The 56033-nt window shown below is 47.7% G+C and carries 66 protein-coding genes and 1 other annotated feature (1 of these 67 only partly in view); of the genes, 41 read left to right on the top strand and 25 right to left on the bottom strand.

All coding sequences use genetic code 11. The features are described 5' to 3' along the window. The first annotated feature begins 74 nt into the window (after positions 1 to 74). Genes WGC32_RS09770 through WGC32_RS09760 form a run of 3 tightly spaced genes read left to right on the top strand, consistent with a single transcriptional unit; the run spans position 75 to position 970 of the window. Entirely contained in the window at positions 75 to 272 is a 198-nt protein-coding gene (locus WGC32_RS09770) for a helix-turn-helix transcriptional regulator (protein WP_342681614.1), read from the top strand. After that, positions 272 to 760, top strand: a complete 489-nt coding sequence (locus tag WGC32_RS09765) for a DUF6773 family protein (protein ID WP_342681613.1) — start codon at positions 272 to 274, stop codon at positions 758 to 760. Before WGC32_RS09770 ends, WGC32_RS09765 begins: the two co-directional genes overlap by 1 nt. A 3-nt stretch (positions 761 to 763) precedes the next feature. Continuing rightward, on the top strand, positions 764 to 970 hold the full coding sequence (locus WGC32_RS09760) for a hypothetical protein (protein ID WP_342681611.1): 207 nt from the start codon (positions 764 to 766) through the stop codon (positions 968 to 970). Between the two features lie 142 nt (positions 971 to 1112). On the opposite strand, the gene WGC32_RS09755 is transcribed toward WGC32_RS09760, so the two are convergent. The 3 genes from WGC32_RS09755 to WGC32_RS09745 all read right to left on the bottom strand — a co-directional run bounded on the left by WGC32_RS09755 (position 1113) and on the right by WGC32_RS09745 (position 3556). Continuing rightward, a complete protein-coding gene (locus tag WGC32_RS09755) occupies positions 1113 to 2534 on the bottom strand; it encodes an RNA-binding domain-containing protein (protein ID WP_342681610.1) in 1422 nt (473 codons plus the stop codon). Between the two features lie 26 nt (positions 2535 to 2560). Continuing rightward, a complete protein-coding gene (locus WGC32_RS09750; RefSeq protein ID WP_342681609.1) occupies positions 2561 to 3076 on the bottom strand; it encodes an ImmA/IrrE family metallo-endopeptidase in 516 nt (171 codons plus the stop codon). A 75-nt stretch (positions 3077 to 3151) separates the two neighbouring features. Then, positions 3152 to 3556, bottom strand: coding sequence for a helix-turn-helix domain-containing protein (locus WGC32_RS09745; protein ID WP_055161994.1), 405 nt, complete (start codon positions 3554 to 3556; stop codon positions 3152 to 3154). Positions 3557 to 3770: 214 nt separating this feature from the next. Between WGC32_RS09745 and WGC32_RS09740 the strand changes: the two genes are divergently transcribed. The 6 genes from WGC32_RS09740 (at position 3771) to WGC32_RS09715 (ending at position 7819) form a co-directional block, all read left to right on the top strand. Continuing rightward, complete coding sequence (locus WGC32_RS09740) at positions 3771 to 4337, top strand: hypothetical protein (RefSeq protein WP_342681606.1); 567 nt, start codon at positions 3771 to 3773, stop codon at positions 4335 to 4337. Positions 4338 to 4822: 485 nt separating this feature from the next. Continuing rightward, positions 4823 to 5362 carry an RNA polymerase sigma factor gene (locus WGC32_RS09735; RefSeq protein ID WP_342681605.1) on the top strand — a complete coding sequence of 180 codons (540 nt, stop codon included), beginning with the start codon at positions 4823 to 4825 and terminating at the stop codon, positions 5360 to 5362. 99 nt (positions 5363 to 5461) lie between these two features. Then, a complete protein-coding gene (locus tag WGC32_RS09730) occupies positions 5462 to 5995 on the top strand; it encodes a type II toxin-antitoxin system PemK/MazF family toxin (protein WP_342681604.1) in 534 nt (177 codons plus the stop codon). A gap of 166 nt (positions 5996 to 6161) precedes the next feature. Next, positions 6162 to 6428 carry a hypothetical protein gene (locus WGC32_RS09725; RefSeq protein ID WP_342681603.1) on the top strand — a complete coding sequence of 89 codons (267 nt, stop codon included), beginning with the start codon at positions 6162 to 6164 and terminating at the stop codon, positions 6426 to 6428. Beyond that, positions 6421 to 7485: a site-specific integrase gene (locus WGC32_RS09720; protein WP_342681601.1), complete on the top strand. Its 1065-nt coding sequence runs from the start codon at positions 6421 to 6423 to the stop codon at positions 7483 to 7485. The genes WGC32_RS09725 and WGC32_RS09720 overlap by 8 nt, the downstream gene beginning before the upstream one ends. 4 nt (positions 7486 to 7489) lie before the next feature. Then, complete coding sequence (locus WGC32_RS09715; protein ID WP_342681600.1) at positions 7490 to 7819, top strand: plasmid mobilization protein; 330 nt, start codon at positions 7490 to 7492, stop codon at positions 7817 to 7819. Positions 7820 to 8348: 529 nt separating this feature from the next. Here WGC32_RS09715 and WGC32_RS09710 read toward each other — a convergent pair. Next, complete coding sequence (locus WGC32_RS09710; protein WP_195547965.1) at positions 8349 to 8837, bottom strand: helix-turn-helix domain-containing protein; 489 nt, start codon at positions 8835 to 8837, stop codon at positions 8349 to 8351. Between the two features lie 303 nt (positions 8838 to 9140). On the opposite strand from WGC32_RS09710, the gene WGC32_RS09705 reads away from it, so the two are divergent. From WGC32_RS09705 to WGC32_RS09685, 5 genes are all read left to right on the top strand, one after another. Continuing rightward, positions 9141 to 9344 (top strand): MerR family transcriptional regulator, encoded by a 204-nt coding sequence (locus WGC32_RS09705; RefSeq protein WP_087236778.1) that lies wholly within the window; start codon positions 9141 to 9143, stop codon positions 9342 to 9344. 2 nt (positions 9345 to 9346) lie between these two features. Beyond that, positions 9347 to 10429, top strand: coding sequence for a site-specific integrase (locus tag WGC32_RS09700; RefSeq protein ID WP_342681595.1), 1083 nt, complete (start codon positions 9347 to 9349; stop codon positions 10427 to 10429). Between the two features lie 4 nt (positions 10430 to 10433). Then, positions 10434 to 10769 carry a plasmid mobilization protein gene (locus tag WGC32_RS09695; protein WP_342681593.1) on the top strand — a complete coding sequence of 112 codons (336 nt, stop codon included), beginning with the start codon at positions 10434 to 10436 and terminating at the stop codon, positions 10767 to 10769. Further along, positions 10759 to 11934, top strand: coding sequence for an AAA family ATPase (locus WGC32_RS09690; RefSeq protein ID WP_342681592.1), 1176 nt, complete (start codon positions 10759 to 10761; stop codon positions 11932 to 11934). Before WGC32_RS09695 ends, WGC32_RS09690 begins: the two co-directional genes overlap by 11 nt. A 431-nt stretch (positions 11935 to 12365) precedes the next feature. After that, positions 12366 to 12611, top strand: coding sequence for a DUF6061 family protein (locus WGC32_RS09685; protein WP_342681589.1), 246 nt, complete (start codon positions 12366 to 12368; stop codon positions 12609 to 12611). Positions 12612 to 12668: 57 nt separating this feature from the next. Here WGC32_RS09685 and WGC32_RS09680 read toward each other — a convergent pair whose 3' ends face one another. Then, a complete protein-coding gene (locus WGC32_RS09680; RefSeq protein ID WP_050624078.1) occupies positions 12669 to 12980 on the bottom strand; it encodes a helix-turn-helix domain-containing protein in 312 nt (103 codons plus the stop codon). A gap of 110 nt (positions 12981 to 13090) precedes the next feature. Between WGC32_RS09680 and WGC32_RS09675 the strand changes: the two genes are divergently transcribed. The 13 genes from WGC32_RS09675 to rpiB all read left to right on the top strand — a co-directional run bounded on the left by WGC32_RS09675 (position 13091) and on the right by rpiB (position 28356). Then, entirely contained in the window at positions 13091 to 13552 is a 462-nt protein-coding gene (locus WGC32_RS09675; RefSeq protein WP_342681585.1) for a hypothetical protein, read from the top strand. Positions 13553 to 13623: 71 nt separating this feature from the next. Continuing rightward, positions 13624 to 13833, top strand: a complete 210-nt coding sequence (locus WGC32_RS09670; protein WP_054338619.1) for a helix-turn-helix domain-containing protein — start codon at positions 13624 to 13626, stop codon at positions 13831 to 13833. Between the two features lie 103 nt (positions 13834 to 13936). After that, positions 13937 to 14926, top strand: a complete 990-nt coding sequence (locus WGC32_RS09665; protein ID WP_087358959.1) for a restriction endonuclease — start codon at positions 13937 to 13939, stop codon at positions 14924 to 14926. A gap of 91 nt (positions 14927 to 15017) precedes the next feature. Next, entirely contained in the window at positions 15018 to 18278 is a 3261-nt protein-coding gene (gene hsdR, locus WGC32_RS09660) for a type I restriction-modification system endonuclease (protein ID WP_342681562.1), read from the top strand. Continuing rightward, positions 18275 to 18526: a hypothetical protein gene (locus WGC32_RS09655; protein ID WP_342681560.1), complete on the top strand. Its 252-nt coding sequence runs from the start codon at positions 18275 to 18277 to the stop codon at positions 18524 to 18526. The genes hsdR and WGC32_RS09655 overlap by 4 nt, the downstream gene beginning before the upstream one ends. Next, on the top strand, positions 18523 to 20025 hold the full coding sequence (locus tag WGC32_RS09650) for a class I SAM-dependent DNA methyltransferase (RefSeq protein ID WP_342681559.1): 1503 nt from the start codon (positions 18523 to 18525) through the stop codon (positions 20023 to 20025). The genes WGC32_RS09655 and WGC32_RS09650 overlap by 4 nt, the downstream gene beginning before the upstream one ends. After that, complete coding sequence (locus WGC32_RS09645) at positions 20025 to 21668, top strand: restriction endonuclease subunit S (protein WP_342681558.1); 1644 nt, start codon at positions 20025 to 20027, stop codon at positions 21666 to 21668. Before WGC32_RS09650 ends, WGC32_RS09645 begins: the two co-directional genes overlap by 1 nt. Beyond that, the gene (locus tag WGC32_RS09640; RefSeq protein WP_342681557.1) at positions 21634 to 23169 is read left to right on the top strand and encodes an AAA family ATPase; all 1536 of its coding nucleotides are present in this window, start codon (positions 21634 to 21636) and stop codon (positions 23167 to 23169) included. Before WGC32_RS09645 ends, WGC32_RS09640 begins: the two co-directional genes overlap by 35 nt. Further along, the gene (locus WGC32_RS09635) at positions 23166 to 23984 is read left to right on the top strand and encodes an HNH endonuclease family protein (RefSeq protein WP_342681556.1); all 819 of its coding nucleotides are present in this window, start codon (positions 23166 to 23168) and stop codon (positions 23982 to 23984) included. The genes WGC32_RS09640 and WGC32_RS09635 overlap by 4 nt, the downstream gene beginning before the upstream one ends. A 690-nt stretch (positions 23985 to 24674) precedes the next feature. Continuing rightward, entirely contained in the window at positions 24675 to 26198 is a 1524-nt protein-coding gene (locus WGC32_RS09630) for a phosphohexomutase domain-containing protein (RefSeq protein WP_342681554.1), read from the top strand. Between the two features lie 54 nt (positions 26199 to 26252). Beyond that, positions 26253 to 26921, top strand: a complete 669-nt coding sequence (gene alsE / locus WGC32_RS09625; protein ID WP_342681553.1) for a D-allulose 6-phosphate 3-epimerase — start codon at positions 26253 to 26255, stop codon at positions 26919 to 26921. A 25-nt stretch (positions 26922 to 26946) separates the two neighbouring features. Continuing rightward, positions 26947 to 27867 carry an allose kinase gene (gene alsK, locus WGC32_RS09620; protein WP_342681551.1) on the top strand — a complete coding sequence of 307 codons (921 nt, stop codon included), beginning with the start codon at positions 26947 to 26949 and terminating at the stop codon, positions 27865 to 27867. A gap of 42 nt (positions 27868 to 27909) precedes the next feature. Further along, the gene (gene rpiB / locus WGC32_RS09615; RefSeq protein WP_342681548.1) at positions 27910 to 28356 is read left to right on the top strand and encodes a ribose 5-phosphate isomerase B; all 447 of its coding nucleotides are present in this window, start codon (positions 27910 to 27912) and stop codon (positions 28354 to 28356) included. Between the two features lie 43 nt (positions 28357 to 28399). On the opposite strand, the gene WGC32_RS09610 is transcribed toward rpiB, so the two are convergent. From WGC32_RS09610 to WGC32_RS09550, 13 genes are all read right to left on the bottom strand, one after another. After that, positions 28400 to 28828, bottom strand: coding sequence for a DUF3021 domain-containing protein (locus tag WGC32_RS09610; RefSeq protein ID WP_342681547.1), 429 nt, complete (start codon positions 28826 to 28828; stop codon positions 28400 to 28402). Further along, a complete protein-coding gene (locus WGC32_RS09605; protein WP_342681545.1) occupies positions 28825 to 29280 on the bottom strand; it encodes a LytTR family DNA-binding domain-containing protein in 456 nt (151 codons plus the stop codon). The genes WGC32_RS09610 and WGC32_RS09605 overlap by 4 nt, the downstream gene beginning before the upstream one ends. A gap of 172 nt (positions 29281 to 29452) precedes the next feature. Continuing rightward, on the bottom strand, positions 29453 to 31213 hold the full coding sequence (locus tag WGC32_RS09600) for an Rqc2 family fibronectin-binding protein (RefSeq protein ID WP_342681543.1): 1761 nt from the start codon (positions 31211 to 31213) through the stop codon (positions 29453 to 29455). 13 nt (positions 31214 to 31226) lie between these two features. After that, on the bottom strand, positions 31227 to 32318 hold the full coding sequence (locus WGC32_RS09595) for a Nif3-like dinuclear metal center hexameric protein (RefSeq protein WP_342681541.1): 1092 nt from the start codon (positions 32316 to 32318) through the stop codon (positions 31227 to 31229). Then, positions 32284 to 33027 carry a class I SAM-dependent methyltransferase gene (locus tag WGC32_RS09590; RefSeq protein WP_342681539.1) on the bottom strand — a complete coding sequence of 248 codons (744 nt, stop codon included), beginning with the start codon at positions 33025 to 33027 and terminating at the stop codon, positions 32284 to 32286. The genes WGC32_RS09595 and WGC32_RS09590 overlap by 35 nt, the downstream gene beginning before the upstream one ends. A 2-nt stretch (positions 33028 to 33029) precedes the next feature. Further along, positions 33030 to 33233 (bottom strand): DUF1858 domain-containing protein, encoded by a 204-nt coding sequence (locus tag WGC32_RS09585; protein WP_191483134.1) that lies wholly within the window; start codon positions 33231 to 33233, stop codon positions 33030 to 33032. Positions 33234 to 33420: 187 nt separating this feature from the next. Then, positions 33421 to 33705, bottom strand: a complete 285-nt coding sequence (locus WGC32_RS09580) for a zinc-ribbon domain containing protein (RefSeq protein WP_191483133.1) — start codon at positions 33703 to 33705, stop codon at positions 33421 to 33423. A gap of 146 nt (positions 33706 to 33851) precedes the next feature. Continuing rightward, on the bottom strand, positions 33852 to 34460 hold the full coding sequence (locus tag WGC32_RS09575) for a sigma-70 family RNA polymerase sigma factor (protein ID WP_342681538.1): 609 nt from the start codon (positions 34458 to 34460) through the stop codon (positions 33852 to 33854). A 294-nt stretch (positions 34461 to 34754) separates the two neighbouring features. Next, a complete protein-coding gene (gene mscL / locus WGC32_RS09570; RefSeq protein ID WP_342681537.1) occupies positions 34755 to 35186 on the bottom strand; it encodes a large-conductance mechanosensitive channel protein MscL in 432 nt (143 codons plus the stop codon). 137 nt (positions 35187 to 35323) lie between these two features. Further along, the gene (locus WGC32_RS09565; RefSeq protein ID WP_191509667.1) at positions 35324 to 36205 is read right to left on the bottom strand and encodes a ketose-bisphosphate aldolase; all 882 of its coding nucleotides are present in this window, start codon (positions 36203 to 36205) and stop codon (positions 35324 to 35326) included. Positions 36206 to 36585: 380 nt separating this feature from the next. After that, positions 36586 to 38070, bottom strand: coding sequence for a DUF1846 domain-containing protein (locus WGC32_RS09560; RefSeq protein WP_191509666.1), 1485 nt, complete (start codon positions 38068 to 38070; stop codon positions 36586 to 36588). A 151-nt stretch (positions 38071 to 38221) separates the two neighbouring features. After that, positions 38222 to 38857, bottom strand: a complete 636-nt coding sequence (locus WGC32_RS09555) for an HAD-IA family hydrolase (protein WP_191483280.1) — start codon at positions 38855 to 38857, stop codon at positions 38222 to 38224. Between the two features lie 22 nt (positions 38858 to 38879). Further along, positions 38880 to 39215: a hypothetical protein gene (locus WGC32_RS09550; RefSeq protein ID WP_191483279.1), complete on the bottom strand. Its 336-nt coding sequence runs from the start codon at positions 39213 to 39215 to the stop codon at positions 38880 to 38882. 249 nt (positions 39216 to 39464) lie between these two features. On the opposite strand from WGC32_RS09550, the gene WGC32_RS09545 reads away from it, so the two are divergent. The 4 genes from WGC32_RS09545 to WGC32_RS09530 all read left to right on the top strand — a co-directional run bounded on the left by WGC32_RS09545 (position 39465) and on the right by WGC32_RS09530 (position 42926). Then, positions 39465 to 39683 carry an HPr family phosphocarrier protein gene (locus WGC32_RS09545; protein ID WP_191483278.1) on the top strand — a complete coding sequence of 73 codons (219 nt, stop codon included), beginning with the start codon at positions 39465 to 39467 and terminating at the stop codon, positions 39681 to 39683. 192 nt (positions 39684 to 39875) lie between these two features. Beyond that, complete coding sequence (locus WGC32_RS09540; RefSeq protein ID WP_342681536.1) at positions 39876 to 40910, top strand: LacI family DNA-binding transcriptional regulator; 1035 nt, start codon at positions 39876 to 39878, stop codon at positions 40908 to 40910. A 32-nt stretch (positions 40911 to 40942) separates the two neighbouring features. Then, a complete protein-coding gene (locus WGC32_RS09535; protein ID WP_342681535.1) occupies positions 40943 to 41842 on the top strand; it encodes a ribokinase in 900 nt (299 codons plus the stop codon). A gap of 97 nt (positions 41843 to 41939) precedes the next feature. Further along, positions 41940 to 42926: a radical SAM protein gene (locus WGC32_RS09530; RefSeq protein WP_342681533.1), complete on the top strand. Its 987-nt coding sequence runs from the start codon at positions 41940 to 41942 to the stop codon at positions 42924 to 42926. Positions 42927 to 42991: 65 nt separating this feature from the next. On the opposite strand, the gene WGC32_RS09525 is transcribed toward WGC32_RS09530, so the two are convergent. Beyond that, positions 42992 to 43864, bottom strand: a complete 873-nt coding sequence (locus tag WGC32_RS09525) for a PHP domain-containing protein (protein WP_342681532.1) — start codon at positions 43862 to 43864, stop codon at positions 42992 to 42994. A gap of 117 nt (positions 43865 to 43981) precedes the next feature. On the opposite strand from WGC32_RS09525, the gene WGC32_RS09520 reads away from it, so the two are divergent. Further along, positions 43982 to 44830: a patatin-like phospholipase family protein gene (locus WGC32_RS09520; protein ID WP_342681530.1), complete on the top strand. Its 849-nt coding sequence runs from the start codon at positions 43982 to 43984 to the stop codon at positions 44828 to 44830. A 35-nt stretch (positions 44831 to 44865) separates the two neighbouring features. Here the strand turns inward: WGC32_RS09520 and WGC32_RS09515 are convergent, their stop codons facing one another. Then, positions 44866 to 45429 (bottom strand): CDP-alcohol phosphatidyltransferase family protein, encoded by a 564-nt coding sequence (locus WGC32_RS09515; RefSeq protein ID WP_342681529.1) that lies wholly within the window; start codon positions 45427 to 45429, stop codon positions 44866 to 44868. 282 nt (positions 45430 to 45711) lie between these two features. Here WGC32_RS09515 and WGC32_RS09510 point away from each other — a divergent pair, with 282 nt between their 5' ends. Both WGC32_RS09510 and WGC32_RS09505 read left to right on the top strand, forming a co-directional pair. Further along, complete coding sequence (locus WGC32_RS09510; RefSeq protein ID WP_342681528.1) at positions 45712 to 46035, top strand: DUF2651 family protein; 324 nt, start codon at positions 45712 to 45714, stop codon at positions 46033 to 46035. A gap of 360 nt (positions 46036 to 46395) precedes the next feature. Continuing rightward, positions 46396 to 46956, top strand: a complete 561-nt coding sequence (locus tag WGC32_RS09505) for a flavin reductase family protein (protein WP_342681526.1) — start codon at positions 46396 to 46398, stop codon at positions 46954 to 46956. 57 nt (positions 46957 to 47013) lie between these two features. Here the strand turns inward: WGC32_RS09505 and WGC32_RS09500 are convergent, their stop codons facing one another. The 5 genes from WGC32_RS09500 to WGC32_RS09480 form a co-directional block, all read right to left on the bottom strand. Then, positions 47014 to 48243: a homocysteine S-methyltransferase family protein gene (locus WGC32_RS09500; RefSeq protein ID WP_342681524.1), complete on the bottom strand. Its 1230-nt coding sequence runs from the start codon at positions 48241 to 48243 to the stop codon at positions 47014 to 47016. 111 nt (positions 48244 to 48354) lie between these two features. Beyond that, on the bottom strand, positions 48355 to 50049 hold the full coding sequence (gene argS, locus WGC32_RS09495) for an arginine--tRNA ligase (RefSeq protein ID WP_342681523.1): 1695 nt from the start codon (positions 50047 to 50049) through the stop codon (positions 48355 to 48357). Then, positions 50050 to 50478 (bottom strand): YwiB family protein, encoded by a 429-nt coding sequence (locus tag WGC32_RS09490; protein ID WP_342681522.1) that lies wholly within the window; start codon positions 50476 to 50478, stop codon positions 50050 to 50052. It abuts the gene before it with no gap. 32 nt (positions 50479 to 50510) lie between these two features. Then, positions 50511 to 51326, bottom strand: a complete 816-nt coding sequence (gene murI / locus WGC32_RS09485; RefSeq protein WP_342681520.1) for a glutamate racemase — start codon at positions 51324 to 51326, stop codon at positions 50511 to 50513. Continuing rightward, a complete protein-coding gene (locus WGC32_RS09480; RefSeq protein WP_342681519.1) occupies positions 51319 to 52392 on the bottom strand; it encodes a D-alanine--D-alanine ligase family protein in 1074 nt (357 codons plus the stop codon). The genes murI and WGC32_RS09480 overlap by 8 nt, the downstream gene beginning before the upstream one ends. Before the next feature lie 386 nt (positions 52393 to 52778). Here WGC32_RS09480 and rpmG point away from each other — a divergent pair, with 386 nt between their 5' ends. From rpmG to rplL, 7 genes are all read left to right on the top strand, one after another. After that, entirely contained in the window at positions 52779 to 52928 is a 150-nt protein-coding gene (rpmG, locus tag WGC32_RS09475; RefSeq protein ID WP_178489057.1) for a 50S ribosomal protein L33, read from the top strand. A gap of 71 nt (positions 52929 to 52999) precedes the next feature. Beyond that, positions 53000 to 53197, top strand: coding sequence for a preprotein translocase subunit SecE (secE, locus tag WGC32_RS09470; RefSeq protein WP_342681518.1), 198 nt, complete (start codon positions 53000 to 53002; stop codon positions 53195 to 53197). A 25-nt stretch (positions 53198 to 53222) separates the two neighbouring features. Further along, positions 53223 to 53744 (top strand): transcription termination/antitermination protein NusG, encoded by a 522-nt coding sequence (gene nusG / locus WGC32_RS09465; protein ID WP_342681517.1) that lies wholly within the window; start codon positions 53223 to 53225, stop codon positions 53742 to 53744. Between the two features lie 155 nt (positions 53745 to 53899). After that, on the top strand, positions 53900 to 54325 hold the full coding sequence (gene rplK / locus WGC32_RS09460) for a 50S ribosomal protein L11 (RefSeq protein ID WP_191481829.1): 426 nt from the start codon (positions 53900 to 53902) through the stop codon (positions 54323 to 54325). A 55-nt stretch (positions 54326 to 54380) separates the two neighbouring features. Next, on the top strand, positions 54381 to 55076 hold the full coding sequence (gene rplA / locus WGC32_RS09455) for a 50S ribosomal protein L1 (protein ID WP_191481830.1): 696 nt from the start codon (positions 54381 to 54383) through the stop codon (positions 55074 to 55076). Positions 55077 to 55116: 40 nt separating this feature from the next. Further along, positions 55117 to 55289, top strand: a sequence feature (ribosomal protein L10 leader region). Positions 55290 to 55367: 78 nt separating this feature from the next. Continuing rightward, positions 55368 to 55901: a 50S ribosomal protein L10 gene (gene rplJ, locus WGC32_RS09450; RefSeq protein WP_191481831.1), complete on the top strand. Its 534-nt coding sequence runs from the start codon at positions 55368 to 55370 to the stop codon at positions 55899 to 55901. Between the two features lie 57 nt (positions 55902 to 55958). After that, positions 55959 to 56033, top strand: partial view of a 50S ribosomal protein L7/L12 gene (gene rplL / locus WGC32_RS09445; protein ID WP_191481832.1) — the beginning only. 306 nt of this gene lie beyond the right edge of the window; 75 of the gene's 381 nt are visible here — the first part of the coding sequence; its start codon is at positions 55959 to 55961; its stop codon lies beyond the right edge, outside the window.

Here is a 56033-nt window from a genome sequence, read left to right as displayed (position 1 = left end):
CTAAATGCAATATATACTTGACATTGAGCAAAATATAATGTATGATATGGCATGGAAGGAGAAAGGAGTATGGTATGAAAAATAAAAAGCTAAAGCTTGCACGAATTGAATGTGATATGAGCCAGGAAGATTTGGCAAATATCGTCGGTGTAACAAGACAAACGATTGGTCTTATTGAAGCGGGAAATTATAATCCAACGCTGAAACTCTGCATTGCTATTTGTAAAGCACTCAACAAAACATTGAATGATTTATTTTGGGAGGAATTATGATGAAAAAAATTAAAGATGAACGCATAGTTCAAATGACAAACAAAATTTTAAGCGAAGCCTATTTTGTATTAGTGCTTTTGCTAATTATTTCTATAATAATTAAAACCTATATAATGGGCGAGCCTTTCACGCAGTACATTACAGAGCTTAGTGTTATAATCGTATCCACAATTTACATTGCAATTAGAAGTATGTTTACAGGTAATAATCTTTTGAATACTTCTAAACGAAATAAAATTTTTACTGTTATGGCTATTTTAGGACTGAGTCTTGCCGTTACTATCTGTAATGGGATAAAAAACTACTCTACCTATGGGGAACAGTACAGTGGCTTATTTGATCTCCATTTTCTTGCAGCCTTAGTAGTTACTTTTGTTTCATCTGCGGCACTTGTTTCTGTTGCTTTTTTATTCATTTATTTATGTCATAAAAGAGGGCAGAAAAAAATAGAAAAGGAAATACTTTCAGATGATGATAATGAGGAATAGGCTATGGAAAAGAAAAAATCAAACAATACAATAACGACACTCATTGTTTTGCTTATAGCAGTCGGAGTTGGTTCATTCGTATGTACTATTTTAGAACATACAGAAATAAATGTGTGGATTGCGAGGGGGATTGGTGCCTGCGTTACAATAGTTGTTGGATTTATTTGTAATTTTATAGTACGGAAAATAAAAAATATTGAAGATAATTAGGAATATCCTTTCGCATAATATTTGAGACTATTTACCATTAAAAAACCGTAGGGCTTCTAAACCGAAGCCCTACGGTTAGCAATATGCGCCTAATGGCGCACATTGCTAAGACCGCCAATCTAAAAAATTGGCGGTCTCTTTCCTACTTTATAGCACTCCAATGTCCGGTTTTCTTGGAGCCTTCACGCACAATCAAATCTTTTTGGATAAGAATTTTAATAGCTCTATCTACTGTTCTCGTAGATATGTTAAGCTGATCGGCAATTTCCTGACGGGAATTTTGCGGAGCTTTTTCAATGAGATGATAAACCGCTAACTCGCTTTTGTTCAGATAAAGCAGAGCTGGATTTAATTCGCCATTTAACTCGCCATTGTCGTCGCTTAATTCGCCATTTAACTCGCCATTCCGTATTGTCGCATTGAGCATAAAGGCGTTATCCGTGTATTCCGGTGCCGGAAGTCCGGCGTCAGACATTTCCTTAAACATACGGTCAACGCCTTCGCCAAACTCCTTCACATAATCATATTCTTGCAGGAAACGGGCGATTTTAGGATTTCTTGAAAAATGAACGGTGCGGATATTGCTCAAACGCACAATGCCGGGGAGCTTGCCGGGACTCTCCACGGTAATGTGATCGTCAAACATTTTTATCTGAATGTCCGTTCCTTTAATGCTGTAATCTCGATGAGCGATGGCGTTGATGATGATTTCTTTCCAAACGAACTCAGGGTATTCCGGCGTAGTGTGAAATCTGCCATCATTTCCAAGCCGTGTGCGCTCCTTGATCTGATCGCCTACAAATTCAAGAGATTGCCGTACCACATCAAGGATTTTTCCCTCGAACATTTTATCTTTGATGACATTCATTTCTGTACCGACCTTTGCCTCTGTCCCGTCATAGCGGATAAAACGCACTCTTGCTCTCGGAAAGAAACGCTGCGGCTCTTTCCCGAAAAGAAGAAGCGCCGCTCCGCTCATTTCTTCTCTTCCATCGTGCCGGACAATGTAATCTTTGTTTTGCCTGATGTATTCCTCGGCGGATTTGAAATAGCCGATTTTCTTGCAGTATTCAGCGACAAAATCCATATCAATATCATCTAAAGCAGACCGGAACACAGGCTCATCTTCATAGTAGCGTGAGCCTTTGGCGTACATAAGCTGTAAGCGTTCGTCAAAGTTCAGCTTCTTTGACTTGTCGCCCGTCCGGTAATATACCTCGTCCTGCTGATTGGCGTGAAGCTCGGAGCTTTGGGGAATCGTCATAATCAAAAGATGATTTGGATTCCCGTCCTTGTCCCTGCAATCAACCGTTTCGGTCGTTACCATTACCGAAGGAGTGCAGTAATCGAAGGGGACACGGAGAATGTCGTTGATATTGTTGGTGTATGCGTCGATACCCGTTATGTCTCCATTGTCCTCAATACCAATGACAAGTGTGCCGCCATCTGCGTTGGCGAAGGCGACGATATGATTGGATAATCCCTTAGCGTCTTTTCTTGCGCTTTTGCGGTCAAAGACCTGATCTTCCTTTTTCGTACATAATTCTTCAAGTGAGTATTTCATAATATAAATAACTCCATTCTGCCAATTTATTTCAAAAATTGATTGCGGTATTCCTGATGACGGAAACGATAGCCCTGTGCGATCAGCGTATCCGTTTTCAATGCGACCAAGTTTATGTCCGAGTGCATTGCCCGTGCGATCTGTTGAATATCATACCCGTTTTCGATATATTCCAGTATTTCATCATCAGGCAGAGAGATTTGGGAAGCAAAGATGTTTGCTTCGTACTCCATTCGGCTTTGCCGCATATCGAAAATATTAAATTCCTTGAAGCCGCCAGCTTTGACCGCTTCTTCTCTATGTAATGCGTCGTGTCCGATCTCGTGCAGCATTACGATACGCTCCATTACAGGGTGCAGATCGTCTTTTATGAAGATAAAACGGTTACGCATTAAAACCTTGTATGCCCCTCGCTGCTTCTTGAACGATAACGGGATAACTTCTATGCCAAGTTCTCGTGCGATTCTGTGCGGATCTCTTGTGCAAAGGTCATTTGCCAGCCGATTCGCTTTTCTGACAATCTCCAAAGTCTGAATATCCAAGAGCAAACACCCCCATTCTACTGCCAGTAAGTATATCTTATCAAATACACTGTCCGAAAAAGAGGACATCAAGCGTTATTTCCGGTATTTTTTGGGAGTGTACTTTTTATTCTTCTCTTTGGCGATCCAGTACGCTTCCTGAATGCCTTTCATCATCTCGTCCAAATCCTCATCGGCAAGCTCGCCGCCTGCAAAAAGCCCCGTAACCTCTGCCATAAGCTCCTTTGCCTGTCTTGCGCCTTTGCTTCCGTATTTGGATTCAGCGTTCAGCAGAAATTCCTCGTCATCGGTAAGCAGATAGTTGACATCGACCTTCAGGACTTCCGCCATCTTATAATAGGTTTCCCTTTTTTTCGGGTAGCGGGTGCCAGCCTCATAATTCGATATTGTCCGCAGAGAAACGCCGATTGCTTTTGCAAGCTCATCTTGCTTTAAGCCTGCCTTCGTGCGGGCTTCTTTTACTTTCTCACAGAATTTCATTTCATCTGACCTCCAAATTATCCCACCTGATTTGAAAATATCTTGCGCACCCATATTGACAAACGCAAGTTAATTTCGTATAATGTCAATACGCAAGTAAGTTGCGTATATATAATACCTGAACTTGCGTGTTTTGTCAAGGGAGTTCAGCAAATTAGCTTGAACTTTTATATACCAAACAAATGATACCCGTTTTAAGGATTGAGGCGAACAGATGGGACGGAAAGATACACTTGCTGCGAAAAGCATTCGGAAAATGTATGAGCAGCTTAATTTGAATCAATCGGATATATTCTCGAAAACAAAACTGCTTCTCAGCGTATACCGTGATGTGGTCTGGATTACGCTGAGCGAATCTGCCTGTGTGAATGAGGAGCTGGTCTATTACGGAGAAGAACTGAACAGCGCCCTTGTTTATTTGGAGCTGTTTGCGTCGGATACCGAGAAGCAGGAGTTTGAGAGCCGTATCAGCGCCTTGTTTGAAAACAAGTGGATGGTTGACCTGATTGATACCGCTATGGCGAAAATATATGACTACCATAACAACGGCAGGCTGTACCACGAAATCATATCAAAAAGCTACCTGACAGCGTTTCGGTATACGGAGAGCGACCTGCTCGATCTCTTGAATATGGAGCGCAGTACCTTTTACGACCGGAAACGGGAAGCGATTTTGCTTCTCGGCGTATCCCTGTGGGGATATGCGATTCCGAGCTTCAAAGGAATCTTTAATATGAAGGGAGATGATGAAAGCGGCGATATTCCCGATTTTTTCAAATAAAGGCTTGTCCGACTAAAGTCCGACGAAATCCCTACTGAATGTCCGACCTTGCGTATGCTACACTGTGTATGCTTCCCGAAGAACGGCTTTCGTTTACAGAACGAGGCTGAAAACGAAATGGCAGAAAATTGGCGCAGTTTTGCCGATGATACGGAAAAGCAAATCTGTTACAATTAGTATGCCTAAAGCTTTGAGAATTTTTCTTGATTTTCAAATGCTGGTTGAATATCTTTTAGGCGGCAATACAGCAGCTTAGGCAAAACGAATTGAATATGTGTTTTGAAGAAGCAGTTATAGCTTTCAGCCTTCGGGCGTGAATGTTATAGCTGCTTTTTTTGTGCAGCCCTTTTCGCTTTTGTCAGGCGGAAAGGGAGCTTTATGTCTATCGCAGTATGGCAGGCGTTTATATGTAGGTATCCGTGATCTCCGGAGTTTTTGATTTCAACCTTGTATATCAAAAATTCCAAATTTAAGGAGATTACGAGATGTCTAAGAAACAATTTAATGAACTGGAGCTACAATTCCAAGAAGAATGCGAAGTTATCAATTTGAAGTACGAGTACGACGGTTACAACGGGGATATAAGCTGGGCAATTATTTCTAATCTAACCGAAGATGAAATATTAGAAAAGTACCGCTCCATTATCGGCGATTATATGCCCTTTATTATTTTGCCTTCAGCCTTTGGCGAAGTGCGTGATGAATATCGGAGAAATGAGAAAAAGTTTCAGATGAGAGCAATCAGAAAACACGATTTCTACAATTTTGAAGATAGTGAAATAGAATTACATCACGCCGAGCTGGTAACTGATGATTTAGAAGAAGCCTTCTTTAAGAGTGAAGAAGAACAAGCTTTGCGAAAAGCCATTCAACTGTTAAAACCTATTCAGAAAGAGCGCCTTATCAAATACTACTTTGAAGGGAAAAGCAGCCGACAGATTGCAAAGGAAGAAGGCGTCGCTTATAGTGCTGTTGACAACTCTATCGCTACCGCACTAAAAAATTTGAGAAAATTTCTGATTTAGGGTGTGCATTTGACCTCTCCCAGTGGGAATAAGTGAAGGGACTTGTTTCTACTCCGGATATGAAACGCCTTTCAAATATGAAAATGAGAGGTTTACATTATGGAACACAAAGACAATCAGAAGGTCAAGCGTGGAGAGATCTACTTATATGATTTCGGCAACAACGAAGGCTCTATTCAAAACGGAATCCGCCCCGTCCTTATCGTACAGTGTGATGAGGGCAATCAGACAAGTACAACGACAGTGGTTGCCGCCCTTACTACGGCAATCAAAAAACGGTTTTTGCCCTCGCATATTATTTTGGGCAGAAATTTCGGATTGGATGAGCCTTCAATGGTTATGCTCGAACAACTGAAAACAGTTAATCAATCTGACCTGACGGAATATATCGGTTTTATCGACAAGGAGCAGCTCTTGCGAAAAATCAATAACGGATTAAAAAGTGCTTTCGGACTGTGGACAAAAAATCCCCGAAGAAAAGGAGAAATCCGTTGCTTATGCAGTCGGTGCTTAGAGGATTATAAGTCTAATCCAGATTATATCGTGAGGCGCTTTGATCCTTTCGCAAAGGAAAAAGAAAAGTGCGATAAGTGCCACCGAATGGGATTTGAGTATATCGTAAGAGAGAAGTAAAATAGGTCTTTCCAAAAAGACGAAGGTAAAACAGATAAAGCCTAAAAGTCAATGATACGATTGGAAAAATCGCATCGTTGTTGAAGTCAGAGAATTTGAATACAATGCAGTTAAATCCAAAGGACAGAGGAGGCGATTGCATTGAAAGAATAAAAGGAGGCACAAAATGGACGACCTCAACGGAAGAATGTTAGGCTCCAAGCAGGTGGCAGAAATGCTCGGCATTTCAGTTTCATATGCTTACAAAATAATCGATCAACTAAACAGGGAACTCGAACAGGCGGGTTATTTGACGCTTCACGGGAAAGTGGATTCTCTATATTTGAAACAACGCTTCTTCCCCAACACAGAAAAAATACCGCTTGCCAATGAAAGGAGTAACGATGGCGCAATACAAGTATCAGGTCAAAAAAGGCGTCAAGTGGATGGTTAAGTTTAACTATTCTGATCCCAAGACCGGAAAGACAAAAACAGAGTACAAAAGGGGCTTTGAAAGCAAGCGAGAAGCCAGAGAATATGAGGATGAATTTCTTGAAAACCTCACCGCAGATAGCGGTGAGGAAGATCCTCTTTACGAACGGACATTTGAAGATGTTTTCCACGAATACCTTATGTCACACAAGCGAGAAGATATTAAGGATTCGACACTACAAACAAAGTACAATATTTTTGAAAAGCATATCTTCCCGACCTTTCGGAATGTGTTGATTTCGGAGATTACTGATGATGATATAGCGGAGTGGCAAGCAAAGATGAAAAACTTTGTTATGCCGAATGGGAAGCATTTTTCCAAATCGTTTTTAAGGACAATTCAGAGTCAGTTCAATTCCATTATCAACTACGCAAACAGCAAAGGGTATCTTAATCAAAATCCCCTTGCGGACATTAAGAATATGGGCATAAAGGATAAACGGGTAGAATTTTGGAGTACATCTGAATATGAACGGTTTGCCTATTGTGCAATGAAGTATCCCAATTACTATTACGCTTTTGAGGTACTTTATTGGTGCGGACTTCGAGAGGGAGAAATGCTCGCCTTAACGCTGCAAGACATTGATCTCGAACAGGCAGTCATCTATGTAAACAAAACATACCAGCGATTTCATAGACAAGACATCATCAGCACACCGAAAACTCCGAGTTCAGTGAGGAAGGTTAGTATGCCAGCTTTTCTTTGTGATGAACTCAGAGAATACATTGATATGCTTTACTCCCCCGCTCCCGAACAGAGGATTTTTGCGATTACCAAGTCAAAACTTACACATCGTTTTCACAAGCTGTCTGAAGAAGCAGGATTGAGGCGTATTACCGTACACGGGTTAAGGCATTCGCATGTATCCCTTCTTATAAGCAAGAAATATGATATTTTTGAAGTGTCAAAACGGATAGGACACAAATCCATTAAAACGACGCAGGATATTTACGGACATCTGTTTGATGAAGTCCAAAAGACGATTGCCAATGACCTTGACAGTCTCAGAAGGAGGTAAAAATATGTCAGCTAAAAATTGTGATACTCATAATAGGTTTCGAGATAAAACAATAGCTTTTCGTGTTTCTTCAGAAGAGGACAAACAGATCAACACTGTTGTAGAGCTTTCAGGAATGACAAAGCAGGATTACATTACATCCAAGTTGCTTGACCGAACTATTTATGTGAAAGGCAACTGTAAAGTCCATAGAGCCGTTTATGATAAACTCAATGAGGTGTTGGCTGAATTACAGCGAATTGAAAACGGAGGAACGGTAGATGATGAGCTGATGGCAAATGTAAAATTGATTGCAGGAATCATTGATAATCTGTATATCAAAAGCGCTATCTGACAATGAAGTCCGGTTGACGAAACCGGACTTTTTGTTTATAATGATTTAACGATTTCTACACACCTAACCTCATAACCGTGTGGTATCATTTCTTTGCAGTAATTGCAACACTTTTTGCAACACGAGGGACGATAAATAAAATACGACATAGAAAAATGCTCTCAAAAACGCCTGAAATGATAGGAAAACGAACTGAAAATAGGGTGTGGGAGAATATTGTAAAAGAGTGGGAATAAGCAAAAAGTGGATATGAGGGCCCGCAAACCCTTGAAAACACTGACTTTTTGATTTTTAAATTCCCCATTTGATAGCAGATTGATAGCACTCGTCAAATCCTGATTTATTGAGTTTGAAAAGAAAAATCGGGTGGCTTGCGAGTAGCCTAAAAATCCTCATCTTTTTATTCATAAGTAAAAGGTCTAACTGATTTTTGCTGATCAGTTAGACCTTTTTTATTTTGCTCTCATTTATCTGAATTTTCTGATTTTGCGCAACAAATGGCCTCTCCCGTGGCCTACAAGTGAGAGGGTCAGATCAGACTCTCCGGCGGAACCTTGGCGTGAATCTGGCTGCTGTCGTACTCCGGGTAGTGGTAACGCCAGCGGTCGTACTCCTCATGGGAGATCTCACCGGCCTCTAGTTTGGCTGCCTGTTCCCGCCAGGCCCAGAGCATTTCATGCAGCCGGGCAGCATCCTTGTTTTTGCGGAAATCTACCTGCAAGGCAAGCTCACCATCCTGCTCCGTGATCTTCAGACCGTAGTTGTCCTCCAGGGTAAATAGGGTGTGCATGAGCCCCACATAGGAGTCTATGTCCGGGACAGAAAGGGCGTGGGGAGAGACATCCAGTACCTGGGCCAGGGCAGCAGTCAGATCGGCCTTAGGGGTTCTTGATCCTGTTTCGTACTGCGCCAGGCGCACATCGGCAGACTTCTCCGGGAAGCCCAGCGCCATACCAAGATATTTCTGCGTCATCCCCCGTAGGAGACGGAAAAAGTGAATCCGTTCGCCAATCGCCATACATCCAGCTCCCATCTATGGTTGTTGTTATAAGAAACATAGCATATTTGCTTAGTTTTGTCAAGATAATCTAAGCAAATTTATTTAACAATATTTCTTTCAAAAGGCTTGAACTAAGCTTATATGTATAGTATTATGAGAATACTAAGCGGATAAGCTTAGATAATATAGCGCATCAAATGGCCCGCCAGATTTTTGGTTGCGAAACTGAAAAAAAGTGGCGGACATAAGTAAGGAGGCATTTATGGAACACAACACTTGCAGGCCACAGTCACCAACAACAAGGAAAGGAAGGTATTTATCATGGCAAACCAGATTTTTATGCGCGTCAATGAAGTGGCCGAGGAGCTGGGGGTATCCGTCCCCTACGCCTACAAGCTCATCCGGCAGATGAACGAGGAACTGGCGAAAACCGGCTGTATCACTATCTCTGGTCGGATTGACCGCAAGTTCTTCCACGAGAAGTTTTATGGCACGAGAACCGAGACGGCGAGAAAGGGGGAGTAATTATGGCAGCGTTCAAGAACAAGGACAACGGCACCTGGTATGTGCAGTTCCGCTACACCGACTGGAAGGGAGAGCGTCAGCAGAAGCTCAAAAGGGGCTTTGCCACCAAGCGAGAGGCGCTGGAATGGGAACGGGAGTTCCTGATGGAGAAGCAGGCCGATGTAAACATGACCTTCGAGAGCTTCGTTGCTCTCTATGAGAGGGACAGTAAGCCCAAGTTGAAGCTCAACACCTGGCTCACCAAGGAGAGCATCATCAAAAAGAAGATCCTGCCCTATTTTGCCAAGCGGAAGCTGTCAGAAATCACGGCCAAGGACATCATGCGCTGGCAGAACGAGATCCGGGAAATGCGGGACTGCCACGGCAAACCTCTGTCCAAAACCTACCTTAAGACGGTTCACAATCAACTTAGCGCCATTTTCAACCACGCTGCCCGATTTTACGGCCTGAATATCAACCCGGCCCGGCAGGCGGGCAACATGGGGGCGGAAGAACGAAAGGAGATGCTGTTCTGGACCCGGGAGGAGTACACCAAGTTTTCCGAGGCTATGATGGATAAGCCGCTGTCCTTCTACGCCTTTGAGGTGCTTTACTGGTGCGGCATTCGGGAAGGAGAGCTGCTGGCTCTGACCCCGGCAGACTTCGACTTTGAGAAGCGCACTCTCACCATCAACAAGTCGTACCAGCGGTTCAACAAGCAGGATGTTATTACCACGCCCAAAACGCCCAAGAGCAACCGGGTGATCCAGATGCCCCAGTTCCTGTGTGACGAGTTGCAGGACTACCTCAAGCAGCTCTACGGCGTGGAGCCAGACAGCCGGATGTTTCCCATCAGCAAAAGCTATCTTCACCGGGAAATGGAGCGTGGCTGCAAGCAAACAGGGGTGAAAAGGATTCGCATACACGATTTGAGACATAGCCACATCAGTTTGTTGATCGACATGGGCTTTACCGCTCTGGCCATCGCGGAGCGTGTGGGGCATGAGAGTATCGACATCACTTACCGCTACGCCCATCTGTTTCCCACCCGCCAAGCGGAAATGGCTGACAAGCTGGATTCACTGAAGAATGAGAAAGGAGTATAAGAAAATGTCCAAGAAGAACTATGACAACCACAACCGCTGGAGAAACAAGACGGTGGCCTTCCGGGTGTCGGCGGAGGAAGATCTCCAGCTGGAAGCCCTGGTGAAGCTCACCGGCCTGACCAAGCAGGACTACATCATCCGGCGGCTGCTAGAACGGGATGTGGTGGTCCAGGGCAACCCCAGGGTCTACAAGGCCCTGCGGGATCAGCTGATCGCTGTGCTGGACGAGCTGCGCCGGATCGAAGCTGGACAGGGCGTAAACAACGAGCTGCTGGACACCATCCAGATGATTGCTACCATTATGAACGGGATGCAGGAGGATTTTGCCTATGACCGATGATAAAAAGAAAATGACCGCCCAGGGCTCATCTGTTGGCGCAGATGATGGGCAGTCAATCTCTCAAAATTCCAAGACCACTATACCAGACCCGGACGAAAAAAGCAATTCCCCGGAAAGAGATTTGGAGGAACTTTACCGGAAAATGCGCCGCATGAGCGACCCGGACTACCTCCATACTGTGACCTTAGACGAGCTGATGGACAATGTGTTCCAGGGCAAGTCTGCGGTGATTGAGAACCTGCTCTACACGGGAGCGTACATTCTTGCCGGAGCGCCCAAAATCGGCAAGTCCTTCCTGGTGGCGCAAATCGCCCACCATGTCAGTACCGGGCAGGATTTGTGGGGCTACAAGACCCATCAGGGCACTGTCCTCTACCTGGCGTTGGAGGATGACGAGAGCCGTTTACAACGCCGGATGTTCCGTATGTTTGGCGTAGAGGGGACAAGCTCCCTCCACTTCGCTACCAGCGCCAAGATGCTCGGCAGCGGCCTGGATGAACAGTTGGAAAAGTTCGTCCGGGAACACAGTGATACCAAGCTGATTATTGTGGATACCCTGCAAAAAGTCCGTGAGGCAGTGAGCGACAGTTACAGCTACTCCAGCGACTATGAGGCGATCGGCAAGCTGAAGCAATTTGCTGACCGATATGGCGTCTGCGTCCTGATCGTCCACCACACCAGAAAACAGCCTGCGGGAGACAGCTTTGAAATGATTTCCGGCACCACGGGCTTGCTGGGATGTGCGGATGGGGCGCTCCTGATGCAGAAGGAAAAGCGGACAGATAGCAGGGCCACCTTGGAGGTGGTAGGCAGAGACCAGCCGGATCAACGGCTGTATCTGAGCAAGGATCAGGAGAACCTGGTTTGGAGCCTTGACCATGCGGAGAATGAGCTTTGGAAGCAGCCTCCAGACCCGGTGCTGGAAGCCGTGGCAAAGATTGTATCCTCCGAGAACCGCGAATGGGAAGGCAGTCCCACCGAGCTGGCCCAGGCGATTCAAACGGATATGGCGGTAAACCGGCTCACCAAACATCTGAATGTGAATGCCAGCCGACTGTTGGAAGAACATCAGGTGAAGTACGAGAACAAAACCAAGCACACCGGACGGCGTATCCGGCTGACCTACATGGTGGTGGAAGCACCTGCGTTTGAAGTAATCGAGTAAAGCGCGACGCTCGCAACGGTCGCGACGGTGTTTTGAGGGGTACTCCTAGCATCGTTGCGACCGTCGCCACCGTCGCGGAACGAAAAAACCGGGATGGTATTTTGCCACCCCGCCTTCCAAAGGACATAGCAAAAAGGGGTGAGCGATTCACGCACCCCTATGCTCCAAAACGGGGTACTAGGTACAGACGAAAAAGCGTTCGGAGAACGCGTAGTCACAGAATGAAATTCTGTGTTCAAAAGGGGGTTTGGGGGCACTGCCCTCAACAAGCAGACGGCAGGAAATGTGAGTGTGTATTAACACTCGCATTGCTTGCCGATAGTGTGTGTGGCTATCCACACGCATTGCTTGCGGGTAACTAAAACAACCGAAACGGCTCTTGTGCCGCTGCGGAAAACTAATTGAAATTTAAGCATTGGGAGGTAACGAGTATGAGAAAGATTTTGTCTTGTGAGTTTAACCTGGATACTGCCTGCGTGGAGCTGCACATGGAGGACGGGACGCTGCTCTCCATCGACTGCACCGCCGTGGAGAACGAGGCGGCGAATAGTATGTACCAGCGGTCGGAATTGGACTGGCTGATCTACAACGATCCGCTGGCCTATGCCGAGCTGATTTTGAATGGGGACCCTGAATTATATCTAAAAGCAGTAATACAGAAAAATCCGTTAGATTGATGGCAAAGAAAATCCGCCAGAAGCAGCACTCTAAAAGGTGCGCCTCTGACGGATTTTTTACATTTTATCAATCAAAGCAAATACAACAGCCTGCTGTTCTTCACTTAGCCTTGACCAGCGTTCCAGAAGCTTTTTCTGCGCCTCAGTCAAGGAAACAGGTGCATCTTCTTCGGCAAACAGTTGAGACAGCGTAATGCCAAAGGCTGTGCAGATTTTCTCCAGGGATGGAATGGTCGGAACCATGTTCTTGCGATACCATGAGGAGATCGTGGATTGCGGCAAACCGGAGCGTTCTGCAAGCTGATACTCTGTCCAGCCCCGCTCCTCTCGATACGCGGTTATAACCGAGAGAATATCCTTCACCTGCATCACTCCTTTGCTTGTGTTCTTCGTAAATTATACTTTGATAAATCGTTGTGATTTAATCATTTATATCGTATAATTTTAACGATAAACACAACCATAAAGGAGGGAGAAATTTGGGCGGAAAAAGCTGTTTCTTTATCGGACACCGAGAGGCATCAGAAGAGATTTATCCGGCATTGTATGCGGCTGTGGAGCAGCACATTTTGGAATATGGCGTTACAGAATTTATCGTTGGCCACTACGGCGGATTTGACCGTCTTGCAGCGTCAGCAGTCAAAGAAGCAAAGCGTTTCTACCCAGAGGTGAGACTTACTTTGCTATTGCCATACCATCCAGCAGAGCGGCCCATCTCAACGCCAGATGGATTTGACGGAACATTCTATCCGCCTGAAATGGAGGGTGTTCCACGCAAGATCGCAATCGTGAGGGCAAATCGCTATGTTGTAGATCATGTAGACTATCTCATCGCCTATGCCTGGCACCCAGCCAGCAACGCGCGGGAGCTGGTTGAATATGCTCGGAAAAGGCAGCGAAATCTCTGCCTTTCCATAACATTGATAAAGCCTGATAATTAGATATCGAGTTGAGTTTTTCACGAAAATGTGATAAAATAAATCCAAGCATTTCTTGCTTTGGAGGGACTAAAATGGCGATTTGTTATGACCGCTTATTCCATCTGATGATTGATAAAAAGATAAGCAACGCACAGCTAAAAGAGAAGGCCGGTTTTAGTGCCAATATTATCACCCGCTTAAAGCGCAATGAGTATGTTTCTATCGAAAGTATCGAGAAGATTTGCCGCGTGATGGAGTGCGGCGTGGACGATATTCTGGAGTTTGTTCCGGAAGAAAAATAAGCAAGAATTTTGACAAAGTGGCTTGATTTTGAAGGTGACTTTCAGGATACAAGATTCTCGCAGGCTGAGAAGCTGTGAAAGATCGGATAGGAGTGTGGCTGTGATGGCAGCAGCAAACAAGACGGTTTGGGGAATCCATACCATGGACGATCCCCTTTTTTTGAATCAGAATCTAATTGCAATCGGCTGGGAAGAGATGGGCGACTTATCGGCTATAAGTACATCCCGTGATGCCTACAAAGAAAAATATATTGCGGCCTATCCGGACGCTAAAAAAGGTTCGATTGCCACAAGTGCCGGAATGCTGTACCGATTCGTTCATGAGGTACAGGAAGGGGACTATGTGGTGTTCCCGTCCAAAATTGACCGTAAGATCAACATTGGGGTCGTGGAGAGTGCCTATTTCTATGAGGCTACCGCAGCACTGTATCCCAATCGCCGGAAAGTAAAGTGGCTTAAACATCTGCCGCGCACAGCTTTTTCCCAAGGTGCTCTGCATGAAGTTGGCTCGGCGCTGAGCTTTTTTCAGGTGAAAAACTACGCAGATGAGTATTTTAAGGCTCTGGATAAAGATTTCAAAGGCAATATTCTGGAGCCGGATACCGATGAGACAGTGGCACAAACAGCGGATGAAATCATCGAGGCTACTCGCGACTTTATCTTGAAAGAGCTGAGCAAGAATCTGAAAGGTTATGATCTGGAGCCGTTTGTCGCAAATCTTTTGCAGGCCATGGGCTACCGCACGATTCTATCTCCGCATGGTGGGGATAGTGGCATCGACATTACCGCCTATAAAGACGAGCTACCGCCCCGTATTGTTGTCCAGGTCAAAAGCCAGGATGGAGACATCAAAGAGACTACCATCCAGTCTCTGAAAGGCGCTATGCGTGAAGGAGATTATGGCCTGTTTGTGACACTGTCCAATTATACCAAAAATGCGCAGAAATACCTGGATAACACCCCGATTATTCGCGGTATTAACGGCACAGAACTTGTGGATCTGGTCTTGAAATATTACGACCAGCTCAGTGTCAAATACCGTAAAATGATTCCTCTGAAAATGGTGTACATCCCCGTTCCGCCAGAGGAATAAAACTGGCATTTAACAAAACGACGAGTGCATCTACTGACAATCTTACTTATGACATGAAAATGTGCAGAACTTGCAAGGGTGGTGAGCCGTGATGAAAAGTAATTTTGAATTTCTTGATAAAGAGTTTCCTGTGTTATCCCAGTTCGGGAAAAAAGCAGAAGCATATCTTTATTCAGATTCAAACTCCTGCTTGATGAAGTTAGGGATGATCGGCGAAACAGTTGTGAACTTGATGTTTACTTATGATCGGATCATGCCTCCTTCCGAAAATACGGCGGTCAATCGGATCGGCGTACTATTCCGAGAGGGCCTCCTTACGCAGGATCTTGTGGATATTCTTCATGCGCTACGCAAGGTGCGCAATAAGGCGGTACATGAGAACTACTCCTCCGTTGAAGAGGGAAAAGTGCTGCTTCAAATGGCGCACAGCCTATGCGAATGGTTCATGCAGACCTATGGTGACTGGAACTATCAGTCTATTCCTTTTGTGATGCCGACTGACTCGCAGAAGCAAGATATTGCAGATACTGACGATGCACAGGAGGAAAGTCTGGTCAAAGAAGCGGAAGAAAAGGCTGCCGCTTCGAATTCTGTCACAAAAGAAAAGCGTCGCCAGCAGGCAGCCAGGGCGGCCAGTCAGCGGCAAAAGACAGAAGCAGAAACGCGCTACATCATTGACCAGCAACTCCGTCAAGTGGGCTGGGAGGCTGATACTGAGAATCTGTGCTTTTCTAACGGAACTCGCCCAACCAAAGGTCGGAATCTTGCCATAGCTGAGTGGCCCACTGACTCAACTGTGGGAAATCACGGCCGTGCCGATTATGCTCTTTTTATTGGTCTGCAATTTGTCGGTATCATTGAGGCAAAAGCGGAGCACAAGGACATTCCCTCCGTGATCGACTATCAGGGGAAAGACTATCCCAGGAATATTCGTGTTGACGATGCCCAATACCAGGTGGGAAACTGGGGCAGCTATAAAGTGCCGTTTACCTTTGCCACCAATGGCAGGCCGTACTTGGAGCAGTATAGAACAAAGTCTGGCATCTGGTTTTTGGATCTTAGGAAACCCTCCAATGTGCCGAAGGCTCTGCGGGGATGGATGAGTCCGGAAAACCTTCTGGACCTGTTGGGGAAGAACATCGACGCCGGCAATCGGGCGCTGGAGCAGATGCCCTTCGATCTGCTGCGGGATAAGGATGGACTGAACCTCCGCGATTATCAGCTGCGGGCTATTCAGGCAGCGGAGCAGACCATCATGGATGGGAAAAATACAGCTCTGTTGGCCATGGCCACCGGTACCGGCAAGACCCGGACGGTGCTGGGCATGATCTACCGTTTCTTGAAAACAGGCCGTTTCAAGCGCATTCTGTTTCTGGTGGACCGCACCGCTCTGGGAGAGCAGGCATTGGATGTATTCAAAGAGGTCAAGCTGGAGGATTTGATGCCCCTGGCGGATATCTATAACATTAAGGGACTGGAAGACAAAGAAATTGAGAGGGAGACTCGTATCCAGGTTGCCACCGTACAGGGAATGGTAAAGCGTATTCTCTACAATGATGGAGAAACCATGCCCGCGGTCAACGACTATGACCTGATTATCATAGATGAGGCTCACCGCGGCTATCTTCTGGACAAGGAGATGGGCGACACGGAACTTCTCTACCGGGATCAGAGGGACTACCAGAGCAAATACCGTAGCGTAATCGAGTATTTCGATGCGGTGAAAATCGCTCTGACCGCGACCCCCGCTCTCCAGACCACCGAGATTTTCGGCCAGCCAGTTTTCAAGTACACCTACCGGGAAGCGGTTATTGAGGGTTATCTGGTGGATCACGACGCCCCTCACGACCTTCACACCAAACTGCGGGATGAGGGCATCCACTATCAATCCGGCGATACCGTGACTGTCTACGACCCGGTGACCGGAGAGATTATCAACAGCGAGTTATTGAACGATGAGCTCAACTTCGATGTGGAGCAGTTTAATAAGAAAGTCATCACCCGTTCCTTCAACGAGACAGTGCTGGCCGAAATTGCTCAAGACATCGACCCAGAAAATCCGGAGGAACAGGGCAAAACCCTCATATATGCTGTGGATGACCAACATGCCGACATGATTGTGGACATCCTCAAGAATATCTATGCAGAATACGGCGTGGACAATGACGCGATTATGAAGATCACCGGCAGCGTGGGCGGCGGCAATCCCAAAAAGGTACAGGAGGCCATCAAGCGATTCAAGAATGAGCGCTATCCAAGTATTGCTGTCACTGTGGACCTGTTGACTACCGGTATCGATGTGCCGGAGATCACCAATCTGGTGTTCCTGCGCCGGGTAAAATCCCGCATTCTGTTTGAACAGATGTTGGGCCGTGCCACCCGTCTGTGCCCCAAGATCCATAAGACTCACTTTGAGATTTATGATCCTGTCGGTGTCTATGAATCGTTGGATGCCGTCAATACCATGAAACCGGTGGTAGCCAACCCGTCTGCTTCCTTTGGACAACTGTTGGATGGTCTCGAGGTACTGGAGGACGAAAAACAGATCGCGTACCAGATCGATCAGATCATTGCCAAGCTCCAGCGGAAAAAGCGAAAGCTGGACGGTAAGACCATGGAGCATTTCGTCAGCATAACGGGCGGCATGGACCCAACGCAGTTTATCCAGCAGCTGGAACAGGAGTCGCCGCCGCAGGCCCGTAACCGCATTTTAGCGCATCGGGATCTTTTCGAACTGCTTGGGGAGACCCGGGCCAACGGCAGCCGCCCGGTGATTATCTCCGACGCGCCAGATGAACTGGTCAGCCACACCCGTGGTTATGGTACCGGCAGCCGCCCAGAGGACTATCTGGATGCCTTTGCCGACTATGTAAAGACCCATATCAATGAAATTGCGGCGTTGAACATCGTCTGCACCCGGCCGAAGGAGCTAACCCGAGCGAGCTTGAAGGATCTGCGCCTGACGCTGGATCGAGAGGGCTTTACCACCCAGCAGCTTAACACCGCCATTTCGGAGCTGACCAACGAGGAGATGGCAGCGGACATCATCAGCCTGATTCGCCGGTATGCCATCGGTTCCACCCTTATCAGCCACGAAGCCCGCATCCGCCGGGCGGTGGACAAGCTGAAAAAGGCTCACAAATTCACTGCCATTGAGCAAAAGTGGATTGGCCGTATGGAAAAATACCTCATGGAGGAATCTGTCCTCAATGTAGGCGTGTTTGATGAAGATACCCGTTTCAGAAGTGAGGGCGGATTCAAGAAGATCGACCGGATTTTCCAGAACAAGTTAGCAAGCATCGTGCTGGAACTTAACGAATATCTGTACGATGATGGAGGAAGAAGCGCGTGAGTGAAAATCAATTTATGAATACAGTTTTTTCGGCAATGGTAAATCAAGCTATTCAAAATAGAGGAAACTGGGTTAGCCCTCTTCCTCAGGACCAGGAAGAAGCCCAAAAGAAAATTTTAGATGCCATTCATGATCTGGTAGAGAACAAAGCTAAAATAAAGCCCGAATATCAGGCCCAAGTTTTTGAAGCGATGGTATTAAAATTTGCTGCTGAAACCAACTGGTATAACGGAGGAGACCGTGCATGACTACACAGGAAATTGTATCCAAGCTTTGGAACCTCTGCAATGTGCTGAGGGATGACGGCATCACCTATCACCAGTATGTCACCGAGCTTACTTACATTCTGTTTTTGAAGATGGCAAAGGAGACGGATAAAGAAAGTAAATTTGCAGAGGGAATCACACTGCAAGAAAGCAAGGATGGTCAAGAGCTCACCCCCGAGCAGAAAACACAAAACCATGAAAAACAGATTGTCATGGAGTATAGCTGGGACAAGCTGACCAGCAAATCCGGTATTGAGCTGTATAAGTACTACAAAGACTTGCTTCGCCTGTTTGGTACCCACTGCACGGGGCGAGTGCGGGAAATCTACCAGGGCGCTATGACCAACATCGACGAGCCCAAGAACCTGGAAAAGATCATCACCACCATTGACGGCCTAGACTGGTACTCTGCCCGGGAAGAGGGACTGGGCAACCTGTATGAGGGTCTGCTGGAGAAAAACGCCAACGAGAAGAAATCCGGCGCGGGCCAGTACTTTACCCCTCGTGTCCTTATTGATGTGATGACCCGGCTGGTGAAACCCCAGCCAGGCGAGCGGTGCAACGACCCTGCTTGCGGTACCTTTGGTTTTATGATTGCCGCCCATCGGTATGTCAAGGAGCACACCGATGATTTTTACGATCTGGATGCAGACCAGGCCAAGTTTGAACGGGAAGAAGCCTTCACCGGCTGCGAATTGGTTCACGACACCCACCGCCTGGCTCTGATGAATGCCATGCTCCACGACATCGACGGCCAGATTTTGCTGGCTAATACTCTGTCCAATGAGGGAAAAGTTCTTCGTGACTTCGATCTGGTCCTTACAAATCCGCCCTTCGGTACTAAGAAGGGCGGCGAGATCGCCAGCCGGGACGACTTTACTTTCCCCACCAGCAACAAGCAGCTGAACTTCCTCCAACATATCTACCGCAGCTTGAAGGCTAACGGCAAGGCCCGGGCCGCCGTGGTACTGCCGGACAATGTGCTTTTTGCTGACGGAGACGGTGAGAAGATCCGCTGTGACTTGATGGATAAGTGTAATCTGCACACCATTCTCCGCCTGCCCACTGGCATTTTCTACGCCCAAGGCGTCAAGACCAATGTGCTGTTCTTCACCCGTGGCAAGAGCGACAAAGGCAACACCAGGGAGGTCTGGTTCTATGACCTGCGCACCAATATGCCCAGCTTTGGCAAGACCACTCCGCTGAAAACCGGGTATTTTGCGGACTTTGAGAAGGCTTACGAGGCTGAGGACCGCCATGCTGTGCAGGACGAGCGGTGGAGTGTCTTTACTCGGGAGCAGATTGCAGAAAAGGGCAACAGCCTGGATCTGGGACTCATCCGGGATGGCTCTGTGCTGGATTACAATGACCTGCCCGACCCGGCAGAGAGCGCTGAGGAGGCCGCCGCCAACCTGGAAGAGGCTGTGGACCTGTTGATGAGCGTGGTGAAGGAGTTGCGGGCACTGGAGGTGCAGGACTGATGGCGAGAGGAAAGAAAAAGGAATCCCTGACACCCGAAGAGCGATTGCAGGCGGCATTGGTACCAGAGAGTGAACAGCCGTATCCAGTGCCGTGGAATTGGTGTTGGACAAGGATGGAAAATATTGCACAATGGGGATCGGGTGGAACTCCTTCAAGAAAAATACCTGAGTATTATAGTGGCGATATTCCGTGGATAAAGACCGGTGAGTTAAATGATGATTATATTTTTGAAACGGAAGAACATATAACGGAGGAAGCGATTTCTCATTCGAGCGCAAAACTATTTCCAGTAAATACAGTCGCAATTGCTATGTATGGTGCTACCATTGGAAAAGTTGGTATACTGGGTATTGCTGCGACTACAAATCAAGCATGTGCCTGTGGCGTTTCCAATCCTTCAGCAAACTATAAGTATCTTTTTTATTATGCTCGTTCTCAGAAAGATAACTTTATAAAGAAGGGTAAAGGCGGAGCGCAACCAAATATTTCGCAGGAAATCATTAAATCTCATGAATTCCCTTTGCCACCTCTATCTGAACAACATCGCATTGTCGACCGCATTGAAAGCTTGTTTGCCAAACTGGATGAGGCGAAGCAAAAGGCGCAGGATGCGTTGGACAGCTTTGAAACCCGCAAAGCCGCCATCCTCCATAAAGCCTTCACCGGCGAGCTCACCGCCCAATGGAGAAAAGAACACGGTGTGGGGATGGAGAGTTGGAGAACAGTCACTTTCAAAGATGCGTGCCTAAAAATCACAGATGGAACACATCACAGCCCGGTCAATACACCAACTGGTGAGTACATGTATGTAACGGCAAAAAATATTAAGGAAACCGGAATTGATTTAACCAATATAACATTTGTCTCCAAAGATGTACATGATGAAATATATAGTCGTTGTGATGTGCAATACGGAGATGTTCTTTACATAAAAGATGGAGCGACTACTGGAATAGCGACAGTAAATACCATTGAAGAACCGTTCTCTTTACTTTCTTCTGTTGCTGTATTGCGTCCTGACAAAAAACAAATTATGGCCGAGTATATGGTATATAACCTTAACTCATCCAAAACAAAAGCAATGATGATCAATAATATGTCAGGAAACGCCATAACAAGATTAACACTAAGCAAAATAAAAACGGCTCCAATTACAGTTTGTTCATTAAATGAGCAAGCCGAAACCGTCCGCCTCCTAGACAATCTCCTCGCCAAAGAGCAGCAGGCCAAGGAAACCGCCGAAGGGGTGCTGGAGCAAATCGACCTTATCAAAAAATCCATCCTCGCCCGCGCCTTTCGCGGTGAGCTGGGCACCAACGACCCCAGCGAGGAGAGCGCAATTAAATTGTTAGAACGAAGTTTTTCGGAAACAATAGAAAGTGAAAAAGTAAGACATAAACAAGTTTCCAAGCAAAAAGCAGAGGTGGTTTTTGTGCCCAAGACAATAATGGAAGCACTAGCAACGGGTGTGCGTCTAACTCCTGAAAATTTGAAGAGAGAAACAGAGCTTCCAATTGATGATTTCTATGCACGGTTGAAAGAGCTAATTGACAATGGCAGTGTTGTAGAAAGTAGAGAAAATGGAGAATCCTACTTGGAGGCTGCAAATGAGAATAGACAAGCTGAAAATCAACGACTTTAAGAATCTGAAAGATTTCCAAATTGATATCGATGAGTCGCAATTGACATCTGTGTTTATTGGTCGCAACGGTGCAGGCAAATCAAATCTTTTGGAAGCAATTGTAATTATCTTTCGGGATTTAGATCTTGGCGTATTTACCAAAGATTTTTCTTATGAAATACTCTACAGATGTTCCGGCCACACTGTGCAAGTAAAAAATAATGTAAGCGAAAGTAAGCAGGAGCTTCTTGTGGATGGTAAGGTGCTCGCTCGCACAAATTTCTATAAACAGAAGCGAGAGTATTTGCCAGAGCATGTTTTTGCATATTATTCCGGACCAAGTAACCGCCTGGAAAAACATTTCGCCAAGCATCAAAAACAGTTTTACAGGGCGCTATTAGATGGAGATAATGAAACGCTCCGTCCGTTGTTTTATGCCCGTCTCATTCACAGCAACTTTGTTTTACTGGCCTTCTTCTCTTTTTTTGAGGAAAAGAACCAGGAATTTTTGAGAAAATATTTTGAGATAGACTCTGTCGAATCAGTACTTTTCGTGCTAAAAAGGGCAGAGTGGGTAAAGGGAAAAGCTCACCCCAAAGCGGATTTTTGGGGTGCCCGCGGAGTAGTGCGAGAGTTTCTCGATAATTTGTACGAATATGCTTTGGCTCCTTTGAAAGAAACTGAATCGTTTGAGGAGGGGATAAAAACTGTAAAAAAAGAAGTCACATATCTCTATTTGAAAGATCAGGAAAAGCTACAGGCCTTTGCAGAAAAATACAGGAACAATGTTGAATTTTTCAAAAATCTTGAGAGCACATATATTTCTGATCTAATAGAGGAAGTTCGCATCAAAGTTAGGAAAACAGATGGGACGATTATCACTTTTAACGAACTGAGTGAAGGCGAACAACAACTCTTGATGGTATTGGGTTTATTGAAGTTTACTCAGTCCAAAGAGTCTTTGTTTTTATTGGATGAACCAGATACTCATTTGAACCCCGCTTGGAAATTTGACTATTTAACGCTTATAAAAAATGTTGTTGGGCAAAGTGAAAGTAGTCAGGTCATCATTTCTACGCATGACCCGATTGTAATCGGTGGGTTAAATAAAGAAGCGGTAACGATTTTCGACCGTACACCTAATGGAACTACTGTAAGAATGCCTGAAGTTGATCCAAAAGGTATGGGAGTGGCCGGACTGTTGACCAGCGATCTATTTGGGCTGCCCACAACACTTGATAATGAAACACAGAACAAGTTGGATCGAAAATTACAGTTGCAATATAAAAAAGAAAATGAGCGGACGCTCAAAGAAAGTGCAGAGCTTACTCAGTTGACCCAAGAATTAGAGCAGCTTGGTTTCTCAAGAACTACTAGAGATCCCCTATATGGGCAATTTCTTGAACATCTTTATTCTCGACCAGAGTTTCAAGATAAGCCCATTACAGATGTCGAGCGAAAGAAAATGACGGAACTAATGGATGATATTTTGGAAGAGATATTGGAGGAGGAAGACAAATGATTTTTATTGATTTGTTTGACAATCCTCCTTCTCCAGAATTAATTGCCGAAGGAGAACGACTCACAAGAGAGTTAATGGAGCTCCCGCCTGATCAGAGAAATGATTTTATCGATCGGCATGACGCCTATTGGGGAAAATTGAAGGCACATTATATGGATTTATCCCATGGAAAGTGCTGGTACACGGAAGCCAAAGAAATTGCATCGCATTTTCACATGGATCACTTTCGACCCAAAAAGAAACCAATAGAGCTAAAGAAAAATTGTGAAATAGAAACAGCCACCAGTACGGAGGCGTATTGGTGGTTGGCATTCGACTGGAAGAACTATCGGTTGGCTGCGTCGATTCCTAATACTAGTAAAGGTTCATATTTTCCTTTAAAGAAAGGTACACATGCTATAACTGAAGGTGAAGAGATCGCTGAAGAATGGTATGGTTTGCTTGACCCTACAGATATGTGTGATGTATCGTTAATTGGGTTTGGATTAGACGGAAAGGTTTATCCGGCATGTAGCGATGTTACCTGCTGGGATGCACTTAGAGTTTGCTTATCGGTGAGAGTTTTTGATTTGAACAATGTAGCATTGGTAGATGCACGCAAAGAAATCCAACAGATTTGCAAAACTAAAATTGAGCTAATTAAACAAGCTTACCGAGAATATGCTCAAACGAATTCTCAGGGATATAAGGCAATGTTCAAAAAATATGTGACTGAATTGCGTGAGATGACAAAGCCAACTGCAGAATTATCGGCTGTAGCACGAAACTACATACGAAATGATCCAGAAGAATTCATCCGCAATATTGCCTGCTAACATGTCTTCAGAGAATATGATATCACGCTACAATATATAATGCGGTTAGCTGGTTGGTATCTGATTCATGACAAGGGGGAATATAAAGATTAGAGTGAGGATGGCTCATTTTCACTGGAAAATAGCCATGGATTATGCTATAATACTCATAAGCCACCCAATCACCCTTCTCAAGCAAAACCCCTGATAGGATGGCCCGGATAGATTTTTGATAGCAAAAGTCCGAATAGACCTTAGGATAAGGATAATCTGCATCAAATAAAACCACGTCGAGTCAAATCCTCTATACAAAAAAGTTTAGAAATGGATTTAACTCGGCGAGTTCGAATGATTTCAGAGGCCCGAAAAAGCCCGTGATTACTGGATTTTCTAAACTGGTATTTCCTTTATCGCAATATTTTTATTACCCATAAAAAAGAGCCAACCGATTTTATTTTAAATTGGTTGGCTCTTTTCTGTCTGCAAGACAAGCTGTTGATACGTGGAGCAATGCTGAAATATTTTTCCAAGTTTTTCCTCACCATAATATGAATTATTAAGAGATTCATTATTTCTCATAAATCATTGCCTCTTTCCTATCATGCGTGGTATAATTTTTAAATAACGGAGAGCCGCAGCAAACTCACTTTCCGTGTCGTAGTGTTATTTTATAATCTACACTGATAAAAATAAAGATAAGGAGACGTCAGCATGGGTATGGATTTAAGAAAGCTACAAAACGGAAGCGATATCCGAGGGATTGCCGTCGATGGAGTAGTCGGTGAAAAGGTGAACCTTACCGATTCCACTGTATTTTTGCTTGCCAAGGCATTTGCTCTTTGGCTGGGGCAACGTGCCAAAACGCCACTGACCATTGCTGTGGGACATGATTCCCGCATTTCTTCTCCGGCGTTAAAAAAAGCTGCTTGTGATGCTTTGATCAAAATGGGTTGCCATGTATTTGACTGTGGATTGGCTTCCACCCCATCTATGTTTATGTCGACTGTCTTTCCTCAGTTTGACTGCGATGGTGCTATTATGATTACAGCAAGCCATCTGCCCTATAACCGCAATGGCATGAAGTTTTTCACCAAAAAAGGTGGATTGGATAAAACCGATATCTCTGCCGTCATCACCTTTGCAAACGGCGAAATTGCTGAACCTGGCGGAGGTTCCCTGCAGGAGGCTGACCTGATCGGTGTGTATTCTGATTTTCTGGTACACACCATCCGCAAAGGTGCCAAAATCCGAGAGCATTATGAACAGCCTTTGGCCGGCTTGAAGATCCTTGTAGACGCTGGCAACGGAGCTGGTGGATTTTTTGTAGAGAAAGTTTTGAAACCTCTGGGCGCCGATACCACTGGGAGCCAGTTCTTGGAACCGGATGGCACCTTCCCCAACCACATTCCCAACCCGGAAAACGAAGAGGCCATGCAGTCTATATCGGCGGCTGTCCGCAAATACAAGGCGGATTTGGGTATTATCTTTGACACTGACGTGGATAGAAGTTCCGCTGTGGATAAAAATGGACGTGAGATCAACCGCAATGCTATTATCGCCCTGGTCACCTCCATTATTTCGGAAAGTCACCCAGGAACAACCATTGTAACCGATTCTGTCACCTCAGATGAATTAACCGATTTTATCGAGAAAAAATGTGGTTGTGTCCATCATCGGTTCAAGCGGGGTTACCGCAATGTAATCAATGAGGCTATCCGTCTTAACGATACCGGCGTGGATTGCCAATTGGCCATTGAAACCTCGGGACATGCCGCCCTGAAAGAAAACTATTTTTTGGATGACGGTGCTTTTCTTACCGCTAAAATTTTAATTAAAGCTGCTCAGATGGCCCAGGAAGGCAAATCAATCGATAGCCTGATCTCTGATCTACGCCATCCCCTGGAAAGTGAAGAAATCCGGATCAAAATTCTGGCAGAGGATTTCTCGGTCTACGGAAAAATGGTGCTGGAAACTGTGAAAGCTTACGCCGACAGCCATGCCGACTGGCAGGTAGCCCCAGTTAATTATGAAGGCATCCGTGTCAACTTCGGCAAGGAAGATGGCAATGGTTGGATGCTTGTCCGGATGTCCCTTCACGATCCCCTGATCCCCATTAACATAGAGTCCAATTCACCCGGTGGCTGCAAAGCCATGGCCCGCAAGCTTTTGGAGGTCATTGGTACCGGCTTCACCCAACTAGATCTTACCCCGCTCAGCGATTTCGCCCAGGCATAAATCATCTAAAATCAATTGATACATAGCTTTAGTCAAAAGGAGTGTTTCCCTTTTATGAAATTCTCTCCCTCTCTCATGTGCATGGATGCTCTGGATATCAGAAACGGCATCCTTTCCATCGATAAAAAGGCTGATCTTTATCATGTGGACATCATGGATGGCCACTTTGTTCCTAATCTTGCCATGTGTCCGTCCCAAGTGGCCGCCATCCACAGTATTTCCCGTGTCCCCATCGACTGCCACCTGATGGTAGATCGTCCCCAGGATTATGTGGACCTTCTCATCAAAGCCGGCGCCACCTATATTTGTCCTCACGCCGAGACCCTGGGAGGCCAGGCTTTCCGCCTTTTCTCTAAAATTAAGGAAGGCGGTTGCAAGGCGGGAGTCGTTCTCAATCCAGAAACCCCATTGAGTGCCATCCAGCACTATCTTTCCCAGATTGACATGTTGACCATTATGACAGTGGACCCAGGGTTTGCGGCTCAGCCCTTTATCTGGGAGATGATCGAGAAGATCCGGGAGGCCAAAGCACTGCGGGAAAAATATGGTCTGAACTTCCTAATTCAATCTGACGGCGGCTGCAACGAGGCCACCTACAAAGCGCTGACGGAAGCAGGCGCTGATGCCATGGTCATGGGGTCAACCAGCCTGTTTGGCAAGAGCCAAGATCTCTCCGAAGCTTGGGATAAAATGGTACAGGCTTATCAAAAGGCAATCCAATAACAGAGAAAGGATGGTGGCTCTCTCGATGGCAGATCAGTCCTATGTATTGGGCATAGACATCGGCGGTACGAATTTCCGTCTGGGATTGGTAAAATCCGATCTCTCTATCGACCATTTTGAAAAAAAATCCAGTTCTATTTTGACTGGTGGGGATGGCATAGCAAATCTGGCCCAGGAAATTGACAATTATATCTCCGCTCATACCCAAAAGGAACAGATTGAAGCGGTTGTCGTCGGCTTTCCTTCCTCGGTATCCAAGGATCGTACCACCCTTTATAATACCCCTAATCTTGCTGGATTTAACAATATGGATGTGGCCCACCCTCTTCGGAAAGCGCTGGGGCTACCCGTCTATATTGAAAAGGATGTCAACCTTCTGTTGCTTTACGACATTCACCATCTACATCTGGATCCTTCTAAGAGTATCCTAGGCTTTTATGTGGGCACCGGTTTTGGCAACGCGCTTTATCTCAACGGTGACTTCTATACTGGGAAAAACGGTGCTACCGGCGAGTTAGGGCATATTCCTCTTTATGGGCTGGACAAGCGGTGCAACTGCGGGAATCTAGGCTGTGCGGAGACCATCTGTTCCGGCATGGGCCTGAATGCTATTGCCGCTCAGCACTTTCCAGAAGAGGAATTCTCCAAGCTCTTTGTCAATCACGGGGAAAACGAGGTTTTGCGGCAGTATGTGGCTACATTGGCAATCCCCATTGCCACCGAGCTGACCCTTCTTGACCCCGACTACGCGGTCATCGGCGGCGGGGTAGTCGCCATGGAGGGCTTTCCTCAGGAATATTTCGTCGAGTGTATCAAGGATCGAACCCGTAAGCCTTATCCAGCTTCCAACCTGGATATCCGCTTTTCGAAAGGCGCCCAGCAAAGCGGCGTCATCGGCGGCGCCCTCTGCGCGAGGCGGATCATTTCCCGCCGTACGAAAGACTAAGTTTGTTTTATATTCTCATTACTATAAAAAGGAGGCATTGCTATGATCGCATTTGGAAGCGACCATGTTGCAGTGGAACTAAAAAAAGAAATCATGGAATTTGTCAAAAGCAAGGGATATGAGTGCAAGGATTTCGGCACCTACACCCACGATAGCTGTGACTATCCTGTTTACGGAGAAGCGGTAGCAAACGCCGTAGTTTCCGGCGAATGCGACCGGGGTATCCTCATCTGCGGCACCGGCGTAGGAATCTCCCTGGCGGCCAATAAGGTACCCGGGATCCGGGCTGTGGTTTGCAGTGAGCCTTACACCGCTAAGCTCTCCAAGGAGCACAATAACACCAACATTCTGGCCTTTGGCGCCCGTGTGGTAGGCTCTGAACTGGCCAAGATGATTGTAGAGCAATGGCTGGACGCTGAGTTCCTGGGAGAACGCCACCAGCGCCGTGTGGACATGATTACTGCTATCGAAGAAAAACACAGTAAATAGCATATAAAAAACAGGAGGCCATCCTTGGATGGCCTCCTGTTTTTTATACATTATTTTTTTGTTGGAGGACTTCATTAAACCTTCTGCACTGGGCTCGGTTATAAAGATAAAAGCCCAGCCAGATCAGCCCGGCAATTCCCAACGCGATTCCAACAGAAAGAGCAGCATAGTGGGGCTGAGTCGAAATCCAGCCCATGAAAAAAGCTACACAAACATAAGCCAGCATACCCGAGCCCATATGCACAAGGATCTGTATCGGCATGCTCCAGCCATCTTTGTCATAGACAAAGGACATAATACTGAAGACTATGCCGATGAAAAGTGAGGCCAGAAAGTTTTCCGCATACTGTGCGAAAACTATCTGTAATACTTCTTCTTCCGAAGCGATGACCAGAAAAGCCAGCATGGTCAGATTGAATAAAAACGAACCCAGAGCAACGCCAACCAACAGTCTTTGCACCCATTTCTTCATCGCATTTTCCCTCCCAGACCTAACGCCTTTTTGAAGGCGGGCAGAAATTTTCGTGAAATACATTCTCTCTGTCCTCCTTGGGTAACCAGCTGCATCAGCCCTCCCAAGGTGGGTTCCACACAGCGGATGTATGCCAGATTAACCAAAGCCCCTTTGGAGATGCGCAGAAATTCAGGAGAGAGTATTTCCTCTAGCTCATAAAGCCGGCGCCGGATTTCATAGCATTCCCCCTGCTGGGTATAAGCCATGGTTCTTTCCCTTTCCACCCGGATTAGTTCCAACTTCTCCCGGCGCAACGGAAAGATGCGTCCCTCCCTTTCGCCGTTGAGTGTTCTTTCTTTGCCGCCGGAAAGCCATCTTACCGCATTTTGAATCTCATCGGTTACCTCTGCCGTGTGTATTTCGGCCCAGGGTTCCTGACATCCCGGTTCCAGTTTGATCTCCGTTTTCATGGTCCGCCTCCTCTCGCCTTTATCTTACCCGCTTTTGTCCGTGGTGTCATCCTTTTTCCGGTAAGTGGCTCAAATTGCAGGGTAAAATGCAAAACTGCCCGGAGGAAAATTCCTCCGGGCAGTTTTTTCGTATTGCTCTATTTCTATATTCCAATCTTTTGTCTCTACTTTCCTATTTAGACACCCTCAGCCTTTCCACCAAAGCGGCATCAGGATCCACCACCGCCGTCTGGAAGTTTTCGTAGATCACCATCCCCGGTTTTGCCCCCGGCACCTTTTTCACATTCTTAATCAGGGTGTAATCCACCGGCACCTTGGCCGAATCCCTGGCCCTGCTGTTGTAAGCGGCAATAACGGCCGCCTCCTCCAGCGTCCGGTTGGGGACCTCCCTTCCCTCCGTGAGGATCACCGTATGGGAGCCAGGGATCTTTTGGGTGTGAAACCAGACGTCAAAGTTTCGGCTGTCCTTGAGGGTAAGCCGGTCGTTCTGGATGTTATTGCGTCCGCACAGGATGGTAAAACCGTCGGAAGAACAGTACCGCAGGGGAGGAAGTTTCTCCGGCTTCTTCCCCCTTCTTCGATCGTGGCGGATATATCCCTGCGAGGACAGTTCCTCCCGGATAGCGGAAAGTTCGCTTTCCCCTGTGGTGCGGGTCACCAAATCGAAGACCGATTCAATGTAGACCAGCTCCTCTTCCCCTTTGGTGATGAGCTCTCCCAGCTTTTCCTGGGCGGTGGCCGCCTTCCGATATTCGGTGTAATAATGCTGGGAGTTTTGGATGGGGGTGCGCATGGGATCCAGAGGAATTTCCACCAAAGGGCACCCTTCTTCATAAAAGTTTTGCAGCACCGCCTTGGTCTGTCCTTTCTGGATCTGGTGGGCGCTGGCGGCCAGCAGGTCGCCGTAGATGCGCAGCATATCCCGATTCTCACATTCCCGCAGTTCTTCCCGCTGGGTAGCGATTTTGCGGGTGATCCGCTCCGAAGTGTTCATCAGCATTTTCAGCAGATCGTGGGAGCGCTGTTTCATCCGCTCAATTCGGTCCCGTTCGCTGTAAAAGCTATCCAGCAGCTGGGACGGGCTTGCAAATGGCTGTGTCAGCATACTGGTTCCATACTCATGGACTGGGATAAAAGCAAAGTCTTTCGGCTTTCCCTTAAGATCTGTCACCATGGTGTACTGGGGCGTCCTTTTCTCCACCGTCTCCCCCAGCTGGCCCAAAAAGAAGCGAAGGCGGTCCAGCTGCCCCTCCCTGAGTTCGCTGACCGTCATATCCAGCCCGCGGGTGGCATAGAATGCCGCTTCCCTCGCGATGATGGGGGAAATCCCCTGGATCTGTTCCATCAGGGCTTTAGAAACTTCCACATCCCGGCCAGCCCGCATGCTGTCGATGATGTCATCCGGCGTGTGGCGCAGCAGGCTCTTTTTATTCTGTTGCGGAGGCAGGGTATAGTGCATCCCCGGAAGCACCTGGCGCACAGAGGACATGCTCTCATCAATGCGTTTGACAGCATCCAGAATCTTGCCATCCCGATCGGTGATGATAATATTAGAATGCCGGCCCATAATCTCACAGACGACGGTAATGGTGGTCAGATCCCCCATTTCATTGACCGTTTCAAAGTCGAGAAACAGGATACGTTCCATGCCGTCCTGCCGCACACCAATCAGCTTTCCGGAGCCCAGATGCTTTCGCAGCAGCATACAGAACATGGGCGGGGCTTTGGGATTTTCTAAATCAATCTTTGTAAAATGGATGCGAGGACTGGCAGCCGAGGCGGAAAGGAGCAGTCTCGCCGTTCCACCCCGGAAGCGGAGCACCAGAACAATTTCCTCCCGGGAGGGCTGATAAATCTTATCCACCCGGGCCTCCATCGCCACATCTTCTATTTCCTCCTTGAGAAAACTCAAGTAAATTGCGTCAAGGGCCAAAAATTTTCACCACCTAAAAAGTGTAGACCACCGGGTCCATATTGGATTGTGGCAGGAGAAAACGCACATCGGAAAACCGGGTCTGCAAAAGGCCCCGCAGCCGGGGAATCACCACATTTTCGGTGGCAAAGTGTCCCGCGTCGATGAGAAGTATCCCCAGCCTGTCCGCCTCCAGCCACAGATCATGCTTCACATCCCCCGTGACCAGGGCATCAGCGCCGGCGGCTACCGCACTATGCAACAGGCTGCCTCCTGCGCCTCCGCAGACAGCCACCCGCTGAATCTGTTTGTCGATCCGGTTGGAACGGACCATGGGCGTATCCAAAGCATCTTTGACATGAAGTGAAAACTCTTCCGCCCCCATGTTCTCCTCCAACATTCCAATCCGTCCCAAACCATAGGCAACCTCTATCCCGGCGTTTTCAAAAAGATCGTAGGCCGGCGTCTCATAAGGATGAGCAACCAAGAGGGCCTTGATCACATTATCCTTATCCTTCTCACTGACAATCATCTCGATTTTAAACTCTTCCACCCGCGCAAGCTCTCCCGGCTCGCCTATAAAGGGAGATGCCTTGACAGATGGTCTGAAGGAGCCTTCTCCATCGCTGATGAAGGCGCAATCGGTATATTCTCCCAAGCTCCCGGCCCCAGCACGGGCCATGGCGCCGCGTACCTGCTCCACCTGCTGGGCTGGCACAAAGGTACAGATCTTATAAAACTTTTCCCGGCCGCTGGTCTCGAGGATTTCTATCTGCTGAAGGCCCAGGGCCTTGGCAAGACAGTCGTTGACCCCCAGCTGGGCAACATCCAGATTGGTATGGGCGCAGATGGCCGTCATCCCCTCCTGGATGAGCCGGTAAACCAAATCCCCGGCCATCACACGCTTCTGGGGATGAAAGATTACCGGATGATGGGAGATCAGAAGGTCTGCTCTTTTCTCTACCGCCTCGCTGATAACAGCATCGGTAATGTCCAGAGCCACCATGGCCACCGTCACCGGCTTATCCTGATCCCCAACCAACAGGCCGGAATTATCCCAGCTCTCCTGCCGGGAAAAGGGTGCCAACCCATCAATATACCGGTATATGTCCATCACCTTGGTCATGGTTTTCTCCCCCTTTTTCGATAATCTTCTGAATTTTCTCTACAATTTCGTTATATTCTTTTATTTTATTACTATTTGTATTACTGTTTTTCAGATTTTCTGCAATGTCCTGGGCGATTTTAGCCTGATGGCGCAGGTAATCCCGGGAATCAGGAGCATCATCCCAAGGCAAAGCTCCGGTGAGAGCATAGATCCTGTCCGGGACAAAACGTTTTCCTGTAAAGGTAATGTCCATGACAGTATAAATGAACTTTCCTACCCGGACCCCCCGCTCCCTGTGGATAGTAAAGCCGTTCTCACACAACGCCTTTCGCAGGTCATGGGCCTTGGTCATAGGGGAAAGCACCAGGTGCTTATCCCCTGTCCGCAACCAAGGGGTTTCCAATACAATCCGGGCGATAAGATCCCCGCCCATACCGGCGATCACAATATCGTCGACATCTTCGGAGTCCAGCCCCGCCAGCCCGTCGGTCAAAATCATCCTCATCCCACGGGTGACACCGTACCGGGCCGCGGTTTCCCGAGCCCGTTGCAGGGGCCCTTCGTTAATATCGCAGGCCAGAGCCTGCGGGCACTTTCCCGACGCCACCAAGACCGCAGAAAGATAGCCGTGATCACAACCGATATCCGCCACCCTTTTCCCCGGCCGTACCCACTGGGCAATCAGGGAAAGCCTGGCATCCAGACGGGGGATTTTCTTTTCCGTCACGCCTATTTCTCCAGGAACTTATTGATGCGCTCTACCATTTCGTCTGCATCGACGCCATGGACCATGCAAGCCTCTTCCAGGCTTTCCGCCCGGGAAGCAGGGCACCCTAAGCAGTGCATCCCCATCTGGATCAAGAACTGGGCGGTTTCCGGCTCCATCTGGAGCAGATCGCCGATCAATGTCTCTTTTGTTACCTGTCTTTCCATGTCCATTTCCTCACTTTCTTGATGGCCAATGTTTATATACAACTCTGGCCAAGACATTTATGTTTATTATAATATGGCACCCAAAGGATTGCAACATCCCTGTCTCCCAGAAAAAGAAAGGGATGCCCTGGAAAAATCCAAAGCATCCCGGTTGTGCATTTTATTTGAACGTATTCAAAACCAATGCTTACAGCTGCTGCTCCTCTTTCATCTTGGCAAAGCACTCGCTGCAGTAAACAGGTCTGTCTTCACGGGGTCTGAAGGGAACTCTCGCCTCTTTGCCACAGGCCGCGCAGGTTGCTGTGAACATCTCTCTCTCGGGTCTGGAGGCGTTTTTGCGCGCATCGCGGCATGCTTTGCATCTCTGGGGCTCATTGACAAAGCCTCTGGAAGCATAAAACTCCTGCTCGCCTGCGGTGAATACAAACTCTGCGCCACACTCTTTGCATGTTAATGTTTTGTCTTCGTACATCTTTTTTACCTCGCTTACATTGGATAATAAAATTTGCCCGGGACGGATTTGAACCGACACCTTTGCACCTACAACGCTCTACCTTTGAGCTACTAGGGCATATATGTGACCTGTGCTGACGCCCAGATTCGCACTGTTTTCGGCGTTTATTTCGCCGACCTAAGCTTTCGTCTTACTCGTTGCAGGGCATTATCAACTGCTTTCGGTGTAGATTTCAACTGCCGGGATATTTCCGCGTAGGTAAAACCGCCGATGTAAAGCATGAGAGCTTCCCGCTCAAACACAGACAAAAGATCCTCGATTTGTTGCTTTTTCTCCCGTATGGACTCCCGCTCAATCACAATATGGGCGGGATCCTGGGCACTGGGATCGACTCCGGTCAACTCTGCTTCCACAGAAGCATCCCCTTCGTCGATGGATACGTAATTCTGGAAAGGTTTATGCTTAAGACTCATTTGCGCCTGGGCGGCGGTGGCGATCCGGCGGTTGACACAGAGGTTCGCAAAGGTCTTAAACGAGCTTTCCCGTTCCCTTTGATAGTTTCTTACAGCGCCAATAAAGCCGATCATTGCCTCCTGATAGATGTCGTCCTTGTCCATGCCTTCAATCCGGCTTTCCCTGGCCTTTGCCGCAATCATGGGAATGTACCGGTTGAGAAGAAGAGAAAGAGCATCGTGATCTTGTTTTCTAATCTTTTCAATCAGCTCTTCGTCGGAAGGTTCTCCTCCCTGCAGCAGTGAACTTTTTTCCATCATATCAGACGCATTATCCTTTTATACAGACAAAAACCCTTCCAAAAGATTCCTAATCAGATGTATTTGGTTACGTTGTTCATTGTAACCGATAAACAGCTATCTGTCAATTCATTTTTGTAATTTCCCGACAAAAGACCCAAGTTTTACAGAATTCTCCCTTTTTCTCTAAGCAAACCGACCGGTCATTATGCCGCTGTGTAATCTCAGCTCAAAACACAGCAGACATTCATGATGATGTCCGCTCAGTGTCCAAGTCCACAGGCAACCCTTTGGGCTGCCAAAAACCGCTGCTCTTCAGTTGTCTTTCTGGTCCCGGAGAATATCCCGGATCTCCGTCAGCATCAAAAGTTCCGGAGATGGCTCTGGTTCTTTTGGCTCCTCAGAAGGCTGCTCCTTCTTCCGCCGAAATAGGTTTAACCCCTTTACCAGCAGGAAAACCACCAGCGCAATGAGGAGAAAATTGATTATATTCTGAATAAAAGTCCCGTAATAAATCGCCGTTTCCGGGATTTCACCCACCGCCGGAGACAGAACGATTTTATATTCTGTAAAGTCAATGCCGCCAATTAAATAGCCAATAGCCGGCGTAATCACATCCTTGACCAGGGAATTGACAATGGCAGTAAAAGCGGTACCAACAATAACGCCTACCGCCATGTCCATTACATTGCCGCGGGAAATAAATTCTTTAAATTCACCGATGAGACCCTTTGCTTTTTCTTTCATCATGACCCCTCCACTTCGTCTACGCCCTGGGTCCGCTGCTTTTCCATATCATCGTCCCCCTAGTATAAAACACAAGCCGGTACAGGAAATCCCCGTACCGGCTTAACGAACAAGAAAGTATCCTCTCTTATGAAGGATTATTCACCAGCTTTGATTTCGAAGGTGGGCAGGCCCTCAACCTCAGGAACCCAAGCTTTGCCTTTTCCGCCCAGGATCTCGATGAGCTCGCCCAGACGACGTTTGAAGCCCTTCTTCACCAGGACCCACAGATCATAAGCACCATTGCCCTCGGTGTTAGCGTTAACAACTTCTGCGACAGCAGCTTTCAGCAGGTCGTTGCAGAGGTTAACCTTGTTGATACCCATGGAGCAAGCTTTCCGCAGCTGCTCGTCGCCAGTGCCAGAACCGCCATGCATAACCAGCGGGAAGTTGTTGGTAGCCTCTTTGATCTCTTTGAGGAGGTCAAACTGCAGTTTGGGCACAACATTAACATATGCGCCGTGAGCGGTACCAACGGAAACTGCCAGGCAGTCAACGCCAGTCTCCTGGATGTACTGAAGTGCTTCTTTCGGATCGGTGTAAACGTTGCCGTCTTCCAGGTTTTCGCCGTTGCCAACATGGCCCAGCTCAGCCTCAACAGAAACGCCCACTTCATGAGCAATTTTAACGATCTCTTTTACTTGTTTTACGTTCTCCTCATAGGGCAGAGAGGAACGGTCAACCATAACAGAAGTGAAGCCGGAGCGAATAGCCAGGATAGCCTGATGGAAATCAGAACCATGGTCCAGGTTGATCGCTACAGGAACTTTGGACTGCTCTGCCAGTTTGCGGAAAACCGGGCCAATGAACTCAAAGTCAGGATGATGGGTGAAATGCACGTCGAGGATGATCGGTGCATTCAGCTCCTCAGCGATTTCGATCGCTGCGCGAGCATCCAGCTCAGAACCAACGTTGGGGGCTGCAACGGCGTAATTCTCCGCGCTTGCACGATCAAGGATTGCTTTCATGGTTACTAACATAGTAAACGCTCCTTTTTCAAAACAGATTTGATTTTCTTGTGGAAAATTGTCCCTACAATTTTCCGCCATGATCATTGTAGCAGGTTGTCCCAAAATTTACAAGGTTTTTTGCTGACAAACTTCACGTTGAACTCTCCAAAATAATTGTTAAGTTTGGTCTATCTTGTTAAAAATATAACACGCTTGACAAAAAAACCATAAACTCATCGATTTATGGAACAAGTTTCATAAATAACTCGTAAAAATTATGTGTTTTTTCTCTATTTTGATCTAATCTTGTACTAACATAAAAGATAAAAATTTAAAACTTGTCATTTTGTATGAGAAAAAGAAATGTATCAAAAAATACCACCGAACTCCGAGTTCGATGGTATTTTGGTCTATTTATGGTAAAGTTTTTTGGTCTGGTATTTGGGCTCACAGGTCAAATTAATTCCCAACTTCCGGAAGACGGAATCATCTACCTGAGACAGGATAACAGAGGAATGTGCCTCGCATCCACGGAGCTTGGGAAGTTGACGCATCGCAAGCTCTGCCGTGGGATTGGTTGCGGCACATATAGATAAGGCAATGAGAATCTCATCGGTATGCAACCTAGGATTGTGATTTCCCAAGTGTTTAATCTTGAGGTTCTGGATAGGCTCGATAATAATGGGAGAAATCAGATGCATATCATGGTTAATCCCTCCCAGAGCCTTGAGGGCATTGAGCAGCACCGCTGCAGAAGCCCCTAGTAAAGAGGATGTCTTTCCTGTGATGATCTGCCCATCCGGCAACTCAATGGCGGCGGCGGGGAAGCCCGTACTTGCTGCACGATCCAAAGCAGCTGCCGCCACCTGGCGGGACTCGGGGGAAACCCCTGCCTGATTCATCAAAAGTTCCACCTTATAAACGGTATCAGCGTCCACCCTTCCCTGGCGCTGGTCACACAGAGCATGATAATAGCGGCGGACAATTTCTTCCCGGGACGCCTCGCACACTACCTCATCATCGACAATACAGTTGCCTGCCATGTTAACCCCCATATCCGTGGGGGATTTATAGGGGCTTGTTCCTGCGATCTTCTCAAAAATGGCGTTGAGTACCGGAAATATCTCCACATCCCGGTTATAGTTTACCGCTTTTTCCCCATAAGCTTCCAGGTGGAAAGGGTCGATCATATTGACGTCGTTAAGATCCGCTGTGGCAGCCTCGTAGGCCAGATTGACCGGATGCTTCAAAGGAAGGTTCCAAATGGGAAACGTCTCAAACTTGGCGTATCCTGCTTTGATCCCCCGCCGGTATTCATGGTAGAGCTGCGAAAGGCAGGTCGCCATCTTGCCGCTGCCCGGGCCAGGAGCCGTAACCACCACCAACGGCCGGGTGGTCTCAATATATTCATTCTTTCCATAACCGTCGTCGCTGACAATCAGCGGTATATTTGCAGGGTAGCCGGCAATGGGGTAATGTAGATAAACCTTGATTCCCAGACTTTCCAACCGATGTTTGAAGGTCTCCGCAGCTGCTTGACCTGAGTACTGAGCGATGACAACACTGCCTACAAATAGGCCTATGCCACGAAAGGCGTCAATGAGGCGGAGGACATCCAGGTCATATGTAATGCCAAGGTCTCCCCGCACCTTATTCTTTTCAATATCAGCGGCATTAATTACAATTACAATTTCCGCCTGGTCTTTCAGCTGCATCAACATCTTGACCTTACTATCCGGAGCAAAGCCGGGCAGGACCCGGGACGCATGGTAATCGTCAAAAAGTTTTCCACCAAACTCCAGGTAAAGCTTATTATCAAATTTGGCAATCCGTTTGAGAATGTGTTCTGACTGGGTTTTTACATATTGATCATTATCAAAGCCAATTTTTTTCATCCCGTTACCCCTTACTGTTTTACTGGCGGCCCCAAAACTCACATGGAAAAACAGCACACGAAGCCGGTGCTGTCCTTCTCAAGCCCAATGCAGGCAATTTTTCTTTTTACTTTCTCCATTATAAATAAAAATGTCTCTCTTGACAACTCTTTTACAACAGTTCCCGGAAGCTTTCAATACAAATATCGCTTAAGCGGCGGATTTCTTCCCTATCCACCACGGCACTGCCCTCATCCTTGACAGCACATATCTGAAATCCGGCGCTGGAAGCCGACCGAATTCCATGGAGCGCGTCCTCAAATACACAGCAGTCTTTGGGCGCCAGCCCCATACGCTGGGCGCTTTGAAGAAAAATATCCGGATACTCCTTCCCCACGCCTACCTCTTCCACCGTAAGGACAAATTGAAAAAAATCCAAAATACCCTGACAGCGCAAAGCCGGCAGGGACAGGGCACGCCCGGTGGCCGTAGCGATACACATGGGGATTCCCTCTTGCCGAAGCATCTTCAGATATTCTAATACCCCTGGCTTCATCCTCACTGTATGGGTATATTCCCAAAGCATCTGGTCACTGATCCCCTGCATTACCTGGGATGCTGTCATGGGCAGGCCAAAGCGTTTTATGGTATACTGAATGCCATCTTCAAAGGTCATAGCTGCAATCTCACCATTAATGTCCCCAGGGTCATCTACCCCATGGTTGATCAAATATTGCGGGACAATACGGTCCCACGTCCCCATGGAATCCAACAGCGTACCATCCATATCAAAAATTGCGCCTTTCATTCATTTCCTCCCATGCGATCGTTTAACCACAAATGACATCTGCAATCGTTGCCAAAAAGGGGATGCGGATATCCCGATAGGTCGCCGTTCTCACGATACAGATTAGCCAAATGATAAAAAAGAGAAGGCTGAGAAGCCGTAGCAACCACCGGGCCAGAAAAAGCCAACCCAGTACAAAATTAATCGCCACCGACAATACCGTAAAAATTCCCGAAACCAGGATAGATTGTATTGCATGAAAACGCACGTATCGATTTTCTTTCTCTAAAAAGAAAACAATCAGACCTGAAAGCCATCCGAAAACATAGGCGATAGCGGCTGCTACATTGGGCTTCATATGTAATGTTTGATTTGCCATAGGCTCCCCCTCTTGCTATTTTTCTTCATTATATCACATTTCCCTCAATTCAGCATATCTTTCTCTCTATGTCTTTATGTCCTACTCAAATAAAGGGATCTCCCATTCCTGATTTGGCAATATATACAAAATACTTCTCATATTTTTTAACACTTCTACTAAAAAAATCTTGATAATTCAGAAAATACATGCTATAATAAACCCATACTCAAGAAGTGAGAGTATAATGAAGAAAGGTAGGTTTTGAAAATGGTAGCATTTATCAAGTTAGAAAGCGCCGAGGATTTGAAGACTTTCATGAATATGGCTTGGAACTGTGAGGATGATGTGGGTGTCCACACCACCGACGGTAAAATTGCAGATGCAAAATCCGTCTTAGGTTTGATGGCCCTTGATTATTCAAAACCTGTACAGGTCGTCACAGAAAACAGCAAATTTATCGAAAGCCTGGCGAAATGGAGAGTATAACTATTCCATTGTAAAATAGAAATACGATTCGATGAAAGCGGCTGTTAATTTTAATTAACAGCCGCTTTTTTGTTTGTTTCACATCATTTCATAGTACGCATTTTGTTGACAAACCTACAAGATCATATTATGATGGAATTATAGAAAAACGATTTTATTTTCCCCCTGATTCTGAAAGGCGGATAGTAAGGCATGAATGATAAAACCAAACCTGCAACCATCAAAGAAGTAGCTCAACTTGCTGGCGTCGCCCCTTCCACCGTCTCCCTCGTTCTCAATAACAGCGACAAGGTGCGTGAGGGAACCCGCCAAAAAGTATTACAGGCTGTCAAAAAGCTCAACTATGTTCCCAACAACTTCGCTGTATCTCTCCGTCAATCCCATTATATCTGCCTTGGTGCCTTGGTTCCGGATCTCTATAACCCATTTTACTTGGAAATCATCAAGGGCCTTCGGGAACAATGCAATATGGCCGGCTATCCCATCTATGTGGTAGAAACAAAAAATTCTTTAGAAGAAGAAAAAAAGCAGATATCATATCTGCGCAGTATCAAGGTCAACAGCTATGTATTTATCGGCACCGGAGATGATGATGAGGATTTAGCTCAAAATTTACTGGCTAATCCAAACAACCGGGTCTGTTATGCTGATAAATACGACTCTACCGGAACCATCCCCCACGTTGTTATCGACAACTACCGGGCTGCCTTTGACGCTATGGAATGTTTGATCCATCATGGTTGTGATAATATCTATTATATCACCCAGAAGGTCATGTCCACACCTGTGGTCAAGCGGATGGACGGGGTCATTGATGCTATGAAAAAGCATGGCCTTTATCAGGAAAACAAAATTGTTATTGCCAACGATGTCCTTTTGGGAAAACTGGAATCAGGCTACTATGCCATGAATTCGATTCTGGCCCAGGATCGGCCTACTGGGGTAATGGCTTCTTCTGATTACCTGGCCATTGGTATGAAGCGCGCATTATCTGAGCACGGCCTCAAAATCCCGGATGACATCTCCATGATCGGGTTTGACAACATCGATATCAGCCGCTTCACCGTTCCCTCCCTCACCACTGTCAACCAGCCCAGGGAGCAGATGGGGGCATTGGCCTTTTCTCTTGTCACCGACCGGGACGCCATCTTTACTCCGGCAAATAACTGTTTTGTTCTCCGCCATGATTTTATCATCCGGGAGAGCGTTCAAAACAGAAATGCTTAGGAAAAATCACATCACAAAGGAGTTCTTCAGCCATGAAAATTCTCAATTTCGGGTCCCTCAATATTGACAATGTCTATTCCATGGATCATTTTGTCCGTCCTGGTGAGACTACTGCCTCCTTAAAAATGGAGACTTTCTGCGGCGGCAAAGGTCTTAACCAATCGGTAGCTTTAGCCAAGGCAGGAGCTCCTGTCTACCATGCCGGCAAGGTGGGGGCTGATGGGCAGATGCTCATCGACATCCTTGGCGAATACGGCGTAGACACCTCTCTGGTTGCTATGACCCAAGGTCATACAGGTCATGCTATTATCCAGGTGGACAAGAAAGGCCAGAACTGCATCCTTCTCTATGGCGGTGCCAATCAAGAGATCACCACCGATTACATCGATGACGTTTTGGCGCATTTTGAGAAGGGCGACATGCTCCTGCTGCAAAATGAGATCAACAATATTGACTACATTATCAAAAAAGCTGCTGAAAAGGGCATGATCCTTGCCATTAACCCCTCCCCCATCAGCGATGAGCTTGTCAAAATGGATCTTACTTCGATTACTTATTTTATCCTCAATGAGATTGAGGGTAATGAACTCACCCAGGAAACCGATCCGGAAAAGATTGCGCGGAAAATGCGTCAAATCTATCCCGGCTGCGTGGTGGTGCTGACCTTGGGCAAGCAGGGCGTCATGTACTATGACGGCACTAATACTTATACCCACGGCATCTATGACGTCCCGGTGGTGGATACCACCGCTGCCGGCGACACCTTTACAGGATTTTTCCTCTCCACCCTGATGCAGGGAGAGGACGTCCCCAAGGCTTTGGAGTATGCTTCTATCGCCTCCTCTCTGGCGGTCTCCCAAAAGGGCGCCGCCCCTTCTATCCCCACCATGGAGCAGGTAAAGGATGCCAAGCTGAAAAAAGTAGAGTTTTAACCCCACCTGATATAAAAAGGACGTGTTTTACAACACGTCCTTTTTGTTGTATGATAATACTAATTTGCAAACAAACCTTGAAAGGATGGTGGAGACAATGAAGATCGGTCCCATCCATAGCATGGGGGTCATTGTCAATTACAAGTGTAGCGCAAAGTGCCGCCACTGCTGTTATAGTTCCTCTCCCAGCTGGCCCGGTGATTACATGAGTGACGATATGGCTCATAAGGTCTTCCGCTTTATGGTAGATCACCACGTCCGTAGCTGCCATATCGGAGGGGGCGAACCCTTCTTAAAACAGGATCAGCTTTTAGCCGTCTGCACACTTGCCAGGGAATATGGCATTCATATTGAATACATTGAAACCAACGGCAGCTGGAACATCAAAGAAGAGAAAACCCTACAGCTGCTTCGGAAGCTTTTGTCTGTTGGGGTAGGGTGCCTGCTCATTTCGGTGGATCCATTTCACAATGAATACGTCCCCTATCAAAGACAAAAAAGCCTTATCTCCCTCTGCCACAAAGTAGGGATGGAAACCTTTGTTTGGCCTGGGAATTTCGGCAGTGATCTGAGCATGCTGGATACCAGCGTTCCCCATCACATTGAGGAATACGACGCCTTTTTCGGCGGCAATTATAAGGTGGATGCCACCCGCTCCTATGGGCTCAACTGCAATGGACGTGCCATCTCTCTGTGCCGGGACGCCTACGAACTGCATCCTTTTGACCAGCTTGTGGGCGCTATTTCCCCCTGCACCCCTCTTGTCTCCACCGGCCATTGCCATTTGGATTTATACGGTCATTATATTCCACCTATCTGCACCGGCTTTGTCATTGACATGGAGGATCTGGATGCCCCCATTTCCCCAGAAAAATATCCCGCGCTTACCGCCGCCTATGAGGGCGGGATGAAAGGTCTTTATCAGTATGCGCGAGAGCTGGGATTTGAGCCTTCCCGTTCCACCTATGTCAACCGGTGCGATCTTTGTTTTGACATCAAGCGGTATCTGTGCCGGGAACATCCCACCGCGGATATTGGATATCCCTCTTATTTTGAACAAAGCGACTATGACCAAAACCAGTAGCGGAGTTTTCTATTGTTTTAATAAACGCAGAACCGGCAGCCGGTATCTTCCGGCTGCCGGTTCTTTTATTCTTCGGTGAACTCACCTTCTATAGAAATATCCCCCAAATGAAGCTGTGCCAGCTGCACCTTGTTGACACCGATGTCCAAGATTCCCCCTGCATAAGTCTTTTGAAATTCACCGTGGCAGTCGCTGCCGCTGGTCACCAGAAGTTTCCTTTGCCGGCAAAAGTCTAAGGCATCCTGGGTCTGCCAGGAGGTATGCAATGGATATATACATTCAATTCCATCCAAACCGCAGGTAAATAACCGCCTGATTTGGGCTACATACTGTCCCCGATCTCCCTTGATGGAATATCCTGGATGAGCCAATACCGCAAATCCGCCGGCCTGATGGATGGCTCGGCAGGCTTCTTCCACACTGACAAAGCCCGCTTTTGCATAGCTGCATTTGTACTTTCCATATAAAAGCATGACTCCATCAAAATCTCTGGCAATGCCACGATCGAGAAAATAGTTGAGGGCAGGCCATCCGCCTCGGGCCGGATCGTTTTCATAGGCAAGAAAGTCCGCCATGGATACCCGGCCATCATCTGCCTCCATCTTCTCCAGAAGATCGATGCTCATCCGATCCAGCTTCCGCCGGTTTTCCCTGACAAGGCTGGCAAAAGCAACATCCTTCTCGTCAAATCCATAGGCGAGAACGTGGTATACGCGGTTTTCGAAGGCACAATCCAGTTCTACCCCTTTGATCCAGCAAAGCCCCTGTTTTTCCGCCGCGGCAGCCAGACGAGGCAGAGCATCGATGCAGTTATGGTCACAGATGGAAATTAGCGAAACGCCCCGTTTAGCCGCTCTCTGGCATATTTCCTCTGGAGTCATAGTTCCATCGGAACAGGTAGAGTGGATGTGCAGGTCCACATAGGATTGCTTGTCCATTGCGCTATTTCTCCCCTTTCTTTTTCTATTATACCCAGCTGGAATTTTCGGTCAATTGAAAAAGCTGAACAAACCCATTATAATAATAGGAAAGATTTCAAAAAAGGAGCAAAACTCATGGAAAAAACCGGACTGATTCTCGAAGGTGGTGGCATGCGTGGGCTATACACCATCGGTGTTTTGGATTATTTCATGGATCACGACCTCTATCTGCCCTATGTGGTAGGGGTTTCTGCCGGCGCATGCAACGGCTGCTCCTATGTCAGCCGGCAGCGGGGCCGCAACTACAAGATCAACATCGGATATATCCGTGACCCTAGATATCTAAGCCTGCGCAGTCTGATAAAGACTGGTTCCCTCTTTGGCATGGACTTTATCTTTAAGGATATGCCCCACCACCTGGTTCCCTTGGATTATGATACCTTTTACAACAGCGACACCGTTTTTTATATCGGCACCACCGACTGCAATACCGGAAAAGAGCATTTCTTCTCCAAGGAGGAAATGGATTACGATTGCACACCATTGGCCGCTTCCTCCTCCCTGCCTATCCTCTCCCCCATTGTCCACTACCAAGGATTGGAGCTGATGGATGGCGGCATCGCCGATTCCATCCCCATTGAAAAATCCATCTCCGATGGCAACACCAAGCATGTTGTCATCCTCACCCGGGACCGAGGTTACCGGAAGGGGCCGGGTAAGCATATGAACCTGCTCCGGCGCAAGTACCGCAAATATCCCGCCTTTGTCACGGCGCTAGAAAACCGGCACATCATGTATAACCATACGCTGGATAAATTGCGGCAGATGGAGGCGGAGGGCTCTGCCTTTGTCATCGCTCCCCAGGCACCGGTTCCTGTAAAAAGCACCAGTAAAAACAAGGAAAAGCTTCAGGCTCTTTATGACACAGGTTACCTGGACGCCTCCCGTTGTTTTGACCGTCTGTTAGAATTTCTGGAAAAATAAGCAAAAAAAGGACTGGGGAAACATCCCCAGTCCTTTTATTTTTTATCTTTCGTCGTCTTTTTCAGTTCCTTATAGATGGGCAGATACATGACAAAGGAAAAGATCATAAACGCCGCTGAAATACAAATCAGCACGGTGGTCACCGTCATGTCCAGTGTAGGAAATGCGATGGTGATGAGCATAACCACATAAAAAATCACCGTAGAAACCTTGCCAAACCAGCGGGCGCCGTCGATTTTCGCCCCGCCCCGCAGAAGGCGAAAGCCTCCGATCATCATCAGGAATTCTTTAATGATAAAGATGGAAAGAAGCACTGCCATGGCAGGAATCCGAATGGATAAGCAGATCGCCACCGTTCCCTGGGTCAGCTTGTCCGCAATGGGATCAATAATCTTTCCGAAATCGGTAATCATATGAAAATGTCTGGCAATGATGCCATCTGCCATATCCGTCAGGCCTGAAAGAAGGATAATAAACGCTGCAACATAATATTCTTTGGCCGTCTCCGCCGTGAGATAACAGTAAGCGAAAATCGGGATGAGCAGGATCCTGATCAGCGAAAGCAGATTCGGTATATTCCAAATTTTTTTTGTATCCAACAATGATACCTCCGCAACTGTGGCGATTTCATCATGGACTGCGGGATCATCTGTCAGCAGCCCAGCACTTCGATAACAGAATAATTATAACACACTCGGATTATTCTGAACATACATTTCTTTTATTTTCAATAAAAAGCTTCACACATTGTTTGTTGACGCACCTTCTCATCCATGTTACCATGTATCATAACACAGTGTTTTGGGAATAACCATTAATTTTTTATTACGTTTTCCTTCCTTTGTTCGCTGTGCGGTATTTGATGAAATGAGGATTTTATGATGAAATTTTCCCTACGAACCAGGCTGATCCTATGCGCCTGCTCCATTGTGCTCATGCAGTTGTTCCTTTACCTGGGTGTCACCTTTATAGATCCCTTTTTCCTGGTGATCACCCTGCTCCCCCTGCTCACCATCGCATTGTCCGTGGCACTTGTCCTGCTGGTCAAAAATCTCTGGATGGTCACCGGCGTCTTTGCTATCTCATTCATTTTAGGTATGTTTATCTTTTTCAATCCCACTTTTTGGGTTTGGTCGCTGGGTTATACCCTTCTTTCCTTGGCTACCTGCGTCCTTGTGGGACTCTTTACCCGGCGCCATACCTGATGCCGCATCCACTTTCTGTTGAATCTATCTCCCCGCGCAAATAAAAAGCAGAAAAATACCGCTGACAGTTGCCGGCGGTATTTTTCTGCTGGAGACGAACTAAAAAGTTCAGGATGGAGGAAAGAATAATATTTAAAAAGAGGGAAAATCAATAATACTCTCACTTTAATGACAACTTGATTATAACACAAGGTTGTCTCTCCGTCAAAGCTTCCGTATAAAATTCATAAAAAATTCACACACTTTTTCTCTGTCAGCAATATCGTCAGAAAACCCGATGGAAAACTATTTAATTTTCAAGTCCATTTGTTATAATGAAAGCAATGATACATCTTTATTTTCATTGAAGGAGGAAGAAATATGATAAAAGACTTTGGAGCTAAGCCTCTTTTATATCCCCAGCCTGTGCTGATCATTGCTACCTATGGCGAGGATGGAACTCCTGACGCTATGAACGCCGCCTGGGGCGGCATCAGCGAATCTAATCAGGTTACCATGTGCCTGAGCGCCGAGCACAAAACAGTAAAAAATATTTTGGCCCGAGGAGCTTTCACCATCAGCATGGCGGATGCTGCTCATGTGGTGGCTTGTGATTATGTGGGGATTGTATCCGGCAACGACGTCCCTGACAAGATGGCCCGAGCGGGATTCCACACCACCAAAAGCCAATTGGTAGACGCCCCCTTGATCGACGAGCTGCCCATGGCCTTGGAATGCAAGCTGATTAGTTATGATGCTTCTTCCTGCCGCCTGGTTGGGGAGATCGTCAATGTCAGCGCGGATGAACGCATCCTCAATAAGAAAGGGAATATTGATCCCCAGAAATTGGAGCCAATTACCTTTGACCCCGCCAACAACGCCTATCTAAAGCTAGGGGAAAAGGTGGGCAACGCCTTTCGGGATGGAATAAGCCTTAAGTAAGCCTTCGAGACAGAAAAAGGTGGATGGGAAAAATCCCATCCACCTTTTTGTCATCTTCTAAAAAAGTAAAGCTCCGTAGCCATCCGCGATTTTCTGCAAAACCTCGTGCTCCAGATCGGATTGGGAACTGCATACAAGAGCCCGGCCCGGATAGTAGATCAGCGCCATTTCCAGTGCGCCCTCACTATCAGAAAGAAAAGCTACAGGCAAATCTGTCATGTGGGCGTTCTGGGCAAAATGATAGGCATCGTCGGCAGTGGGAACCTCCACCAGAACCGCATCCCAGCCCTGATCCTCTGCCTCCAGGATCTCCTCTGTCATATCCACCTCGCAGGAGAGGGGTTTCGAAAACTCCAGATCTTCGCTGAGGAAAAAGACCTCGTCATAATTGCATGCGATAATGTCCTCCGGGTCCGGCTTTGGCAGTTCTCTGCCGGAAAAGTCATATTCCTCCATCATTCGGTGGAGCGCTCCGATATGCGCGGGTGTGGTCCCACAGCATCCGCCTATGATGGAAGCTCCTGCATCCAGCAGGGTTTTCATCTTTTCCGCCATTTCCACAGGCGTTGTGGCATAGTTCCCATCTGCGTCGAGCCTTCCCAAATTGGGCTTCACAATAAGGGGGACTGTGGCATAATGAGACAACTTTTCTAGCTGCTGCGCCATTTGGTCGTAGTCATCTGTACAGTTGATGCCAAATGCCTGGACTCCTAAGGACTGCGCCGTTACCATACAGGCCAGCAGATTGGAGCCATCTAAGGTGTCCCCCTCGCTGTCCATGGTCATGGTGACATACACCGGAAGCCCTGTCTGCCGGGCACCTAGCACAGCCGCCCGCATCCCTGTCATGGAAATCATCGTTTCACAGACGATCAGATCCACCCCTGCATGTTTAAGGGCAAAGGCCTGTTCACTGTAAATGTTGACAAGCTCCAAAAACGGCGTCTCTCCAAAAGGCTCGACAGAAAGATTGGTGGGAGCGATATCTCCAGCCACCAACACACCTGTACCTTGGGCCGCCCCCTTGGTAAGGGCCACCAACTTGGCATTGATCTCCTCTACCTTGTCCTGAAGGCCAAATCGGGCCAGCATGGCACGATTGGCGGTAAAGGTAGGCGCATAAAGGACCTGAGCGCCGTTTACAATATATTCTTTTTGCAGATTTTGAAGCACATCCGGGTGTTCCAAAATCCACAATTCTGGACACGCGTCCTTGGGCATGCCCGCTTGATACAAATTGGTTGCTGTTGCGCCATCCAATAATCGGGGTGGCAAGGGTACTTCCATTGATTTCTCCTTTTCTGCCCGGTAAAACCGGAGCGATATGTTCATGTTCCCTGCCCATAAAAATTTGCAGCGAAGGGAGATTCTATCCCTACTGCGTCTGCTGGCAAAGGGTTACATGGTTTCAGGTACATTGATTTTCAGCATGGTCAGCACATTGCGGATGACGGTGCGGGTCGCCAGGCACAGGGCCAGGCGGGCCTGCATCACATCCTCGGCTTCCCCTTTAACCCGGCAGGCATTGTAGAACTTGTGGAATTTGTTGGCCAACTCAATGACATACCGGGTAATCCGGGCCGGATCGTAGGTCCGGGCGGATTCTAAAATTTCCGAAGGATAGATGGCCATGTGTCGAATGAGTTCAATCTCCTCCGGCTGGGTAAAGCAGAGCAGGTCATCCAGCTGTCTTTCCTTGGGAGAGATGCCTTCCGCTGCCAGGTTTTTCAGAATGGAACAGATCCTGGCGTGGGCATACTGGACATAATAAACCGGGTTTTGAGAGGATTGCTCTACCGCCAGTCCCAGGTCAAACTCCATCTGGCTGCCCGGCTCCCGCATATTAAAGAGGAAACGGGCCGCGTCAATGGGCACTTCGTCCAGAAGATCGGTGAGGGTAATGGCTTTGCCGGTACGCTTGCTCATCCGCACCACTTCCCCATCCCGGGTCAGACGGACCAGTTGCATCAATACAATGTCCAGGCGGTTGCCGTTTAAGCCGATGGCATCCATGGCTCCTTTGAGCCGGGCTACATGGCCGTGGTGATCTGCGCCCCAGACATTGATCACCCGATCAAAGCCCCGAACTGCGAACTTATTATAATGATAAGCGATATCCGCCGCGAAATAGGTCGGATTTCCATTGGCCCGGATCAGGACCTCGTCCTTCTCCCCGCCATAGGCCGTGGCTTTATACCAAATGGCGCCATCCTTTTCATAGGTAAGGCCCTTTTCCGACAGGGTCTTGACGATGTCGTCAATGGCTCCGCTTTCATGGAGGGTACTCTCCCTAAACCAGACATCATAGGTAATCCGATATTTTTCCAGGTCGGTTTTGAGCCCTTCGATATTCTTAGGCAGCGCATAAGCCACCAAAGCGTCACGGCGCTCCTTTTCCTCTGCGTCTACATAGGCATCCCCATGAATATCGGCAAACTCCTGTGCCCGAGTCTTAATGTCCTCTCCATGGTAGCCATCCTCTGGAAAGGGAACCGCCTCTTCCCCCTGATAGATTTGAAGATAACGGGCCTCCAAGGATTTTCCAAACTTTTCAATCTGATTGCCAGCGTCGTTGACATAAAACTCCCGGGTCACATCATAGCCGGCCCAATCCAGCACTGCTGCCAGGCAATCCCCCAAGGCGCCGCCCCGGGCATTGCCCATGTGCATGGGGCCGGTGGGATTGGCGGAGACAAACTCCACCATTATCTTTTGATTGCCTCCCTCCTGGGAGCGTCCATAGTTTTCCCCGTCAGCTTCAATGGCCTTGATAACCCTGGCAAACCATTCCTTGGAGAGGAAAAAGTTGAGGAAACCAGGCCCAGCCATCTCACAGCGCTCAAAATAGGTGCCATCAAAGATCATCCGCTCCATCAGGATGGTGGCGATCTGCCGCGGATTCATCTTCAGGGCCTTGGCACAGACCATGGCCACATTGGCGGCAAAGTCGCCGTGGCTTTTGTCGTTGGGGATCTCAATGGTAAAGGGGGGCAGGGGCACCGGCTCAAATTTACCGTCAGCCACCGCCATCCCCATGGCTTTCATAATCACTTCTTTGAGCTGTTCATTCGCTTCTTTAACCAGATTTGCCATCTATCCGTTGCACTCCTTGATGTTAATCGACACTTCATTTTCACTGGCAAGGCAGGCATTGACATCCAGAGAATACTGAAAATGGATATCACCGCCGTGGCTGTCCAGACCGTTGCGGATGTTACTGCCCAACACCCCCACCATCAGATCCCCCATTTCGGTGGCATAATGACACTGATGGCGTCTTCCTTTTTCTACAATAAGCTGGGAACTGCAGGGACCGGACCGGATCATGGTAACCATATCGTTGCCTTTGACCTTCAGCGTGGTCTTACAGCCATCATATCCCGTGGCTCCGCTTTCATCATAGCGGATATACTGGATGCCGTCCCGGATGTAGTAATTCCCCATGGTGGTCAGCTCCACGATATCGTCTTCGCCGTCCACCCGCTGTTTTCCTTTAATTGAAATAATAACTTCCTTTTTCAAAGTTTTTGCACTTTCCTTTCGCGCAAATAGTCTTATAACGTGTCCACACTGACATATTCCACATTTTGATCCACCTTTTCCCCCAGGAAGATGCCGGCTATATTGGAAAACTCGTCGGTGCGATCGCTGACATAATAATGGCATTCTCCTTGGCGGTCTTCACCGCTTCCCATACCATGCTGCATCAGATAGCCCTTCACATACCGGGCAGTAGCCTGGCCTGGATCCACCAAGGTTACCGAGTAATCCATCACCTGGGCGATAATGTCATAAATAATGGGATAGTGGGTACAGCCCAGAATGAGGGTGTCAATATGCTCCTCAAAAAACGGCTCCAAATACATCTTCGCCGTCAGCCTTGTAATCTCATTGTCGGGGGCAACCAGCCCGTTTTCCACCAGCGGCACAAACAGCGGGCAATCCCGTCCCACCACCTTGGCCTCAGGACGGATCCCCCGGATGGCCTTGCCATAAGCCCCGGAACGGACTGTCGCCGTGGTGCCGATCACCCCGATTCTGCCGCTGTCCGACAGGGCCGCCGCCTCCTGGGCTGCTGGGAGCAGCACGCCGGTATAGGGAACGCTGACATCCTTGACATCCTTATCGGTCAGCACGGAACTGACTGTGCCACAGGCTGCCACAATCATTTTGACGTCGTGGCTACACAGGAAATTGATGTCCTGGGCCGCATAGCGGCGGATGGTCTCACGGCTGCGGTTGCCGTAGGGTACCCGGCCTGTATCTCCAAAATAGACAATGTTTTCATGGGGGAGGATTTTTTTCAGCTCTTTGACCACCGTCAGCCCCCCAAGGCCTGAGTCAAAGACGCCGATGGGACGGTTATCCATTTGCACCCGCCCTTTCTATGGCAAGCTGAATGAGCCGGCGGATCAGCTCCGGATAGCTTACGCCGGAATATTCCATCAGCTTGGGATACATGCTGATATCGGTAAAGCCCGGAATGGTGTTGGGCTCGTTGAGAAGTACCTTCCGGTCCGACTTGCGCACAAAAAAGTCCACACGGGCAAAGCCGGAACAGCCCAGCGCCAAAAATGCCTTGCGGGCGGTCTCCTGAATCTCCTTGACCACCTCCGGCTCCAGACGGGCCGGGATATACAGGGCGGTGGTACCATCTTTATACTTGGCGTTGTAGTCATAGAATTCCGCCACAGGGACAATTTCCCCTATGACTGAAACAAATGGATCGTCGTTGCCCAATACCGCGCATTCCACCTCGTCTCCCACCACCGCTTCTTCTACAATGATCTTGCGGTCGTGGGCAAAGGCCGTTTCAAAGGCCTTCTTCAGGGTTGTTTTGTCAGTGGCTTTGGTGATGCCCACCGAACTTCCCGCATTGGCTGGCTTGACAAACACCGGATAATGAAGCCTTTGGGCAATCCGCTTCTCGATCTCGTCAAAGCGGTCCATTTCATATTCCATCACCTTTTCCCACTGGACACCGGCAATACCAGCCTGTTCCAGAAGGGTGCGGGTCACAGTCTTATCCATGCAGACTGCAGAGGACAGGGTACCGCAGCCCACACAGGGGATGCCGGCAATCTCCAGAAGGCCCTGCATGGTGCCGTCCTCTCCATTTTTCCCATGGAGAACGGGAAATACCACATCGAGGCGGATATTTTCCACATGATCGGGGTGGAAAACTGTCAGCCCATGGACGCTCCGGTCCGGTGAAAGGATCGCGGGAACGCAGTTTGCTTTCTCCCAGGATCCATCGGGGATCCTGTCGATCTCCCCGGTGTAGTGATACCACCGTCCATCCTTGGTGATGCCAACCATTACGATGTCGAAATCATCCCGCGGCACATGGCGCAGGACAGAGGTGCCGGATACCAGTGAAACCTCATGCTCACTGGATGCGCCGCCGAATAGCACTGCCAGGGTAAGCCTTGACATGGGCTGCCACACTCCTATACAATAAACTACATCTGCTTGCCTGAAGAAATACGGAAAAATACACAGATGTATCTTTGTCATCTGTCAAAAGGACATTAACAATAGTAGTTTATCATAATACGTATTTCTTCGCAATTGTTTTGCCTGTAAATTCATAGTTGATTCTTACGGAATTTAGAATTTATTTTTAAATTTCCTTGACTTGTCCTATTCCCTTGTGGTATAGTATTACTACCTCTAAAAGGGTTATTTTTTTATGCTCATTTTTACGGGCATAAAAAAGGGTTCCCCTTTCTCGCCCTATGGGCAGCCGAAAAGGGATGGCAAAACTCAAGCGTTCTCTTTACGAGGGAGGCAAAAAATTCCGTTACTCAGGAGGTGCCGATATGAGAGTCAAAGTTACTTTGGCCTGCACAGAGTGCAAACAGCGCAACTACAACACCATGAAGAACAAGAAGAACGATCCTGACAGGCTCGAAATGAACAAGTATTGTCGTTTCTGCAGGAAACACACGCTTCACAAGGAAACCAAATAGGCGAGAAAGGCGGTACTGTCGAGATGTCATCTACGCAAACGAAGGACACAAAAAAAGGCAGGTTTAATCCGGTGAATCTCGCCAAAAGAATTGGCCGTTTCTTCAAAGACATGAGGGGCGAGACCAAAAAGATCGTTTGGCCCACCAGAAAACAGGTTATCAACAACACCATTGTGGTGCTTGTCATGATGCTGATTGTGGGCATATTCATCTGGGGTGTCGATGCCATCATGTCCCTGCTGGTCAATGCTTTCCTTACAAACGCTTAAGCGAAAAGCGTGGAGGGATTAAATCATGTCTGAATCCGCAAAATGGTATGTTGTCCACACCTATTCCGGCTATGAGAATAAGGTGGCTCAAAACATTGAAAAAGCGGTGGAAAACCGCGGCCTTCACGATTTGATCCATGAGGTAAAAATTCCCACCGAAACGGTGGTAGAGGTCAAGGACAACAAAAGTCGCGAAGTGGAACGCAAAATCTTTCCCGGCTATGTGCTGGTAAAGATGGTTTTGACCGACGACAGCTGGTATGTCGTGCGCAATACCCGCGGGTGTACCGGATTTGTCGGCCCGGGTTCCAAGCCAGTCCCCCTCACAGACGCTGAGGTGGAGGCACTGGGCGTGGAAACCAAACAGGTCGAGGTTACCTATGCTGTAGGCGATTCCGTTAAAATTATCGAGGGTCCCTTGGAAGGCTTTGTCGGAACAGTGGATTCTCTGGATCGGGAAGCCGGATCTGTGAGAGTAATCGTTTCCATGTTTGGCAGGGAAACCCCGGTAGAATTAGAACTTGGCCAGGTCGAAACCGTAGACTAATCTTTTTAGGGAACTTAAAGGCCCTTGGGGGGCTTTAAGCTACACAGGGATCCCCCTGTGTTTTACAGGGTGAAGATGAAAAAGTGGAGCTTCACCTGTGGGAGGAATTTTTTAAGAGATTCCGCCATTGACCACAATTTTTGGAGGTGCAAATTATGGCTCAGAAGGTAGTCGGCTATATCAAGCTGCAAATACCGGCCGGAAAAGCCACCCCGGCGCCGCCAGTAGGTCCTGCTCTGGGACAGCACGGCGTCAACATTATGGCTTTCACAAAAGATTTCAATGAGCGTACAAAGAATGACGCAGGTTTGATCATTCCTGTTGTCATCACCGTTTATGCTGACCGCTCCTTTACGTTCGTTACCAAGACACCGCCCGCAGCGGTCCTGATCAAAAAGGCCTGCGGCATTGAAAGCGGTTCCGGCGTGCCGAACAAAACCAAAGTCGCAAAGATCACCAAGGAGCAGGTCGAAAAGATTGCACAGCAGAAGATGCCTGACCTCAACGCGGCCAACATTGAGTCCGCTATGAGCATGATCGCGGGAACAGCTCGCAGCATGGGCATTGAAGTTGTAGACTAATGCTCTCCGGTGGGAGGAACATTCCGTAAACACCACTTATGAGGGAGGAACACAAATGAAACACGGTAAAAAATATCAAGACAGTTCCAAACTGTTCGACCGCTTCCAGACTTACGATTCCACCGAGGCGTTGGATCTGGCTGTGAAAACCGCGAAAGCAAAGTTTGACGAAACTGTTGAAGTTCATGTAAGACTGGGCGTTGACTCCCGCCATGCTGACCAGCAGGTCCGTGGCGCTGTTGTTCTGCCCAACGGAACCGGCAAACAGGTCCGGGTTCTGGTCTTTGCCAAAGGCGACAACATCGCTGCTGCTCAGGCAGCTGGTGCTGAGTTTGTCGGCGGCGAGGATATGATGCAGAAAATCCAGCAGGAGAACTGGCTGGACTTTGACGTTGTCATCGCTTCTCCTGATATGATGGGCGTTGTGGGACGTCTGGGTAAAATCCTTGGCCCCCGCGGACTCATGCCCAACCCCAAAGCTGGCACCGTTACCCCCGATGTGGCCAAAGCGGTCACCGAGGCAAAAGCTGGTAAGATCGAGTATCGTCTTGACAAGACCAACATTATCCACTGCCCCATCGGAAAGGCTTCCTTTGGCGTAGAGAAACTCAGCGAGAACCTGAACACTTTGATGGACGCCATTGTCAAAGCGAAACCCGCAGCAGCAAAGGGCCAGTATATCAAATCCTGTGTGGTTGCTACCACCATGGGCCCTGGCATCAAGATCAACCCTGCAAAATATTCTGCATAAGTTCTAAACTGCTCATTGACATGAGCTTCGTTTCATGATAAAATGATAGAGCTGTTTTCCAAAGACAGCAGGTGGTCAAACATAATGGGTTTTTTACCCGCCTGCCGAGGATGCGCAACACATGGATATTCTCGCGTTATATAGACGCTGGGTCTTCCGTTTTGTATGTATTGCCCTTCCTGCGGTTGCGGGAAGGGCTTTTTGTTTGTCCGGTATTTCGTTTCAATTTGATTCTGATCAATTGGATATTTTTCTCCCGGCTTTCGGGGGAGCTTCAGGAGGTGAAACATCTTGCCAAATGAGAAAGTACTGCAGAGCAAACAGCAGCTGGTCGCCGATCTGGCTCAGAAGCTGAAGGATGCTTCCGCCGGCGTCATCGTCGACTATAAGGGCATCACTGTTGCAGATGATACCAAGCTTCGTCGTGACCTGCGGGCTGCAGGCGTTGAGTATTCTGTTATCAAAAACACCATGCTCCGCTTCGCTCTCAAGGGAACCGATCTGGAGGAGATTTCCTCTGTATTGGAGGGTACCACCGCTCTGGCTACCAGCGCAACCGATCCTGTTGCTGCTGCTAAGATTCTGTGCAAATATTCCGATGACACCAAAGGAAAGTTCGCCATCAAGGCCGGCTTTGTTGACGGAAAAGCACTGGATGCCGAAGGCGTCAAGGCACTTTCCAAACTGCCTTCCAGAGAAGAGCTCATCGCCAAGACTCTGGGTGGACTCAACGCACCGATCTCCGGTTTTGCAAACGTACTGTCTGCCAACCTGCGTGGTCTGGTCGTTGCGCTTAACGCTATTGCTGAAAAACAGAGCGCATAAGGGATGATTTCCCGCGCTAAAAACAAAAGAAAAGAATTTATATGGAGGTAACATATCATGGCTTCTGAGAAAGTTTTGAATCTGATTGAAGAGGTTAAATCCCTGACCGTTCTGGAGCTCTCCGAGCTGGTA

This window comes from Zongyangia acetica, assembly GCF_038739695.1.
In the GTDB taxonomy this organism is placed as follows: Bacteria; Bacillota; Clostridia; order Oscillospirales; family Ruminococcaceae; genus Zongyangia; species Zongyangia gallinarum.
Note: the sequence above shows the minus strand (reverse complement) of the source record. Positions and strands in the feature narration are given on the sequence as shown.

Coding starts and splice junctions, on each gene's coding strand:
- WGC32_RS09705 (WP_087236778.1), top strand. CDS start 9,141: ATGGCAAACCAGATTTTTATGCGCGTCAATGAAGTGGCCGAGGAGCTG.
- rplK (WP_191481829.1), top strand. CDS start 53,900: ATGGCTCAGAAGGTAGTCGGCTATATCAAGCTGCAAATACCGGCCGGA.
- WGC32_RS09665 (WP_087358959.1), top strand. CDS start 13,937: ATGGCAGCAGCAAACAAGACGGTTTGGGGAATCCATACCATGGACGAT.
- WGC32_RS09690 (WP_342681592.1), top strand. CDS start 10,759: ATGACCGATGATAAAAAGAAAATGACCGCCCAGGGCTCATCTGTTGGC.
- WGC32_RS09545 (WP_191483278.1), top strand. CDS start 39,465: ATGGTAGCATTTATCAAGTTAGAAAGCGCCGAGGATTTGAAGACTTTC.
- alsK (WP_342681551.1), top strand. CDS start 26,947: ATGGCAGATCAGTCCTATGTATTGGGCATAGACATCGGCGGTACGAAT.
- WGC32_RS09520 (WP_342681530.1), top strand. CDS start 43,982: ATGGAAAAAACCGGACTGATTCTCGAAGGTGGTGGCATGCGTGGGCTA.
- WGC32_RS09770 (WP_342681614.1), top strand. CDS start 75: ATGAAAAATAAAAAGCTAAAGCTTGCACGAATTGAATGTGATATGAGC.
- alsE (WP_342681553.1), top strand. CDS start 26,253: ATGAAATTCTCTCCCTCTCTCATGTGCATGGATGCTCTGGATATCAGA.
- WGC32_RS09610 (WP_342681547.1), bottom strand. CDS start 28,828: ATGAAGAAATGGGTGCAAAGACTGTTGGTTGGCGTTGCTCTGGGTTCG.
- WGC32_RS09550 (WP_191483279.1), bottom strand. CDS start 39,215: ATGGCAAATCAAACATTACATATGAAGCCCAATGTAGCAGCCGCTATC.
- WGC32_RS09630 (WP_342681554.1), top strand. CDS start 24,675: ATGGGTATGGATTTAAGAAAGCTACAAAACGGAAGCGATATCCGAGGG.
- rpiB (WP_342681548.1), top strand. CDS start 27,910: ATGATCGCATTTGGAAGCGACCATGTTGCAGTGGAACTAAAAAAAGAA.
- WGC32_RS09725 (WP_342681603.1), top strand. CDS start 6,162: ATGGACGACCTCAACGGAAGAATGTTAGGCTCCAAGCAGGTGGCAGAA.
- WGC32_RS09695 (WP_342681593.1), top strand. CDS start 10,434: ATGTCCAAGAAGAACTATGACAACCACAACCGCTGGAGAAACAAGACG.
- WGC32_RS09680 (WP_050624078.1), bottom strand. CDS start 12,980: ATGCAGGTGAAGGATATTCTCTCGGTTATAACCGCGTATCGAGAGGAG.
- hsdR (WP_342681562.1), top strand. CDS start 15,018: ATGAAAAGTAATTTTGAATTTCTTGATAAAGAGTTTCCTGTGTTATCC.
- WGC32_RS09595 (WP_342681541.1), bottom strand. CDS start 32,318: ATGACCAAGGTGATGGACATATACCGGTATATTGATGGGTTGGCACCC.
- WGC32_RS09765 (WP_342681613.1), top strand. CDS start 272: ATGAAAAAAATTAAAGATGAACGCATAGTTCAAATGACAAACAAAATT.
- WGC32_RS09745 (WP_055161994.1), bottom strand. CDS start 3,556: ATGAAATTCTGTGAGAAAGTAAAAGAAGCCCGCACGAAGGCAGGCTTA.
- WGC32_RS09530 (WP_342681533.1), top strand. CDS start 41,940: ATGAAGATCGGTCCCATCCATAGCATGGGGGTCATTGTCAATTACAAG.
- WGC32_RS09710 (WP_195547965.1), bottom strand. CDS start 8,837: ATGGCGATTGGCGAACGGATTCACTTTTTCCGTCTCCTACGGGGGATG.
- WGC32_RS09640 (WP_342681557.1), top strand. CDS start 21,634: ATGAGAATAGACAAGCTGAAAATCAACGACTTTAAGAATCTGAAAGAT.
- WGC32_RS09560 (WP_191509666.1), bottom strand. CDS start 38,070: ATGAAAAAAATTGGCTTTGATAATGATCAATATGTAAAAACCCAGTCA.
- WGC32_RS09730 (WP_342681604.1), top strand. CDS start 5,462: ATGGAACACAAAGACAATCAGAAGGTCAAGCGTGGAGAGATCTACTTA.
- WGC32_RS09525 (WP_342681532.1), bottom strand. CDS start 43,864: ATGGACAAGCAATCCTATGTGGACCTGCACATCCACTCTACCTGTTCC.
- WGC32_RS09505 (WP_342681526.1), top strand. CDS start 46,396: ATGATAAAAGACTTTGGAGCTAAGCCTCTTTTATATCCCCAGCCTGTG.
- WGC32_RS09555 (WP_191483280.1), bottom strand. CDS start 38,857: ATGAAAGGCGCAATTTTTGATATGGATGGTACGCTGTTGGATTCCATG.
- WGC32_RS09720 (WP_342681601.1), top strand. CDS start 6,421: ATGGTTAAGTTTAACTATTCTGATCCCAAGACCGGAAAGACAAAAACA.
- WGC32_RS09670 (WP_054338619.1), top strand. CDS start 13,624: ATGGCGATTTGTTATGACCGCTTATTCCATCTGATGATTGATAAAAAG.
- WGC32_RS09580 (WP_191483133.1), bottom strand. CDS start 33,705: ATGTACGAAGACAAAACATTAACATGCAAAGAGTGTGGCGCAGAGTTT.
- WGC32_RS09735 (WP_342681605.1), top strand. CDS start 4,823: ATGTCTAAGAAACAATTTAATGAACTGGAGCTACAATTCCAAGAAGAA.
- WGC32_RS09645 (WP_342681558.1), top strand. CDS start 20,025: ATGGCGAGAGGAAAGAAAAAGGAATCCCTGACACCCGAAGAGCGATTG.
- rpmG (WP_178489057.1), top strand. CDS start 52,779: ATGAGAGTCAAAGTTACTTTGGCCTGCACAGAGTGCAAACAGCGCAAC.
- WGC32_RS09585 (WP_191483134.1), bottom strand. CDS start 33,233: ATGGAAAGACAGGTAACAAAAGAGACATTGATCGGCGATCTGCTCCAG.
- WGC32_RS09635 (WP_342681556.1), top strand. CDS start 23,166: ATGATTTTTATTGATTTGTTTGACAATCCTCCTTCTCCAGAATTAATT.
- WGC32_RS09540 (WP_342681536.1), top strand. CDS start 39,876: ATGAATGATAAAACCAAACCTGCAACCATCAAAGAAGTAGCTCAACTT.
- WGC32_RS09760 (WP_342681611.1), top strand. CDS start 764: ATGGAAAAGAAAAAATCAAACAATACAATAACGACACTCATTGTTTTG.
- WGC32_RS09755 (WP_342681610.1), bottom strand. CDS start 2,534: ATGAAATACTCACTTGAAGAATTATGTACGAAAAAGGAAGATCAGGTC.
- WGC32_RS09510 (WP_342681528.1), top strand. CDS start 45,712: ATGAAATTTTCCCTACGAACCAGGCTGATCCTATGCGCCTGCTCCATT.
- WGC32_RS09575 (WP_342681538.1), bottom strand. CDS start 34,460: ATGATGGAAAAAAGTTCACTGCTGCAGGGAGGAGAACCTTCCGACGAA.
- WGC32_RS09650 (WP_342681559.1), top strand. CDS start 18,523: ATGACTACACAGGAAATTGTATCCAAGCTTTGGAACCTCTGCAATGTG.
- argS (WP_342681523.1), bottom strand. CDS start 50,049: ATGGCAAATCTGGTTAAAGAAGCGAATGAACAGCTCAAAGAAGTGATT.
- WGC32_RS09565 (WP_191509667.1), bottom strand. CDS start 36,205: ATGTTAGTAACCATGAAAGCAATCCTTGATCGTGCAAGCGCGGAGAAT.
- mscL (WP_342681537.1), bottom strand. CDS start 35,186: ATGAAAGAAAAAGCAAAGGGTCTCATCGGTGAATTTAAAGAATTTATT.
- WGC32_RS09500 (WP_342681524.1), bottom strand. CDS start 48,243: ATGGAAGTACCCTTGCCACCCCGATTATTGGATGGCGCAACAGCAACC.
- WGC32_RS09700 (WP_342681595.1), top strand. CDS start 9,347: ATGGCAGCGTTCAAGAACAAGGACAACGGCACCTGGTATGTGCAGTTC.
- nusG (WP_342681517.1), top strand. CDS start 53,223: ATGTCTGAATCCGCAAAATGGTATGTTGTCCACACCTATTCCGGCTAT.
- WGC32_RS09740 (WP_342681606.1), top strand. CDS start 3,771: ATGGGACGGAAAGATACACTTGCTGCGAAAAGCATTCGGAAAATGTAT.
- murI (WP_342681520.1), bottom strand. CDS start 51,326: ATGGATAACCGTCCCATCGGCGTCTTTGACTCAGGCCTTGGGGGGCTG.
- WGC32_RS09715 (WP_342681600.1), top strand. CDS start 7,490: ATGTCAGCTAAAAATTGTGATACTCATAATAGGTTTCGAGATAAAACA.
- WGC32_RS09685 (WP_342681589.1), top strand. CDS start 12,366: ATGAGAAAGATTTTGTCTTGTGAGTTTAACCTGGATACTGCCTGCGTG.
- WGC32_RS09480 (WP_342681519.1), bottom strand. CDS start 52,392: ATGTCAAGGCTTACCCTGGCAGTGCTATTCGGCGGCGCATCCAGTGAG.
- WGC32_RS09535 (WP_342681535.1), top strand. CDS start 40,943: ATGAAAATTCTCAATTTCGGGTCCCTCAATATTGACAATGTCTATTCC.
- rplA (WP_191481830.1), top strand. CDS start 54,381: ATGAAACACGGTAAAAAATATCAAGACAGTTCCAAACTGTTCGACCGC.
- WGC32_RS09605 (WP_342681545.1), bottom strand. CDS start 29,280: ATGAAAACGGAGATCAAACTGGAACCGGGATGTCAGGAACCCTGGGCC.